This is a genomic window from Maribellus maritimus, from assembly GCF_022267315.1.
Lineage (GTDB): Bacteria > Bacteroidota > Bacteroidia > Bacteroidales > Prolixibacteraceae > Draconibacterium > Draconibacterium maritimum.
The window spans coordinates 1-57,671 of record NZ_JAIKLE010000030.1; the positions used below are offsets into that span (position 1 = coordinate 1).

At 38.0% G+C, this 57,671-nt stretch carries 41 protein-coding genes (1 of these 41 running past the window's edge); 11 read left to right on the forward strand and 30 right to left on the reverse strand.

The window, feature by feature from the left end; translation table 11 throughout:
• Positions 1-91: 91 nt before the first annotated feature.
• The 9 genes from K5G00_RS21515 to K5G00_RS21555 all read right to left on the reverse strand — a co-directional run bounded on the left by K5G00_RS21515 (position 92) and on the right by K5G00_RS21555 (position 6,110).
• Positions 92-1,255: a helix-turn-helix domain-containing protein gene (locus tag K5G00_RS21515; protein WP_238768374.1), complete on the reverse strand. Its 1,164-nt coding sequence runs from the start codon at positions 1,253-1,255 to the stop codon at positions 92-94.
• Positions 1,256-1,350: 95 nt separating this feature from the next.
• Entirely contained in the window at positions 1,351-1,902 is a 552-nt protein-coding gene (locus K5G00_RS21520) for a DUF7010 family protein (RefSeq protein ID WP_238768376.1), read from the reverse strand.
• A gap of 18 nt (positions 1,903-1,920) precedes the next feature.
• The gene (locus K5G00_RS21525) at positions 1,921-3,021 is read right to left on the reverse strand and encodes a serine hydrolase domain-containing protein (protein ID WP_238768378.1); all 1,101 of its coding nucleotides are present in this window, start codon (positions 3,019-3,021) and stop codon (positions 1,921-1,923) included.
• 34 nt (positions 3,022-3,055) lie between these two features.
• Positions 3,056-3,439, reverse strand: coding sequence for a hypothetical protein (locus tag K5G00_RS21530; RefSeq protein ID WP_238768380.1), 384 nt, complete (start codon positions 3,437-3,439; stop codon positions 3,056-3,058).
• Between the two features lie 89 nt (positions 3,440-3,528).
• Positions 3,529-3,726 carry a hypothetical protein gene (locus K5G00_RS21535; RefSeq protein ID WP_238768382.1) on the reverse strand — a complete coding sequence of 66 codons (198 nt, stop codon included), beginning with the start codon at positions 3,724-3,726 and terminating at the stop codon, positions 3,529-3,531.
• A 13-nt stretch (positions 3,727-3,739) separates the two neighbouring features.
• Complete coding sequence (locus K5G00_RS21540) at positions 3,740-4,108, reverse strand: GIY-YIG nuclease family protein (protein ID WP_238768384.1); 369 nt, start codon at positions 4,106-4,108, stop codon at positions 3,740-3,742.
• Positions 4,109-4,255: 147 nt separating this feature from the next.
• Complete coding sequence (locus K5G00_RS21545) at positions 4,256-4,918, reverse strand: NAD(P)H-dependent oxidoreductase (protein ID WP_238768386.1); 663 nt, start codon at positions 4,916-4,918, stop codon at positions 4,256-4,258.
• 5 nt (positions 4,919-4,923) lie between these two features.
• Positions 4,924-5,655 carry a GNAT family N-acetyltransferase gene (locus K5G00_RS21550; protein WP_238768388.1) on the reverse strand — a complete coding sequence of 244 codons (732 nt, stop codon included), beginning with the start codon at positions 5,653-5,655 and terminating at the stop codon, positions 4,924-4,926.
• Between the two features lie 2 nt (positions 5,656-5,657).
• Entirely contained in the window at positions 5,658-6,110 is a 453-nt protein-coding gene (locus K5G00_RS21555; RefSeq protein WP_238768389.1) for a DMT family transporter, read from the reverse strand.
• Positions 6,111-6,438: 328 nt separating this feature from the next.
• Here K5G00_RS21555 and K5G00_RS21560 point away from each other — a divergent pair, with 328 nt between their 5' ends.
• From K5G00_RS21560 to K5G00_RS21590, 7 genes are all read left to right on the forward strand, one after another.
• Positions 6,439-7,023 (forward strand): sigma-70 family RNA polymerase sigma factor, encoded by a 585-nt coding sequence (locus K5G00_RS21560; protein WP_238768391.1) that lies wholly within the window; start codon positions 6,439-6,441, stop codon positions 7,021-7,023.
• Positions 7,024-7,164: 141 nt separating this feature from the next.
• Positions 7,165-8,196, forward strand: a complete 1,032-nt coding sequence (locus K5G00_RS21565) for a FecR family protein (RefSeq protein ID WP_238768393.1) — start codon at positions 7,165-7,167, stop codon at positions 8,194-8,196.
• A gap of 159 nt (positions 8,197-8,355) precedes the next feature.
• Complete coding sequence (locus K5G00_RS21570) at positions 8,356-11,694, forward strand: TonB-dependent receptor (protein ID WP_238768395.1); 3,339 nt, start codon at positions 8,356-8,358, stop codon at positions 11,692-11,694.
• 11 nt (positions 11,695-11,705) lie between these two features.
• Positions 11,706-13,472, forward strand: coding sequence for a RagB/SusD family nutrient uptake outer membrane protein (locus K5G00_RS21575; RefSeq protein WP_238768397.1), 1,767 nt, complete (start codon positions 11,706-11,708; stop codon positions 13,470-13,472).
• Positions 13,473-13,723: 251 nt separating this feature from the next.
• Positions 13,724-16,402, forward strand: a complete 2,679-nt coding sequence (locus tag K5G00_RS21580; RefSeq protein WP_238768399.1) for a family 78 glycoside hydrolase catalytic domain — start codon at positions 13,724-13,726, stop codon at positions 16,400-16,402.
• A 185-nt stretch (positions 16,403-16,587) separates the two neighbouring features.
• On the forward strand, positions 16,588-18,003 hold the full coding sequence (locus tag K5G00_RS21585; protein ID WP_238768401.1) for an L-fucose/L-arabinose isomerase family protein: 1,416 nt from the start codon (positions 16,588-16,590) through the stop codon (positions 18,001-18,003).
• An 89-nt stretch (positions 18,004-18,092) separates the two neighbouring features.
• Positions 18,093-20,354 (forward strand): BACON domain-containing protein, encoded by a 2,262-nt coding sequence (locus K5G00_RS21590; RefSeq protein ID WP_238768403.1) that lies wholly within the window; start codon positions 18,093-18,095, stop codon positions 20,352-20,354.
• Between the two features lie 289 nt (positions 20,355-20,643).
• Here the strand turns inward: K5G00_RS21590 and K5G00_RS21595 are convergent, their stop codons facing one another.
• The 15 genes from K5G00_RS21595 to K5G00_RS21665 form a co-directional block, all read right to left on the reverse strand.
• A complete protein-coding gene (locus tag K5G00_RS21595) occupies positions 20,644-21,426 on the reverse strand; it encodes a TraB/GumN family protein (RefSeq protein WP_238768405.1) in 783 nt (260 codons plus the stop codon).
• A gap of 175 nt (positions 21,427-21,601) precedes the next feature.
• Positions 21,602-22,465 (reverse strand): DUF4249 family protein, encoded by an 864-nt coding sequence (locus tag K5G00_RS21600; RefSeq protein WP_238768407.1) that lies wholly within the window; start codon positions 22,463-22,465, stop codon positions 21,602-21,604.
• Positions 22,466-22,469: 4 nt separating this feature from the next.
• Positions 22,470-25,082, reverse strand: a complete 2,613-nt coding sequence (locus K5G00_RS21605; RefSeq protein ID WP_238768408.1) for a TonB-dependent receptor — start codon at positions 25,080-25,082, stop codon at positions 22,470-22,472.
• Positions 25,083-25,104: 22 nt separating this feature from the next.
• Positions 25,105-26,079: a FecR family protein gene (locus tag K5G00_RS21610; protein ID WP_238768410.1), complete on the reverse strand. Its 975-nt coding sequence runs from the start codon at positions 26,077-26,079 to the stop codon at positions 25,105-25,107.
• Positions 26,080-26,137: 58 nt separating this feature from the next.
• The gene (locus tag K5G00_RS21615) at positions 26,138-26,662 is read right to left on the reverse strand and encodes an RNA polymerase sigma-70 factor (protein WP_238768412.1); all 525 of its coding nucleotides are present in this window, start codon (positions 26,660-26,662) and stop codon (positions 26,138-26,140) included.
• Positions 26,663-27,464: 802 nt separating this feature from the next.
• Complete coding sequence (locus K5G00_RS21620; RefSeq protein WP_238768414.1) at positions 27,465-29,282, reverse strand: hypothetical protein; 1,818 nt, start codon at positions 29,280-29,282, stop codon at positions 27,465-27,467.
• Between the two features lie 43 nt (positions 29,283-29,325).
• Complete coding sequence (locus K5G00_RS21625) at positions 29,326-32,028, reverse strand: hypothetical protein (RefSeq protein WP_238768416.1); 2,703 nt, start codon at positions 32,026-32,028, stop codon at positions 29,326-29,328.
• 27 nt (positions 32,029-32,055) lie between these two features.
• A complete protein-coding gene (locus K5G00_RS21630; RefSeq protein WP_238768418.1) occupies positions 32,056-33,216 on the reverse strand; it encodes a carbohydrate-binding family 9-like protein in 1,161 nt (386 codons plus the stop codon).
• A 12-nt stretch (positions 33,217-33,228) separates the two neighbouring features.
• The gene (locus K5G00_RS21635) at positions 33,229-34,530 is read right to left on the reverse strand and encodes an SGNH/GDSL hydrolase family protein (protein WP_238768420.1); all 1,302 of its coding nucleotides are present in this window, start codon (positions 34,528-34,530) and stop codon (positions 33,229-33,231) included.
• Positions 34,531-34,737: 207 nt separating this feature from the next.
• On the reverse strand, positions 34,738-37,068 hold the full coding sequence (locus K5G00_RS21640) for a glycoside hydrolase family 31 protein (RefSeq protein WP_238768422.1): 2,331 nt from the start codon (positions 37,066-37,068) through the stop codon (positions 34,738-34,740).
• A gap of 21 nt (positions 37,069-37,089) precedes the next feature.
• The gene (locus K5G00_RS21645; RefSeq protein WP_238768424.1) at positions 37,090-39,624 is read right to left on the reverse strand and encodes a GH116 family glycosyl-hydrolase; all 2,535 of its coding nucleotides are present in this window, start codon (positions 39,622-39,624) and stop codon (positions 37,090-37,092) included.
• Positions 39,625-39,644: 20 nt separating this feature from the next.
• A complete protein-coding gene (locus tag K5G00_RS21650) occupies positions 39,645-40,130 on the reverse strand; it encodes a glycoside hydrolase family protein (RefSeq protein WP_238768426.1) in 486 nt (161 codons plus the stop codon).
• A gap of 348 nt (positions 40,131-40,478) precedes the next feature.
• Positions 40,479-42,236 carry an alpha-L-fucosidase gene (locus tag K5G00_RS21655; protein WP_238768428.1) on the reverse strand — a complete coding sequence of 586 codons (1,758 nt, stop codon included), beginning with the start codon at positions 42,234-42,236 and terminating at the stop codon, positions 40,479-40,481.
• A 76-nt stretch (positions 42,237-42,312) separates the two neighbouring features.
• Entirely contained in the window at positions 42,313-43,848 is a 1,536-nt protein-coding gene (locus K5G00_RS21660; protein ID WP_238768430.1) for a sulfatase, read from the reverse strand.
• Between the two features lie 50 nt (positions 43,849-43,898).
• On the reverse strand, positions 43,899-45,080 hold the full coding sequence (locus K5G00_RS21665; RefSeq protein ID WP_238768432.1) for a sialidase family protein: 1,182 nt from the start codon (positions 45,078-45,080) through the stop codon (positions 43,899-43,901).
• Positions 45,081-45,667: 587 nt separating this feature from the next.
• Between K5G00_RS21665 and K5G00_RS21670 the strand changes: the two genes are divergently transcribed.
• The 4 genes from K5G00_RS21670 (at position 45,668) to K5G00_RS21685 (ending at position 52,654) form a co-directional block, all read left to right on the forward strand.
• Positions 45,668-46,267: an RNA polymerase sigma factor gene (locus K5G00_RS21670; protein ID WP_238768434.1), complete on the forward strand. Its 600-nt coding sequence runs from the start codon at positions 45,668-45,670 to the stop codon at positions 46,265-46,267.
• Positions 46,268-46,368: 101 nt separating this feature from the next.
• Positions 46,369-47,526 carry a FecR family protein gene (locus tag K5G00_RS21675; RefSeq protein ID WP_238768436.1) on the forward strand — a complete coding sequence of 386 codons (1,158 nt, stop codon included), beginning with the start codon at positions 46,369-46,371 and terminating at the stop codon, positions 47,524-47,526.
• A 109-nt stretch (positions 47,527-47,635) separates the two neighbouring features.
• Entirely contained in the window at positions 47,636-51,061 is a 3,426-nt protein-coding gene (locus K5G00_RS21680; protein ID WP_238768438.1) for a SusC/RagA family TonB-linked outer membrane protein, read from the forward strand.
• 18 nt (positions 51,062-51,079) lie between these two features.
• Positions 51,080-52,654, forward strand: a complete 1,575-nt coding sequence (locus K5G00_RS21685) for a SusD/RagB family nutrient-binding outer membrane lipoprotein (RefSeq protein ID WP_238768440.1) — start codon at positions 51,080-51,082, stop codon at positions 52,652-52,654.
• Positions 52,655-52,897: 243 nt separating this feature from the next.
• Here K5G00_RS21685 and K5G00_RS30085 read toward each other — a convergent pair whose 3' ends face one another.
• The 6 genes from K5G00_RS30085 to K5G00_RS21715 all read right to left on the reverse strand — a co-directional run.
• Entirely contained in the window at positions 52,898-53,563 is a 666-nt protein-coding gene (locus tag K5G00_RS30085; protein WP_317235562.1) for a CatB-related O-acetyltransferase, read from the reverse strand.
• A 12-nt stretch (positions 53,564-53,575) separates the two neighbouring features.
• Positions 53,576-54,928, reverse strand: a complete 1,353-nt coding sequence (locus tag K5G00_RS21695; protein WP_317235563.1) for a serine hydrolase domain-containing protein — start codon at positions 54,926-54,928, stop codon at positions 53,576-53,578.
• Between the two features lie 239 nt (positions 54,929-55,167).
• The gene (locus K5G00_RS21700; protein ID WP_238768444.1) at positions 55,168-55,662 is read right to left on the reverse strand and encodes an anthrone oxygenase family protein; all 495 of its coding nucleotides are present in this window, start codon (positions 55,660-55,662) and stop codon (positions 55,168-55,170) included.
• 3 nt (positions 55,663-55,665) lie between these two features.
• The gene (locus tag K5G00_RS21705; RefSeq protein WP_238768446.1) at positions 55,666-56,106 is read right to left on the reverse strand and encodes a DUF5367 family protein; all 441 of its coding nucleotides are present in this window, start codon (positions 56,104-56,106) and stop codon (positions 55,666-55,668) included.
• An 87-nt stretch (positions 56,107-56,193) separates the two neighbouring features.
• Complete coding sequence (locus tag K5G00_RS21710; protein ID WP_238768448.1) at positions 56,194-57,033, reverse strand: NmrA family NAD(P)-binding protein; 840 nt, start codon at positions 57,031-57,033, stop codon at positions 56,194-56,196.
• A gap of 25 nt (positions 57,034-57,058) precedes the next feature.
• On the reverse strand, positions 57,059-57,671 hold the 3' portion of the coding sequence (locus tag K5G00_RS21715) for a leucine-rich repeat domain-containing protein (RefSeq protein ID WP_238768450.1). It continues 392 nt past the right edge of the window; 613 of the gene's 1,005 nt are visible here — the last part of the coding sequence; its start codon lies beyond the right edge, outside the window; it ends in the stop codon at positions 57,059-57,061.

Sequence of the window (57,671 nt, forward strand, 5' to 3'; positions counted from 1 at the left end):
ATAGAAATGCAACCCGAAACCATAATGTCAATAACCGGAAACAAACACTACCTAAAAAATTTCAATGCGGCATTTTGTATTTAAAATGGTATTACCTTGTGGCACCCACCAGTTTTTGTTTACGGTATTCGCTGGGCGTTTGCCCGGTAAATTTTTTAAATGCCGTATTAAACGACGATTTTGAGTTAAATCCGCAATCCATGGCAATTCCCAGCAGTGAATATGAATCTGACGCCGGATCATCCAGTCGCGATTTTATTTCTTCAATACGGTACCGGTTAATAAAATCGAAGAACGATTCACCATAAAGCCGGCTGATTAACTCGGATAACTGATAAGGCTGAACGTTTATTTTTTTACTTAATTCAGCTAAAGATAATTCATTTTCAATGAAAACTTTTTCTTCCCCGATTGCGTTCTCCAACCGAATTCTGAAATTGTCCAGTTGTTCATCACTCAACACAAAAACACTGCGCCCTTTTATTTTGGCATCAGAACTGTAATTCTCATGGCTTACTGAAGTAGTGTCTGCAATTTCCGATGGCTGAATATTTTGTGTTTTCCAGGTGGAATAAGCAAGGGCATAAATGATTATTCCTACAAAAAACCCGATAATGTTATTTGAAACAGAAAAGCTGTAGGACAATTTATACCCCAATGCAAAGGAAACCATTGCAATTATCATTACACCCAGAAAAAAATATAGTATTCTTTTTGCCTGTGAAAGTGAGATTTTTTCAATATCTGAGAAATTGTCCTTTATCCTTTTTTGGTGTGTTTTAACTAATACGAGGCTGATGATTACATAAACAGAAATGTAAACAACTCTTCCCATTTGCATTAACAAAGCTTCCATGGGAACCCTGCTATTCAGAAAAATGTATTCAGCAAATTGAATTTTTTCTTCCCCGCTCTTTAAATACAAGGGGATAAACGATATAATATATACAACAAAAGGAAGTGCATGAAGCAAATAAAATTTTGGCAACCTGTTTTTTGTGAGTACAAAAATATAGATGTACAGTAGCGGTCCGTAAAGTAAAAACAAGGGATCCAGCACATTAATAAAATGCGGAAAAATTTTGTAATAGCCAGTCATTCCGTAAATCCCGCCTAAAAGGCTAACAGAAAGAACAAAAGTCAGCAATCCCAAAACCAAAGAACGCGTATCCCTTGGCTTACCGTGGGCAATTAGCCAGGTCAGGAAAATGCCCTGTAAAGCCGCAGCAAAATTTAACAGTATAAGAATTTGCATTCGATATATCGTTTGATGCAGATATATCAATTGTAAACATGAGTGCGAAAAAAAAGTTTATTTCTTATACAAATCTTGCATTGGCAGGCTGTCTTTTACGCTTCAGCTTTTCTGCTTGTTAATATGACTATCGTTACAATATAAATCAGTACAATGGCAAAGGGAATAGCAACAAACCGGTTTTCAGGAAACAAATACCATACAACAAGCACAACAACAGTTCTCACAACCGAATGAAATATCCCGACCCAATGCCGGATCATCCACGAAAAAGGCAACCACATTAACCCGGTTAAAATCCCGATGGTCAAGGGCAGTGAGGAATAGTCGATAATAAAAAAAGGAATGGCAATGGCATAAACCAAAACCGCCTGTCCAACGGTGAAAAAGAAAAGCCGGTCAAATTCATTTTTCGGTTTGCTTTTATCCAGAAAATCCTCGCCGGTAAACTTTGAAATAAACAATGCCATGTAAACAATACTGCCTGTCGCAATAAATAAAACCCAAACGGTTATAGCCACCGGCATTGTGATTCCGGAGAAGCCAACGAGCAGCCAGGCAATTAACCCTGCAATTGGTGTGGCCAGAAATTTTCTACTTGCGAACTCTTTTCTTTGTTCTTCTAATGTTCTTGTAATTTGTTCCATTATTTTGATTTCTTGTATTTAATCAGCCAATATCATACTTGCTATTTGTAAATTAATTTGATTAGGGAGGATTGACCAATTTAAAGCACCATTTGTTAGGAGAATAACAGTAACATTTTGGCTATTTTGCTCATTCCAATAGTGCCTGAAAGATGAAATTCCAGCTCCTCCATGACCAACTATTCTATAATTATCGGGCAACTTATAGGCTTCCCAACCCAGTCCGAAACCGCCATCTTCACCATTATTAAGTTTTACCGGAGTCCAGATATTCTCAAGTTGTTCTGTGGTTAAGATTTGTTCGTTCTGAATGGCCTGAAACCATTTTATCAAATCGTTAATGGTAATATTTAAGCCTGCACCTGCATACATTGGCGGAGAATAGTTTAACGGAAACATTTCCAGTTCATCATTGACCTTCTGATAACATGTTACCCTGTTGGGAACAATTTTTTTAAACCCTCCGTATTGGGCAGAATGCAATCCAAGTTTATCAAAAAAATGTTCCTGCATATAGGATTCAAAATTCTGATCTGCTAATTTTTCAATAATAATACGAACAAGTAAAAATCCGGTAGCATTGTATTTTGATTCTGTTCCGGGTTCTGAACTAAATGGTTTATCCCTCAAGGCATTAATAACTGCTTTTTCACTTTCCGGTGCCAGATAAATCTGGTAATCTATTTGGTCGGGGATTCCGGAAGTGTGAGACAGCAGCTGTTTCAAGGTTAATTTTCTCCATGATTCAGGTAAATCTTTTCTATCCGGAAGAAATTCTTCCACGGTTTCATTTACACTTCGATTATGTGTTTTTAATAACTGATGAAGGGCAACAGAACTAAACAGTTTTGAAATAGAAGCCACCGGAAATGAATGTTCTATAGTCATTGGTACCTGAAGTTGAACATTGGCTAATCCAAAAGCTTGTTGATGTACAACTTTATTGTCAATTAGTATCGCATAGTTTAAACCAACTATTTCTAAACTATTCATCATCTTTTTCAGGTAATCATCTGCCTGACTAAAAATTGCCGGATTGACCTGGTATGAATTTTCCTGACATTGCGATTTTGAAATAAGGCTGATTGTGAACAATATGATTAATAAAAAGTTCTTCATCCTATTGATGTTTTAGAGTCTGATTTTGAACATTTTATAATTCTGAAAAATTTTGGCTGTCAGATTTCCACATCCATTCCGACTTTCCAAAGTCACCCGAATCGTCAACTACTGTCATTTTTGTTTCATTTATAATTTCAATGGTAATTGTTCCGTTCAACCGGTCTTTTCCAACAGGAATATCGGACCAGTTTAAAATGATTTTATTACCTGTTATTTTACCATATCCGACGTGGCACCAGTTTTCGCCTAAATCGTTTTCTTCCGATTTACTGTTCATTCCCAACCAGAAAACCTGGTCGCCAACAACGTTAATCCAAAAAGGATTTTTCCCTGCTGAGGTCCAGAACCCTGATTTAAGTGCTATTTCAAAAAAATTATTCATTTCTTTTTTTACTTCAGGAATTAATTCCATCACTATTTTCCTATCCGGCTATCTATTTCCTGTTTCATCGGCAACAAGCACCTGCCAAACTTCTTTTATATTACATATTTTAAACTTCATTTTTAATTATTGAGTTCATTTAACCTCTTCGATGAATCTTCACACCAACGGCAGTTTTCTTCAGACTTCAATGCCAGTGCCTTTTGAAAACTCACAATTGCATTATCCTTTTGTTTGTATGTAAAATATGCTTCACCGGGCGAATCCCATAAATTTCCGTCATCCGGGAATAGCTGAACATTCAGCTTTAACAATTCCAACCCCTGGTCTGGTTCATTTTCTTTTTGTAAATACTAAATTATAACCTTTATCGTCAAAAGGTTGCAGTTCCTCGATGAACATTTTTTCCAATTCCTTTACTTCTTTCCGGTAATTCGGGTTCTTTTCATCATCCTCCTGTTTTATCTCACCAAGTATCTCGAATATAAAATTGTCTTCGCCGAAATTGTTCCAGTCACGTTGCAATTCGATATTGGGATAATTGCCAAATCTTAATTCCGTTCTTATCCTGTTCCAGATTGCATTCAGATCGGTGCTGCTACCAATAAAAATCTTTTGATTAACCATATTCCTTATCTGAAAAACACCAATCTTAAATTTCATCTCCTTGTAAATGTTCTTTAATTCTTTCCTTGTCCTCATACTTATCTCGCATTATTATTCGGTTCTGTTTCTTTAGTATTTATGTTTTCTTTGAGGCAAAAGTAAGGGCAGAAAAGGACATATACGTTCTGAATTATAATTTCGAACCCAAAAGTCTTATTCTTTCGTTTTTGAAAGTATTTTTAATTATATACTCATAACAGAATTCTGTACTTTGTGTTTGATCTCTTCAAAAAGCCGTTCCATTGGTTTTCTGACTTTGGGCAAATTCTGGCTTCTGTCCGATATGTCCCTGTACCCAACGGTGGCAATAACAACGGCATTTAAGCCTTTTTTATCCAGCCCGAGTATTTCATTGTACTTTTCCGGTTCAAACCCTTCCATCGGGCAGGCATCTATTTTTAGTTCGGCACAGGCCATTAACAAGGTACTCAATGCCAGGTAAGGTTGTCTTTCCAACCAGCTGGTTTGTTCTGCTTCTGATTTTTCATCCAGTTTCGTTTTTATAAAATCGCCGTAACCTTTCAGCTTTTCATAATCGATATTTCTTGTTTCGGAAGTCAGGCGTATAAAAGCATCAATCTCATCCGGATTTACTCTTTTTTGGTTACAAAAAACAAACAAATGAGAAGCATCTGTAATTTGGTTCTGGTTCCATGAAGCCGGCTTTAGTTCTTCTCTTATGGCCAAATCTTCGATAATAAGAACTTTGTAGAGTTGTAATCCATAAGAAGAAACCGATAATTGCACGGCCTGTTTTAGTTTTTCAATATCGGCCTGACTGACTTTTTTTGCAGGGTCGAACTTTTTTGTGGCGTAACGCCATTCCAATTTTTTAATGAGTTCCATATTGTTTAATTATTTATTTGATAATTGTACATCATAAATTGTTTTGAAAATCCCAGCTTTTCATACATCGGCTTTGCCATTTCAGAAGCCTGAAGCACAGCGTATGCAGAGCCATCTTCTACAGACTGGTTGAGCATTTGTTTCATAATTTCTTCCGCATAACCTTTTCTCCTCATCTCAGGAGTAATACCCAATGAATGAACACCAACGACTTCGCTTTTCGGGCTATACAGAATACATGTCCCGACAGGCTGCCCGTTGTGAGAAGCGATAAAATAACCTATATTGTGAAAGCTCACTTCTACAAGAGTGGGACTGATTTGATAATTAAAGGCCTTTTGGAATAACTCCGCCCAAAGAATTGCGCCGGCTTTGTTTTCCACCCGGTGAATGCCGATCCGACTAGCCGACTCAAACGGGCCGTTCAACTTCAACGACATTCCGAATTGTTCAGAAGCCTTTGTAAATCCGGCATCCTCCAACAGCCGCCCTACATTATTCTGCGGAACATCCCAACAGGAAACTTTTAAATGAACAGGCGATGCTGCTATAATTTCTTTTGCCAACTCCAGACTCGTTTTATTTATTTCGTTATGAAACCACAACCGGTTCGGCCATTCCGCACCGTCAATTTTACAATAACTAAAATTCGATTCTGAATAATACGCATGCGCCCGTTCACCAACGGTCTGCCACAGGCGGGTCAGATTTTCAATATTTTCTTTTACTACATTCATTTCTATTTTTTATTGATTAAATAAATTCCGATAATCATTGCCGAAACACCAGCAATTCTTTTTATATCTGCAGGCTCCCTGGGAAGGCCAAACCATGCAAAATGTCCGGCTATCACTGAAAATATCATTTGTCCGAACAAACCAATCGATATCATGGTGGAAATACCTAATTTGGGGATGGTGTAATAATACAGACTTATCCCGAGCACACTGAAAAGTGCTCCCGTAAACCATAAATAAAAGGGTATTTCTTTCACCTGTTGAATAGTAGGCATTTCTTTAGTACTGAAAAATACAATAACAAGGGCAAAAAAGGTACTGAAAATATAAGCAGCGAGTGTTGCCAGTAATGGATTTTTAAGTAGCACACCCAACTGAGCATTTAATCCTCCCTGAATAGATAACAGTATTCCCCCGGTTAATGCAAAAAGCATGATGGTAATATTATGGTTCATGACTTTCAAATTTTACGATTATAATTTGCTCCAAAATTACAGCCCTAAAAACACTTAGGCGACAATTTTAAGGAAGTCGAACGTCTGATTTTGGAAAGTCGGACGAATGAGAAGTTTGTAATGCCTGGACGTTCGGAGAGTGTTTAGTCATTTGAAAAAGCTTGGTCCCTATTAGAAAGACATGTGTTGTTTACAGCTTTGAAAAAAGACTAAGGTTTTAAAATAAACGAATGTGCACCTTTTAAAATTCAATAAAGAAAATGTAGTTTTTCGATATTAAGATAATTTTTACATTTGTTTTAGTTCATTTGAATTGTCTTAACATTATATGATAACAGAAAAAAGGGGAAAAAAAATCAAATTCAACGATGGTTCAGAAATATATCTGGAAGACTTTTTTAATTCCAATTATTTAAGGTTTAATTCGTTTGCATATAACTACTTATCAGATAAGAATGAATCAGAAGATGTCGTTCAGGACGCTTTCATCTCCTTTTGGGAGCAGAAAAAAACATTTTCTAATCTTATTTCGGTAAAGGCTTATTTTTATACTTCAATAAGAAATATGTGCCTTAATCGTATAAAGCATGATTTAGTAAAACAAAAATATTTCCAGGAGAGTCAGCAAAAAATGGAATCAACTGAATTTTTTTTGGAAGGAATTCTTCGAAAGGAAGCCAATGGAATAATTTTCAATGAAATAAATAAGCTTCCCCAAATGGAAAAGAAAGTATTATTGTTGTCATTAAAAGAATATTCCAATGAGCAGATTTCCAATGAGCTGGATATTAAAATTAACACGGTAAAAACACATAAATCAAGAGCCTATCAGGTTTTACGCAAAAGACTGGGTAATATTATCTTTATGATGCTTACTTTAAACAAAAGCTTTTTCAATCGAATTACAAATTAGTTATGTTTTAAAACACTTCTGATGTATGTGGCTTATTGCTAGTGTCTTAGTGGAGTGGTGTGTTTTTTTTATTTTTTTTTGTAGTCCCATTATATTTTGAAGTTGTTTTCAGTAATATGAAATGAAATTATTCAGCACAAGATGAAGAATAATCCGCATGAGTCAATATTACTAGGGCAATTTATTGGTAAATATCTAACAAATACTGAATCTGCTAAAGAGAAGGAAGCTGTTGATAAATGGATGAATGAGCGTTCTGAACACAAGGAATTATTGAATTCTATTAATTCCAACAAGAAACTGATTCAGGAATATGAGTTGATGGATTCTTTCAACGAAAAAATGGCTTTAGAAAGATTCAAAGAGAAACTTCTTCTGAAGTCAAAAATTAAAGCCTTGGTTCGCTGGAGGGTAGCAGCTTCAATATTTGTTCTGGTGGGGGTAATAGGAATTTTATATTTTTTGTCTAATAACTATTCAAAAACAAATGTAAAGTCAAATTTATATACTTCAGTTTTTACTGAAAACGGCCAAAGGTCTGTGGTTGTTTTACCCGATAGTTCAATAGTTTGGTTAAATTCAGGCACGACACTTTCTTATCTTGGTGACTTTTCTAATCAGAACAGAAAAGTTGTTCTCAACGGACAGGCGTTTTTTCAGGTTTCTCACAAAAGAGATCATCCTTTTTTGGTGGAAGCGAATGGTTTTGTTGTAACTGTTATGGGGACCAAATTTGATGTGAGCGCTTATTCTGAAGTAAACGAGATCGCTGTTGTGCTTGAATCGGGTAAGGTTAAACTTACGCATCAAGACTCCGATTCATTCTCCTATACGATGAAACCAGGTGAAAAGGCGATTGCCAGTTTAGCTGATAATCGCGAAATAGAAATAAGTCGTGTTGACGCCGGCGTTTATTCATCATGGAAAGAAGGGAAGCTTATTTTCCGCAATTCGCCAATGAAAGATGTGATAGAAAAACTCAGAAAATGGTACAATGTAAATATAGAGATTACCGATCCTGAGGTATATAATTCTATTTTTTCCGGTACGGTGAAGAATGAAAGTTATGAAGAAATATTCAGGTTAATTGGAATCGCGTGTAAAGTTGATTGTGAGATAGTACACAACTACAATAAAGAAGCTAAACCTCAAATTATTATTTCGAAAAGATAACGAATTGTATAATTTAAAAATTTAAGCTTATGATATAAACCAAAACGATGAACAAAAAGGAGATGCTGGTAACATCTCCCTTAATCTTTAGCCTCGCGGTAACCAACTTAAGAGGCATAGTCAATTTGAATTTCTAATAATCCAAATCAAAACAAATTTATGAAAAAAATTTATTGTGAATTGATTTCCGGAGTATACAATATCCGGAAGTCCAATTTTTTAAGAAAAATGAGGATCGTTGTATTATTGTTCTTGATTAGTATTACCCAAACTTTTGCTTTGGAAAGTTATGCACAAACAAAACGTTTAAGCCTTAATCTACAGGGTGAAACAATCATAAATATTCTTAATAAGATAGAAGACGAATCTGAATTCTATTTTATGTTTGATGCAACGGTTATTGACGTAAATCAGCGAAAAAGTATTAAATGTGAAGATCAACCAATCGTAACAATCCTGAATCAATTGCTTGAAGATACGAAAATAGTATATGAGATTAGCGATCGACAGATTGTGCTTACCAGTAAACAAGAGTCGGCAGTTGGACAACAAAAAACTGTATCAGGGAAAGTTACCGATTCTTCCGGCGCTCCGCTGCCAGGGGTAACAGTTGTAGTTAAAGAAACAACGAATGGTACTGTTACCAATGCCAGCGGTGCATACTCGTTAGCTAACGTTTCTGGTGAAGCAATTCTGCAGTTTTCATTTATTGGGATGCGAACACAGGAGGTAATTGTTGGTCCCAAAACAGAAATTGATGTTGTAATGCAAGAAGAAGCAATTGGAATTGAAGAAGTCGTCGCAATTGGTTATGGTACAACATCCCGACAAAATTTTACAGGTTCGGTAACCACCTTGAAGATTGAAGATTCGCCTGCTGCTTTAAACACAACAACAAACGCCTTAAGTCTTTTACGCGGAACTACATCTGGCGTTAACCTAACCCAAAATGGAGAGGCTGGAGAAGTTCCTGAGATTCTCATCCGGGGACAAAAATCAATTTCAGGTGGTTCATCTCCTCTTTTTATCGTAGACGGCGTAATTTTTAGCGGCGGACTTAACGATATAGATATAAATAACATAGAAACCATTACAGTATTAAAAGATGCAACCTCTTTAGCTGCATACGGTTCAAAGGCAGCCAATGGAGTTGTTATGATAACAACAAAAAAAGGAAAGTCTGGTAAGCCATCTATTGTGTTTGACTCTTCGGTTGCTTTATCTACACCTGACAACAAACCTGAAATGAGAGATCCTCAGGGATATTTAGAGTTAATGAATCGGAGATCGGGGTATGCACCCGATGCAGACCCTGCATGGATGAGCCCTCTGGAAAGAGCGAATTACGAAGCAGGTACAACAACAAACTGGAGGGATTACATTGTTCGTACAGGAATATTACAAAACTACTCGCTTAGTTTTTCGGGAGCAACTGAGTATACAAATTTTTACCTATCCAGCGGTTTTCAGGATCAAAAAGGAAATTATTACGGAGATGATTATTCAAGAAAAACATTTTCAGCCAAAGTTAGTACGAATGTGGCCGACTATATTGAAATAGGCGCAAATGCAAGCACAATCTTAAATAATTATGATGGGGTTAGTCCAAGCTATGGAGCAGCTATTCACCTAACTCCTTTTGGAGAATCTTTGCTGCAAAATGGTAATATGAGAAAGCATGTGGATGGAAAGGATGTTACCGCCGTCAATCCACTATGGAATACTTATAATGGCGTCGATCACGAAATGAACCGGAAAACGAATATTTTAGGTGGTTTTATTAATATTGATATTCCAAAGGTTACCGGATTAAGCTTCAGAGTTAATGGTTCGTATACCTTACGTTCTTCAGATACAAGGCATTTTACACATGAAACAAACTATCCGGAAATGAGCCTTGGAGATGACGGGTATACTACGGAAATTTTTGACATGCACCTAATCGACGCTAACGGTTATATAATTGAGAGCTCAAATACATCGTGGGTGCTAGATAATATTTTAAATTACACAAGAGAAATTAATGATCACTATATCAATGCATCTTTGGTTTACACCCGGAATTCAACTAAAATTGAAAATAAAAGGATTTCCGGTTCAGACTTTACCGGGATAGGAAATACAATTTTAGGAGTTTACGGACTTCCAAATGCTGAAGTCCAGAAAATTGAAAATTTCAATTATTCTCTTCACAATGATATTGGATATTTAGCCCGCATGAACTATTCACTTAAAAATACTTATCACCTGAATATTTCAACCCGTTACGATGGATCCTCTGTTTTTGGGACCGACAAGAAATGGGGATTCTTTCCCGCAGTTGGTGGGGCATGGACAATCTCAAACGAGGGATTTATGAAAAATGTCCATACTATTGATAATTTGAAACTTAAACTTTCGTGGGGATTAAATGGGAATCAGTCTTTAGCTCCGTACGGAACACTTTCAACAGTCGCCATGGGCCGCGGAGGACAGAATATTTATTACTTCGGTGATGTGGTATACGGGCAAAGTCTTTCAGCTTTAGGAAACAGCGAGCTCGGATGGGAATCTACTACTTCGGTTAATTATGGATTTGAAGGCGATATATTGCAGAGACGTTTACATATTGGGTTCGACGGTTATAAATCAATAACAAAAGATCAAATATTTGAACGGGTGATTCCTGTAATGGGGACAGGTTTAACAACTCAGTACGCAACCATGGGAAGAGTAGATAACTGGGGAGCTGAACTTAATATATCAGGTTTAACGGTTAGTAAAGGAGATTTTCAGTGGAATACAGGACTTATATTTTATATTAACCGGAATAAATTGGTAGAACTTTATGGCGATGGACAGGATGATATTGCGAATAGTTTATTCCTTGGTAAGTCTTTAGGGGCAATCTATGGTTATAAATGGGATGGGATTGTTCAGGAAGGAGAAGAGAATTATTTGTCAAATATATCTGCTACTCCCGGAGATGCAAAGTATGCCGACCTGTCTGGCGATGGGCAATTAACTGCGGCAGATCGTACAATTCTGGGCTACTCAAAAGAAAATTTTCATATGAGTATGACCAACACATTTAGATACAAAAATTTTGAAGCTTATATTTTAATTAACGGGATTTTCGGCGGAAAAGGATATGGCATGGCACGAAATAACGATTATTATCTTACGGCTGACGGATATCAATACAATAATACTTTGGATCATACCTACTGGACTGCTGAAAATAAAAGTCCGGAGTTTCCCAGGTGGGATTATATGGACGAAAAATTTATTGCTCTTCAATCTTATGGTTTTGTCAGATTGCAGGACGTAAATGTTTCTTATAATTTTAATAGTGATATGTTAAGTCGATATGGTTTAAGAGGCCTTAAACTTTATGTTACCTGTTCAAATCTCTTTTTCTATTCCCCTCATTGGAAAGGAAGTGATCCCGAGGTTCGGAGCATAAACATTGCCCAGCTTCCAAGGACATTTAATTTTGGTTTGAACGTAAAATTCTAAAATTCGGAAATATGAAAGCAATAAAAATTTTATCTATAGTAGCCTTACTTTTTGTACTAAGTTGCAATGATGACGAATTCCTGAAAGAAAAACCTAAGAGTATTTATACGATATTGAACGCATTTGACAAAAGCAGTCAGGTTGAAGCTCAATTAACCATGTGCTATATCAGGCTTTATGGGTACTACGGACAAAGCACCAACGGCTGGACAACCATTTATGAATTCAAATCTAATGGAACTGATGTACTGGATGTTCCGTACTGGAGGCATGGTGGTACCGGCGGATTTTCCAATTTCAGTACATGGAGTACAACTTCAAGCTTCGTGGAAACTGTTTGGAATGAAATGTACCAGGTAGTTAGTTATGCGAACCTGACACTTTTAGGAACCAATATGGAAAATATATCGTGGGGCAGTGAGGAATACAGGACAAGATTAATCGCTGAAGCCAGGTTTTTCAGGGGATACTCTTACCTTCGACTGGCAGAAATATTCGGAGGAGTACCCATTGTTGAAGAATTTGATGAAGAGCTAAGGTTTGATTATGTTCGGTCTACCCGCGAGCAGACTTATCAATTTGCCATAGATGACTTATTGTACGCCTACGAAAACTTACCGGATTATCCTCAGGAAGACGGCCGGGTGGCAAAAGGAGCTGCCGGACATATATTAGCCGAGGCTTATTTGTCTATGGGGGTTGAAACGGGAGATAACAGTAATTATACAAACGCCATCAATTATGCAAAAGCAACGATTAGCCTCCATCCGTTGATGACCTCCAGGTTCGGAGTTCGTGCAAATCCTAACGATAATTCAAGCAACAGGGGAGTAGCTACATATCTTCCGGATGGGAATGTTTTTGGAGATTTGTTTTACCCCGGGAATTATGATTACAGTATAGGAAATACAGAAGCTGTATGGACATTACAAACTCCTACTTATGAGCAATCAGATGAAACAGGTGGTCAAACTTCCAGGGAACCATTTATTCTTGGTCCTGTGCTAAGAGATATTAGCTGGAAACCTGAATATGTAGAACCGGGTTCCGCAGCCGGTCCCTGGAAAGCAGTATCAGAGGAATATAATACAGCTACTTTTCCGGCTTATATGGGAGGTTTTGGAATCAGTGAGGCAAAAGCAACTCAATATGCTTATTTTGATGTTTGGAAGGATCCTACAGATATACGTTATCAGGAGAACGTCACGGTTCGGACGATGTATAAGTGTACTGATCCTGACCATAGCATGTATGGAAAAGAAGTCCCTTTGTCAATGATTGATCCCAATCCCAATGTATTTTCAAAATATGCTCCTATCTTTTCTAAAATTACACCTCTTGATGAATGGTCGTACAGGAGTACCGACAACCTGCATTTTGGATATAATCATGATAATTATGGTATTCGTTCAGCCGAAACGTATTTACTGTTAGCTGAGGCATACCTTCGTTCAGATCAGACGGGTCTGGCTGCAGAAGCAATTAACAGAGTTCGGGGGCGTGCTCAATGCACAACGATGTACTCTGCTGGCGATATCGATATAAACAGTATTTTGGATGAACGGATTCGCGAATGTTTGTTTGAAGAAGGAAGGTGGTTTACCTTACTTCGTATGGAACCGGAAGTTTGGAAACAGCGTATCTATGATCATTCAATGTTTATTGCAGATTATCCAAATTATTCTTTACCAATTACATGGGAATTGTGGCCAATTCCCCAAAATGTTATTGAATTGAATACAGATGCCGAGTTCCCTCAGAATTCTGGTTGGGAATAAAATAGAATCATAAGGATAGATAGCATGTTGAATTATTAAATAATACATGCTATCCTTTAACGACCCTGTTAAATCTTTCTATCTGTTGAATAGAAGTATCAAGCGGAAATGATTAATGACTCGATAAGAAATCGTTTTTAATTAAAACATTGAAAACATCTGCCTTAACATTCATCGTGAATTTTAACTGATTCATAGTTCAATTCCAGCTCTAACAACATAAAATTCGATATATTTTAAACAAATGCCATATGATAACTCATTTTTGGAAAGCAATAATTGCTACAATAATATTATTAACACAACTAAATGCTAAAGCCGAAATAAAAGTTGTAGATCTTCAGTGCGAATACCTAACCAATCCGATCGGGATTGATGTTCAGGTTCCGCGGTTTTCATGGAAGCTTTTAGAAGCCGATGATGTTAGGGGACAATACCAAACCGGTTATCAGATAATGGTTTCCTCTGAGCCGTCTTTGCTTACAAAAGATAATCCGGATTTATGGAATAGTGGCTGGATAGAATCCGATGGTTCTGTATTAATACCATATGCCGGAGAAAAATTAAAATCAGAGAATATTTGCTACTGGAAAGTTCGTGTAAAAGATAAAAAAGGCATTGTAAGTGATTGGAGTAAACCTGCAAAGTTTACGCTCGGATTGTTGTCCTCATCTGACTGGAAAGGCGAATGGATAAAGCATCCGTCAGCGCCAGTGGAAAAGCATATTTGGTTTCGGAAGAATTTTTCTCTGGATGAGCCTGTTACTTCAGGTTTTATTTATGTGGCATCGGCCGGTTATCACGAGCTTTATATAAATGGTGACAAAGTTGATTCCCAAAGGTTATTGGCTCCCACTTTAACCCGGCTCGATAAACGTATCTTATACGTAACATATGACATTAGCAAGTTTCTGAAAAAAGGCGAAAACACCATTGCTTTTTGGACTGGCCCCGGTTGGGCAAGATATAGTTATTTCAATACTTACCCTGCTATTTTAGCTCAAGTGTCAGTAGACTCAGGCGACGGGCAAAAAGTAATTTTAAGTACCGATACAAGCTGGCGCTGTGGAATAAGTTCAAGTGAAAATACAGGTGGAACAGAGTTCGCTGACAATGGTGGAGAAGCCATAGTTGCGGCACGGCATGTTCAAAACTGGAATAAAACTGATTTTGACGACAGCAATTGGGCACTTGCCGACGAGGCAAATATTACCGCTGAGCTTTCCGCCCAAATGATTGAACCAACGAGTATTATTGATACACTGCATGTAAAGCAAATTACGGGTTCAAATCCCTGTCGTATTGATTTTGGGAAAAACTTTACAGGTTGGGTGAACATTAGAATGTTTAATCTCTCTGCCGGAGACACGGTTTATATCAGAACAAACGACGATTCACTTTCAGTGCAGGATAGTAAGCAGATGAGTTTTTATGTTAGCGATGGAAAACCGGTCGGGGTTTTTGAAAACCGGTTTAATTACATGGCCGGGAGGTTTGTTACAATTGAAGGATTGAAAAAGAAGCCAATTGCATCAGATATTACCGCTTACGCGATCGGAACTGATATAAAAAGAACCGGCTATTTTTCCTGTTCTGATAGTCTTTTCAACAAAATTTATGAAACGGACTTATGGACTTTCAGAGCGAATACAACTGAGGGCTATACTTCAGATTGCCCCCACCGGGAAAGATTGGGATACGGAGAAGAGAATTTTTCAACCATTTGGGGGTGTGGTCTGCCAAACTACAATGCAGGAGCATTATACACAAAAGTTATTCGCGACTGGTGTGATGTTCAGGAAGAAAATGGCTGGATTAACCATACAGCACCACAAATTAACGAGCATTTTGGTGGCCCGATGTGGAGTAGCGCCCCGTTAAACTTATCCTGGGAATTTTATCAAATCTATGGCGATAAGAAAATATTAGACTTGTCTTACACAACAAGTAAAAAATGGCTGGATTTTTTGTCTTTGTATGTAAAAGATGGTTTGTTGACTCCATATAGTGAGCACTGGGGAAAATTCCTGGGCGACTGGTTGGCTCCCAATTTCAGAACAGAAAGAGGTAATTCAAAAGAAGCAATATATTTCAATAATTGTGTGTATGCATATAATCTTCAAACTTTTGTAAAAATAGCTGAAATTTTAGGAAACGATGAGGATGTAAAAAAATACGGAGATCAACTTGATCTATTAAAAAACAATATCCAGGTAAGCTACTTTAAACCGGACTCAAATATATATATGCAAGGACGCCAGGTACAACTAGCTTTCCCTCTGTTAGCTGACATAACTCCTGAAAATCTAAAAAGTGACGTGCTGGCTAATTTTAAAGAAGATATTCATAATGAACATCCTTATCTGGATATGGGGAGTTCGGGCGTGCCTGTGTTATTAAAATTTTTGGTTGAAAATGCAGATATGGATGATGTTCTCTACGATCATCTTTCTAAAACCAGCCAACCATCATACGGATATTTCCTCGCCAATGGCGAAACCACTTGGCCTGAATATTGGAATGGAAAGGTTCCCAGCAGAATCCATACATGTTATACCGGAATTGCGTCTTGGTTTATCAAAGGCCTGGGGGGAATTTCCAGTGATCCTGAAAAGCCCGGTTACAAGAATTTCATAATAAGACCGGCATTCCCTGGGGATCTTGCTTATGCAAACACAAAAATTGAATCGTTATATGGTACCATTAAAAATAACTGGGTACATGATGGTAGCCGCATTGTGATGAATGTGGGAATACCGGTGAATTCCCGGGCAAAGGTTTATGTCCCGGCGAATGAGGCCAGTGATGTTACGGAAAGTGGATTAAAAATTCAGAAAAATTCCGGAGTGGAATTTATGAAAATGGAAGGCGCCTACGCAGTTTTTTTAGTTCCGTCAGGAAAATATAAATTTGAATCTCATATTAATTAGTCGGGCATAAAATAAGATATATTGGCCTTATGATGCGTTTTTTCTTACCGTGTTAGATGGCTAAAAGAATAACAACGGCTAATTTAATGAACATGGAAAAAGACATTTCCTGATTCGTTTAGCACAAACAAAACAATTATGTTGTATTTCACCGGGTTCTTTTTGAAATGAATAATTATAATGAGATGAAAATTAAAATAGGACTTTTGGGTATTGGTCTTAATACCTACTGGAACCAGTTTGATGGATTGCTGGATAATCTTCTAAACTATCAAAAACAAATAAAAAATAAGATCGAAGACTCAGAAGTAGAGGTTGTTGATGAGGGGATGGTTGATAGCCCGGAAAAGGCTCGTTCTGCCTCTGAGTTTCTGCAAACACAAAATATTGAGGTTGTGTTTCTCTATGTTTCAACTTACGCGTTATCATCAACCGTTCTGCCGATAGCTCAAAGAGTAAAAGTTCCGGTGGTGATTTTGAATCTTCAGCCCGTTCCCCGGTTAGATTATGAAGCTTTTAACCGTTTAGGAGATCGGGGTAAAATGACAGGTGTTTGGTTAGAACACTGTCAGGCTTGCTCGGTTCCTGAAATCGCATCGGTATTTAACCGAGCAGGTATTTCTTATAATCTGGTAACCGGTTATCTGAATGATGATGAAGCCTGGAATGAAATAAAAGGATGGCTAGAGGCGGCTAAAGTTGCTACTGCTTTACGCAATAACCGCTTAGGGATATTGGGCCACTATTACAACGGAATGCTCGATGTTTATACCGACATTACAAAACAGTCTGCTGTATTTGGCACCCACATGGAGCTAATAGAAATGTGCGAACTAAAGAAATACCGAGATTTGGTTAGTACTGATGAGGTAGCAAAGAAAATTGAAGAATTCAACGAAACTTTTGATGTTTCCGAGGAATGTGAAGTTGCAGAAATCGAACGTGCTGCAAAAACATCTGTTGCACTCGATAAGTTGGTTGAATCCCGCAATTTGGGAGCCATGGCGTATTATTACGAAGGAGAAGATGGTAATGAATACGAAAATATTGTCACCTCGGTAATTGCAGGAAATACTTTGCTTACCGGGAAAAACATCCCGGTTGCGGGCGAGTGTGAGGTGAAAAACGCTCAAGCCATGAAAATAATGGCAGAATTTGGGGCAGGAGGCTCTTTTTCTGAATTTTATCTGATGGATTTTGAAGACGATGTTGTTTACCTTGGTCACGATGGTCCGGCTCACCCGTTAATTTCAGAGGAAAAAGTAAAACTTGTTCCGCTGCCCATATATCACGGAAAACCCGGCAAAGGCTTATCCATTCAGATGAATGTTAAAAATGGCCCGGTAACCCTGCTTTCTGTCGTGGAAGGCAAAGACGAAGTTTTTCTGTTATGTGCAGAGGCCCAGGCGGAGGAAGGACCAATTTTGCAAATTGGCAATACCAATAGTCGCTATCGTTTTTCTATAGGCGCAAAAGAATTTATGAATCAATGGTCTGTGCAAGGGCCGGCACATCATTGTGCAATTGGCGTCGGACATATTGCTGATAAGATTGAAAAGCTTGGCCGGTTATTAAAGATTAACGTCGTTCAAATTTGCTAAATGTTAATGAGAAGCAAAATATAAATCGATGATAATCAGGATTTAATTAGCTGATTAAGTTTCAAAATGAAAACTAAACAAAATAAATTATGAATAATTTTCTGAAAATTTTCGCATCCTTTTTTTTGATTGGCATCCTTTTTTTTCAATCAAAATCACAAGAGGTTTTTCCTGATTTTCCTCCGGAAGATGTTACCCGTGAAATGGATTTTAATCAAATGCTCCTTCAAATGGGAATAACATTGCCGGAACTTCCTCCAAGGAAAGACGACCCGAATTTGCCCAAAGGTGCAGTCCCGTCAAATCCCAACAATCCGGATGGTAGCTGGTCATACAACGGGCACAATCTTAATCGTTCGGCATGGGGCTTATGGGATAATTACGATGATACTTCCGAAGGTTTTTTCCCGGGAAGAGATTCTTTCAGGGTAGGGAAATATACTCCAATTTCGTTGTTAAGAATGAATAGCGGTGAAGAAATTACTTCTGCAAAAGAATGGTGGGAAAAGAAGAGGCCGGAAATTGCTCATGACCTCCAAAGTAGCCTTTACGGATTCTTCCCGCCGGAAGAAAAATTACCATCGGTTAAATTTTATGTGGTGAAAACAACCGGAGGAAAAGGAAATACGGAATATATTCAGAAAGAACTTACCGGGGAAATTGATATTTCGCAATATCCTGAAGTTCGGGATAAACCGGTTATAACAGCTACACTTCGAACTCCGGCAACCGCTACAGGCCCGGTTCCGGTAATGATTGTTTTTGGCGGATTTGGAAATTCAACTGAACAATACTGGAACATTGTTGCTCCGCATGGATGGGGAGTGTGTACATTTAGTCCGAATACGGTTCAGCCCGACAATGGCGCTGGATTAACAAGCTATTTAATTGGCCTGGTAAATAAAGGAAACTGGCGAAAACCTGATGACTGGGGAGCCATTGGAGCCTGGGCCTGGGGAATTAGCCGGTTGATTGATTACCTGGAAACCGACCCAACAGTGAATAGCAAAGCAATTGGGCTTACCGGTCATTCGCGATACGGAAAAGGAACATTATACGCTACCGCTTTTGAACCGCGTATCGCAATTGCCTTTCCAAGTGATGCCGGTAGTTTGGGGACAAAAATGAACAGGCGACACTGGGGGCAGGATTTGGAGAATTCGGGCACCCCATCGGAATACCACTGGATGGCTGGTAACTTTTTGCAGTGGTGCGGCGAACTGATTCCGGGGCAATATCTTCCGCGGAAGATAGAAGAGTGTCCGGTTGATGCGCATTCACTTATAGCGATGTGTGCATCTCGCCCCGTTTTTGTAAATGGAGGAAATCAAAGTTTGTGGTCGGATCCTTATGGAATATATTTAGCTGCTGCCGCCGCCAGTCCTGCCTATGAACTGCTGGGTAAAAAAGGACTGGTGATGAACGATGACAAACCACAAGTGGATGTTGGTTATATTGGAGGCACGTTGGGATACCGTTATCATGACGGCGGACACACTGACGCACCGGATTGGCCTGCTTTTTTTGAATTTGCATCAAAATTTATAGATGCTACCGAATTATCTTCCTCTGCTGATGTGGTTTTGCTTGCTTCTGAAGGAGGAAAATCAACTGAACTTAATATCCAATCCAATAAAAAGTGGAAAATAAAGAAGGATGCAGACTGGGTGGTTTTGAACAAAAAATCTGCATCAGGAAATGCTTTTGTGGAAATTTCTGCAAAGCAAAATCAAACCGGAAAAGGGCGGTCTGCACACCTTGAAATTGAAGCACAAGGTAAAAAGGTAGCTGTGTTAGTTAGTCAGGCATCAGGAAATAGTGAGGTTGAGATTTCAAAAAAAGATTTAAGTCTGTCTGGTTTTAGAGAAAGTTCTGAATCATTTGAAATTACTTCACAAACAGCCTGGAAAATTTCTGCTTCGGAAGATTGGGTAGCGACCGATCCCACAGCAGGAATTAACAACGATGAGGTTGTTGTAACGGTTTCACCAAACCTGACTGTTGAAAAACGATCGGCTGTCCTGACTATTTCATCTCCTTCATTTGAAGATCAAATAATAAGTATTACTCAGGATGAAGGAGAACCAGTGTTACAAATTTGGGGCAGTCCATCGGTTAAAGTTGGAGCAAAGGAATCAGACGCGTCCTTGTTTGTAATTACAAATACAACATGTACAGTAGAAAGCCCTGTCGGTTGGGTTTCGGGCGAAGTTAACACGGGCGGTAGGTTTAGTCGACTAAACCTGAAGATAAAAGAAAATACGACCGGCGAACCGCGACTGGCAAAGATTGCTTTAAAGGCCCCAAATATCGACCCTGTGTACATAGAGGTTTTTCAGGAAAAAAAATAATGCAGGGTATGTGGTACAAAAAACGAATACTTGGCTGGGGGCATTTAGGACTATTCTGGTTTGTTTTTGAAACAAACTCAATAGTAAGTAAATACTCATCTGATATTATTTTTACAGAACATGTGTGATTAATTCCCGTATCCTCAAAGCTATAGTTTTAGGCGCTAATGAAAGATCCATTACAAAAACAAACTCGTATAAAATTAAATTTTTACTCGTTCCTGTTGGACTTTTGATGTTGTAAATTTATTATATCTCTTGAATAAATAGATTTAAGAAAACAAGATAATTACTTAACCTTAACAGGTTCAACTACATATCCCAAATCTTGCAATTGATTTATTAAACTGCATTTAAACATTAAGTGGCTTAACCCAACTACAATGAAACAGTTACTTTCTTGTAAGTGTTCTTTTATTTCGTTAAGCCATTTATTGTTTCTATCCGCTAATATTAAATTATTTTGACAAGGTTGATCAAGTCTAAAATCAAATTCCATTTTTTTGTACCATTCAATCTCGGCGCAGCCATTGGTGTCTTTGGATTTGATTCTATAGATGACACTTGAAAGCCTTTTTTTATGAATTCTTCCCGGCATTCCTTCAATGTCCTTATTTATGAGCTCTATTTGTGCTTCTGTTGTTTCCAGTCCAATTTGTTTTATGTTCAACTGCTCAGCTATGGAACCAATATAATTATCTAATGACTGGTGTGTACCGTTGGCATTATTTGATAAGCAGACTTGTTCTTTGAAGTACCTGTTTAAGAAAACATACATTTCAGCGGGTGTCATCTTGTTAAAATCTGTTGGGCTTGTAGCAAACATATTTTTTATATATGCCAGATCGTCCTTATTCAAATATTTATTCCATTTTGTTATATCTGTCCGCTTGTTTATGATGTCTTCGGCTAAATGCCCCGGGATGTTTAAATTTTCCTTTATCAATAAATCACTGGCAGCCAGACATTGATTTGCATTTTTCAAAGCGTCAAAAAAAGGTTTTCCAAAAGCGTGATGTGTCCCGAAGATATAAGATATTTTTTGGTTTTTGGCTGAAGTAATCTTAAACAATACCGTATTAAAATCCGATGTGCCTTTCTTCGTATTTTCCTTTCCAATGACCAAACAAGTGCTAAAAAGAAAAACAAATAAAAATGTTAATCTCAATTTCCTTTTCATTTTGTGTACTTCCAATTACATGACTATTCTTCGTTTCAAGACCCAATATACAAACCTATCGACTTTTTCACTCAACTATAGTTTCTATTGTCTTAACAGACGAAACAGCAAAAAAGCCGTAGGCCCCATTGGAAATATTCCCGGGTACATCAGCCGGGATGCTACCAACAACACCAACTCCGCGCCATTCGGTTTCCGACATCATTGCTCTTACAAAATGATAGTAGGTATCGCTCATGGAATAGAAATATTCAGTAAAAGTTGAGCCTTTTAAAATCCCATTATGATTGTGTTCTCCATATATCAGCAAAGCAGCCGGCTCTACAGCATCGTGAATAAAATAGGTTGTATCTAAAACAGTAAAGTTGTTTTCCGAGATACGCCTGGTATACCAATCTGGTGCCTGCCAGCCGGATGGATAATACGCTGATGCGTCTTCAGGGATTTCGTATACCATTCTGTAGTTGTATGGTTCGGCAGATCCAAAATTACCTCGCAAAGTAAACATGTAGAAATCATCGTTAAACTCTGAAATGGCATATTCAATTGGCTGAATAACCGGAGCAGCTACCATGGAATCAGATGCATAATAATCCGCTCCATCAACCTGAATATGTAAAGTATATCTTTTTCCGACTTCACCTTTTATAGTATCATCTGTCGCGTAAACTCCTGGTTCCTTTTCTGTTAATTCAAAGATTGTTGTTCCATCGGTTATGCTTATCCCTGCACCGGAGACCATCTCAGGATTTTTACTGCCCACCACAGGTAAGGTTCTGCTTAATTTAACAATATGCTCCTGCTCAACATCGGTTAATAATCCCTCAACAACCAAACTGTTGCTAGATGTTTCTGCGCCTTCCCATTCAATTTCATTTATACATGAAATTTGGGTAAGTATCAATATGAAAATATATAATATTCTTTTCATCCAATTAAAATTTAAAATTATACGTTACACTTGGAAATACCGAGAACAGGGAAAATTTCTGATAGGCAATTTTATTGGGGTCTTCCACTACATTAACGTCCTGCATTTTTGGCCCTACAAAAACTGTAAGGGGATTTAAGCGTCCGTAGGCATTGTAAAGTGAGAATACCCAGCTGCCTTCCCGATTTCGATTGGGTTTTTCCTTGTTCTTCAGCGTAAATGCAAAATCCAGCCGGTGATAATCCGGAATACGGTCGCTATTCTTTTTGCCATATACCGGAACAATGTAATCGTTATAAACAAATGTTTCCACAGGCAGGGTTGTTGCGTAACCGCTACTGTAAACCCAGTTTGCAGAAAACGAACTACGTTTGGAAAGTTGCCAGGCGCCACTAACGTTAATCCGATGTGGTTGATCGTGTGCCGCAGGATACCGGTCACCATCATTTATTTCTGGAATTTTATAAAACACTCGAGAATAAGAATAAGAAACTGCCCCGGTTAACTTTCCTGTATTTTTTTCCAATGATACTTCTAAACCGTACGCTTCACCTTTCCCTGGCTTTAGCAATTTTTCAACATTGCGGTTCATAATCAACAATGAATGGTCGGCAAAATCAAGCTGATTATTGAGTTTTCGGTAATAAACTTCGCTGGTAAAACGATATTTGTTTTGGGCAAACTTTAAAAACCAGCCCATACTGAAATTATCGCTGGAAGCAGGTGCAATATTGTTATTGGTTGGATACCAAACATCGAGTACACTAAATGATGTTGCAGAATTTGAAAGCAGGTGTAAATATTGCAATGTGCGGGTGTAGTTAAATTTAAGAGAAGAATTTCTCCCTGTCAGGTAGCTTAATCCCAACCGCGGCTCCAGTCCAAACTTGTTTGTTACAATACCTGAATTATATTGTTTTGAGGTCGATACATTTCCATTAAAACTTAATTCTTCATAAGGCGATAACAGGTTGTACTGGTTTAATCTAACCCCATAACTCATTGTAAGCTTCTGCCCTACCTTTTGCTCATTCGAAACATAAATGCTGTTTAGGTTGGTTTTGGCCTGTGGCACTTCCTGAAAAACCGAATTTTCATCAATGGGCCTTCCCGGATTTATGTCTTTAAATGAAGACTCGGTCCCGAATTTTATCGTATTCAGCGCATTTGGGTACCACGTAAAATCTACTTTTGCTTTTAAATCAGAAACGCCGGCTTCCCAATTCACCGGATTTGTTGCCCTGGGAAAATCTATTTCATAATTGTAGTTGCTGTAAATCAGTGTGCTATTCAAAAAAAGACGGCTGTTAAAAATATGATTCCAGCGCAAAGTACCAGTTGCATTTCCCCAAAAAATATGGTAGTTAAGCGGAGTAATTTTTATCGCATCTTTACCGAAATAACCGGAAAGGAATATCCTGTTTTTATCATTGAATTTATAATTGGTTTTCAGGTTATAATCATAAAAATAAAGTTTTGATTTTCGGGTGTATTCATCTGCAGAAAGCCTGAATGATAAATCAGCGTAAGTCCGCCTTCCTGTTATTAAAAATGAGGATTTGTTTTTTACCAGCGGGCCCTCCAGCATCAACCTGCTCGAAACAGTGCCTATTCCACCGGAAACTGAGAACCGTTCCATATTCCCTTCTTTCATTTGTATATCCAGTACAGAAGAAAGACGGCTGCCATAATTGGCGGGGAAATCGTTTCGGTAGAATGTTAAACTGTTAATTGCATCGGGATTAAAAACCGAAAAGAATCCCATCAGATGTGAAGGATTGTAAACGGTTGCCTCATCGAGTAAAATCAGGTTTTGTCCGGCAGATCCCCCGCGTACGTTAAAGTTGGTTGCTCCTTCGCCTTTGGTTGATACACCGGGTAACAGTTGTATTGTTTTCATTAAATCGGCTTCGCCTGCAAGTGTTGGCACTTCTTTAATATCGAGGGTAGATAAGCGTTTGGTATTCATATTCACCGACCTCAAAGCCTGGGTATTATCCTCTGCCTTTACCTCAATTTCATTTATGGCAATGCTTTCTTCTTCCAGTTTTATATCAAGTGTTTGGTCATCAGCATTGGGTATCGTTATGTTTTTTGTTTTAAATCCGATGCTGCTAACCTGAATCTGCGTTTCGGAGTTATTTAATGTGAAAGAGTAAAACCCATAGGCATTTGTTGCTGTTCCTTTGTATGTTTTGGGGACTACTACTGTTGCGCCAATAATTGCTTCACCGGTTTTTTGGCTGGTAATATATCCGCTGATCGAGTAGTTACTTATCTTTTCGGTTTGCGAAGAATCGGTTATTTTCTTTTTTATGATTATGGAATGATTTTCAACCTCAATGGCAAACCTGTTTTCGGGAAATGCTTTTTTTAGCAACTGATTTAATTCAATTTTGGCAGTTGGCAGTTTAACCTCCCTTTTTAGCTCAATATCAACAGTTTTATATATGAAAGAGTAATGCGTTTGGTTCTGAACCGTTTGAATTATTTCCTCAATACTCCTGGTTGAATTTTCAAATCTTATTTCAATGCTGTCGGTTTGGGCGTGCACCTTTGCCGACAAGTGGAAAAGAAATAAGAGCAACATTGTTTTCAAGTAATCTGTTTTCATCATTGTTTAATTGTTTTCGTGACTTTCAATTGTTTTCGTCCGGACTTTTATTCTTAATTGTTTCTGTTTTAATTGTAATATAACGGTTGTTTATGCTGTAACTGAATTCAAGTGTTTTGCTTAATACCTGAAATATTTCATCAATACTTTCACCCGATGTAAACTGCCCGGTTACTTTTTCGTCGGTAATTTCTCCCGATAGCTGAATTTTATACAGGAATTTTTTCTCCAATAGCTCGCAAACGCTGCCGAATGAAACACCGCTAAACTGTAACTTTGTCTTTGTGTCATCAAATTGTTCGTTTACAACAGACTTATTCTGTGTGTTGTAGGCTATTTCCTGTCCAGGTTGAAGAATTATGGTATCTGTTTCACTCAGGAACCTGACTTTCCCTTCGTATAATTTTACTTCAATTTTAGCTCCTGCTTTTACATTAAATGAAGTTCCCAATACCTGAACCTGTGACTGGTTTAAACCAAGCATAAAAATATGCTGAGGGTCTTTGCTAATACTGAAAAATGCTTCTCCTTCAAGATGAGCTTCCCGGTTAAACCTTTTATTTACTGTTAATTTTGCCCCCGGTTGCAAATACACTATGGAGGAGTCAGGCAATTTTACAGCCGGATTAATTTCAGCATATTCGTAAGTAATTGTAGCCGGTTTTGTGAAAAAGTAAATGAAATATCCGGCAGCTATAATCAACAGAATAGAAGCGGCAATTTTTAATGAATTTGATGCGAGAAAACGAACCTTGTTTTTAGGCTTTTGTTTGTCAGAAAGCACTTTAAATTCTTCCCACTTCTGTTGAACGTTAATTGACTGGTACCATTCGTAGGAATCAGCAGTCTCAAAACTTTTTTTAAATTTTTCAAAATACAGTTTGTGTTCGTTGCCTTGCCCTATCCATTCTTCTACCTGCCTTATTTCGGTTTCACTTGCAGTGCTATTTAAATACTCAAATAACTGACGGTCGTTAATATTTAATCTGTTTTTATTCATGTTTTCAATTATTAGTCGGATTAATGACGGGTACTACTTACCCGAAAATTGATTTTTTTTAGAAAAAAGTAAATAAAAGTTGAAGCAGGTGGTCTTTCAGAGCTGTTTTTAATCGCTTTAAAGCTTTGAAAATGTGTGCTTCCACCGTACGAACGGAAATGTTATACTCAGCAGCAATTTCTTTGTTCGATTTTCCTTCATACCGGCTTTTCACAAAAACAACTCTACACTGTTCAGGGAGTTCATCAACAACTTCATAAATGGTTTTTTCCAGTTCGGTGCTGTCAAAGAGGTTTTCCATGTGAGCAACGTTTTCGGTTGCTGTCAGCGATTCAAAATATTTGTTCTGCGACTTTTCCTTTTTTATCACATCAATACTTTTGTAATAAACCGCTTTTTTTAAATAAGCGTACACATCTCCCTGAATGGTTTTTGTTTCAATGTGTTCATAGAAATCAAGAAAAACCTGCTGAACCACATCTTCAGCTTCATCCCTGTTATTTAAACAACGGAAGGAAACCAGACAAAGCGCTTTGAAGTATTTGTTGTAGATTTCCTGAAATTCAGATTCAGTAATTTTCATTTTTTCTGTTTAAATGTAAATGAGAGTATTGTTGTATATGTATAAGAGTATATGTATTTGTTACTTGGAAAATTGAGTTTGCAGCTCAGAAGGAGAAACAGATTCAGTAAGAAAGGGTAGGGGATACGAACAAAAGGCGGAGACTTTATCATTTTGATAATGTTTCCACTTTTATGAACCTATTCGGAAAAATATTGAACTTCTTGTTTCAAGATTACGATGGCGTATTGAGGCCCATACACAAAAAAGAAAAATAAAAAAGGAGTTTAAAAAGCAAAAAGAACGACAATCTCTCATTGCTTTTTTGTGTAATTATATTTTAACTTTTAAAACAAATCATTTACGGTATATTATCCTTAATTGTGTTCGTAAATGGCAGAAACAATTTTATTAAACCTCTTTTACAAGCACCTTTTGTTTTCATGTTAAACCATTTTGGTTGATTATCAGGTCTTTTGTTTCGATGCTGCTTCACATCCAAGGTAGTTTAGAGGCATTTTTCCTGTCACCTGTAAGTGTATTACTATAAAGGAAATATTTCCTCGTAAAGTTTTATAATTTTCTGCTTGTCACTATCAACGAAACCTGCAGCTCTCTGGCTCATTTCATACCAGAGCATTTTATTTCTCTCAGATCAACCTTCGGCAGAAACGTAAATGATTGCACAGGCTGCATTTCTTACTTTAAAAAAACAAGCCTTGGATAAAGAAAGAGAGTTATTTTTATTTGGCTTTACATTCTTATTTCGTTGTTTTTGCCCCCAAAAGCTTTTAGCTTCTGTTCTAAAGTATTCTTGATTATTTTATTCTTGATGTTTGCCGGTTTCGCGTTCTTCCCAGCCGCTTTTTCCTTCATCGATATAAATTTCCTGAACCGACTTGGAAACACGGTTGTCCACTTCTTCCACTAAATGAATTTTTAAAGGGTGAGTCAATCGTTTTTTCCAATCTAAAACAGGTTGGTAAGGCTCTTCTCCGTCTTTTGTTTCGAAAACAAGGTAAGCCCATTTTTCAGTAAAGAAATTACCTTTCATGGCCGGGACCATTTGTTGCATATTCGATGAAAGGAATGGCAGAGACAGCGCACGGGCCCAATAAATCCATGGACCTCCGGTGATGTACATGTATGGATTTAACAAGCGTTCACGCGATTCGATGCCGGTGTTGGCGTATGACAACTGAATTCCTGCGAAACCGATGTGTGTGTCTTTGTTGTAAAATGAGATCCATGGAACGTCGTCTTCCATTTTAAGGTCAGTCAGGTCAGGCATATCGGTAACATCGTATGTAATAACTTTGTTTCTTACAGCGTCGAACCAGGCGGCGTGTGTCATCAATTCTCGTTTAAAAACCACCTCACCATTTCGTAAGGCAATGCAGTTGATGGTTTCGTTGATGCGCATATTGGTTGTTGTGATAATGTATGGAACATCCGGATGAAATTCATATCGAACCGATGCGTCAACTTCGGGAATGTCGCGCAGGTTATCCCATAATTCGGCTACAGTAACCACTGGTCCTGAAATGAGATTAATATTTTTTGGAGGGTTCCAGTCGGCAGTATGTGTCCATGGGCGTGGGGGAGAATAAATTCCGGGATTCCAGTGAACAGCGCCGTTGGTTTCCATACGGTGAAACAATGGAAAATCAGGACGATCTTTTAACATAAGTTGATCGAGGTGCCCCGAATTATTGTGCAAAGAAACCGTCAAAGCTCCATTGTCTATACTAATTCCGGGCATTTCACCCTGAACTTTCAAATTAGAATTATAAACTTTCGTCAGCGCTTTATCATTGTTGTAGTAAATTAAATACACTTTACTTGTATTTGCCGGAACATCGGCCAGGAATGCTACGCGAGCGCTAAGTGTAGGAAACCAAAGTGGCACCGCATGTGTCGGATTTCCATTTTCATCTGGTGCCATATCATCTTCTTCGGTGTATTTTTGTAAATCATAAACCTGACAAGGCACTTCTTTAACCGCATGGATTTTCGAATCGAACTCTACTACCCGAACCTCTCGTTTTAAATCAAAAGCCTCATCCGGATAAAATGCAACAACCGCCTCCACAGCTTCTGATTTTCTGTCAATTCCGGCAGTTTCGCTTAACACCACCGACTTGTAATTTTTCCAAGCTGTATCAAAAATTTTGGCGTCGTTGGGCGAAGTAAGTGTTACTGTCTGTGATAGAAACTTATCATCAGAAGAATTTTCAACGCCTTCCTTCATTCTTACCGTTAGTTTTATGTTGTATTTTTTTCCGGGTTCCCACTTTACCCATCCAACTACATTCGGATTTTTGTAAAGGGTGGCGTCGTGAGATAATCCATATCCCGACGGCGGACGATGAGACAGTGGCGGATATTCTTTTTCAATTACATCTTTTTCGCGATACAAATCAGTGCTTCTCAAAACTTTCCCGTTTACTTCTGCCTCTACTTCAATTATCGAAGCTTCAGGCAATTCCAGCTCAGCAAAAAAATGATAAAACGGAATTGCCGGACAAGGATAGTCGAGGTTTATACTTTTTATTGAAAGCTGTGCCTCTTCCTTTTTTGCCTGGCTGCCCATGGCAAATAGTACAAAAGCAAGAATTAAAAAAGATATCTTTTGTTTCATCGTATGGTGTTTTTTTAAATAATTCTAAACAAATTCTTAAAAGTTATTCGACGTTTATTTTTGATTTTGTTATCAGATTTCTCTCACGCAACGCTTCTACGCCTTTTTCCCAATTTCCTTCATCTGCCCACATATAATATGAAAAGTACATCGCATTTTTCTTAATGATTCTTATCCAGGGTTGAAATTCAACATAATAGTGACGTGTACTTGAGTTCCGCGGATGATTCATCCACATGTGCAAAAAATCGGGCTGATCAACAGGAAAAGCGCCAACAAAGAATACGTTTTCATTTTCATCTCTTCCGGCTTGCCAGCCTTCTGTTAGGGTGAAAATCTGTCCGTAATATTCGTCCATTCTCATCCTGTATTTCAACAAACCTTTCACATCGGGAACCATAAACACATCAACAGTATCGTGCGCAGCTCCCAACGCCAAAATAGGCTGCGGCCCGAACATGTCAGTTTCTTTATTGGTAAAATTAAGTTTGAATTTCACTTCAAGAAGAGGTGAATCGCCATAAAGTGTAAATATTTTTTCGATTTGGTTTCCATAAAAATCGGAAGTCATTTTGACACTCACGCTCGTACCTCCACTTTTCAGGATCTCAGCATCAAAAACTTTATGTGTTTCCATGCTGGGCTGCCCCAGAAAATCTTCAAATCCGCCAAACGGATAATAATGCCGTTCGCGGAAAGGCTGATTTTCATTTGCCGGTTTTTCCGGCCATGATTTAAAAAGTACATTGTCGTCTTTACTTTTTACGATGTATTCAATAACACGCGCTCCGATTGTGAGCAGTGTCACCTTAACTTTGTCGTTTTCCATCTGGTATTCATCCACGCCATCACCGTTCAAATCAACAGTTGTTAATGTGGATTGTCCTTGTGCTTTTTCAACGCCCAGCTGCGTTTCTGAAGAACAATCAAGTGCCGTTGTAACAAGCTTGTAATTTCCTGCCTTGATTTTTATATCAAACACCAACTCTTTGTATGTATCGGGCGCAACTTCACATTGCTGAATTTTTTCAAAAACAGCTTTCCCGGGTTTGTCTGTTTTGAAAACCTGCACTTTTACAGGAAAAGAAGATTCTTTTGTGAAATTGTGAACCGATACCGGATATTGCACAACCGGCGTTTGTCCGTACAACAATTGAGGTACAGAAATAGCAGGTGGCAAATCCAGCATGGTCACAGTCGATTTCTTCTTCCCATCCCAAACAAAATCAATCCCAATAGGATTTGTTTTTCCCATAGCTTCTTTTTCAATGGAAACAGGGAAACGCACTTCTTTTTGACTGTTGGCAGGTAGGGAAATTGCTTTCCCGTTTTCTGCCAATTTCAAAGCTGAAGGCAACGAAAGCGACAAATTACCGGTAATGGCTTTATTTGAGTAGTTGGTTAAGGTTATTTTTACTTCTGAGCCATTCGTCTCGGTATAAATATCTATATAATCTCCAAAATAATCTTCAAGGAAAATGCGGTCAAGTTCGAGTACTTGCATCGCTTGTCTGAAATAGTCTCCACCAATGATTTTTCCTTGTGGAAGAACAGCTACTTCTCGGCGTTCTTTTATTGCTTTTATTATGGATTTTTTATTTACATAAGCACCTTTTGGAAGAAACAACACCATTGAAGACGTTGCTCCACCAGAAAAGGATGAAGTAAGATTTACAAAAGGAAGCTCCTGGTTATCCAGTTGTTTTTTATTTCCTTCGTTTACAATGTAGCCGTCATACACATCGTGTTCGTCAGCTTTATTGTCAAATACCTGGCGGAAAATATATCCGTTTTTCTTTTTAACAAAATCTACATATCCTTGTTGTTTTATGTCTTGTTCCTGAAGTCCGTCCCAATTATCGCAGCCAAAAACGAAATTTCGTTGTCCATATCCCGGCGCATAAGAACCAGCTTCAACAAAAGCCGGATTTCCAATTTCATCCATCCACGACTGGTATTTTTCCAGCGCGCGGAACTCGTTGTAACCGCTAAAAACAAACCAGGAATTTCCTTCATTTAATCCCCGGGAAATAACATCAATCGGATGCACAAAATCAGTAGTAACAGACATGTACAATGTTTCAATTCCCATCCAGCCTTTTCTGAAATCGTAGGTTCTTACTATTTCACGAATATTTTTAATAACGGATTCCAATTTTTCGAACGCCTCTGTATCGGACGAAATCACTGCAAATATTTTTCGCTGTCCGCTTTCCAACCGGAAAACATCAGTTGGATGCCAGTCGTTCGATTTAAACTGGTGTGCAGTTAGATCTTTCTTCCAGCTGTTAATGTCGCCGGCAAGAGACAATAATTTTTTACCAACTTCAGAATGGGGCGAAGCAAAAACAAGTACATCATTACTTTTCAGAGTTGTTTCCATTTCGTTGAGCGATGGCTCTTTTACTGTTTTTGTATCCGAAGAAAGCAATTCATTAATAAATCCTTCCTGCAAATTCAAGCCTATGATTCCCAACTCTTCAGCAATGTCAATTTTGCTTTGTTTAATTGAAAGGTTTACGTCACGAACAGTCATTTTGAATAAGTTCCCATATCGGAAAGTATTCAGATAAGTATCACTCCAGTGTGTGGTGTAGCCATTATTATGAATCTCTGTTTTTACGGGAACCCGTTCTTCATTTTTTGAAATAGGAGGATGAAAACTATTCAGCTTTTGTGCGTTACTTATCCCTACTCCCTGAAATAATAACGAAATCAATAAAATAACGAAATAATTAGATTTCATATTTGGTAAATATGTTTGTTTATTGCTCTAATGGTTAATACTTTTTTCAGAATTTATTTTTGGTTTTTTTCTTTGCTTTAATTTGGCTGTTTCATTTAACGATAATATTTCATCCCCGTAATTTAGTTCCACAGTAAATTGTGTTGGTGTTGCCCACATTCGGATAGAAGTTTTGCTTCCATCCGAGACTTCTGTAGCTATCTGCTCCGGCACCGAAATTTCCTCCAGTGAAGCAGCATATTTCCCAACCTTTTTTTTGTAATCTTTTTGTTTGTAGAAAACCCACCATAAATACTTTTTCAAATTTTCGATTGCCGAAACTTCGAACTTCACTTTTCCTTCGCCAGCTTTTGTTTCCGAAAATTGCATCAGCCCCCAGCGTTCAGGATAGTGCATACTTATTAATCCTTGAGGACTCCAGGTCCAGTAATTTGTTTTTACTCTGTCAGGATATTCTTTCTGGTCGGCAGCATTTCCGCCTTCCCATTCCACACGCATCAAATTCACTTTCCAAATTTCTTTATCCTGTGGAATTTTAACAGCATCGGCGCTACGCAAATCGGCAAAGGGAATTTTCATTTCAACAGTCCAACTCTTGTCCTTGTCGGTTGGAGTATTGACTGTCCCTTTTGCCATAACTGCACTTTGAAATCCCGGGGAATTCCATGTAAACAGAGCCATTCCTCCGTCGCGATAAGATTTTGTTAAGAATAAGTCGAACAGAGTATTGAGTACATTTACTTCATATTCAAAATAATTGTGCGTATCGCCATCGGGGTCAATAAAAATTTCAAAAACATTTTCGTTGAACAATAATTCATCACGTTTTGTTATTTTGCCCTGAAGATTAGGTTCTTCAAGCTTCGCAAAAACATAGATATTCTCATTGTCCCATAACAATTTCACGTCAGTTTGTAAAAACGGTTCCGGCCATTCATTTCCTCTGATGTCGCCAAAGTCACTCAATCTTTCAATTTTACTCCAGTCAGTCTCTTTTGCAATCCCATCAATTGTCATTTTCGAGTCGGTTTTATAGATGGTGTATGTGGAAACCGGTGTCAGCAAACTGGCATATTTCTCAAAATCTGGTTTCTGCGCAAACGAAACCTGCAGAAGGAAAAACGTCAGCAACAAAAAGAAACTTCCTTTCTTTCGCAATCCATTTTTTATATTTTGTTCAAGCTGCATTTCATTCAATCTTTAGCGTAAGCCCTCTCCCACAATAAGGATATTCCCCAAAAAATAATTGTAGTTTTTATATTCTGATTCATTCTTCATGAATGCTTCCGGAGCTCTTTTCGACAATATTTTTTCTTTATCGAACTCATCATCAATAACCTCAATTTCCACAGTATGCACCGTATCTTTCAACTGTTTTTCAAGAATCACATTGTTAATCCGGTAATAGGAACAATAAGCATCAAAACGTTGAATTTCGCGTTCCTTTCCATCGATGGTTACTTTTATTTTCCCTGAACCGGGCCCAATTACATCATATAAACCAACAGCAGTTCCCTTAAATTTGAAACTGAGTTTTGCGCCCGTTTTTCCTTCGTAAATCTGAGGTAAAAATTTTTCAAATTTATCAGCCAACTCGTCTCCATTTTTCAGCAATTCCCAATCGCCTGTTTTCCTGGCATCGACAACCGAATAACATTGTGCATTTTCCCAATTGTCGTTTAAAAAAGGGTTTGTCAATTTATGGCTGCCAACTTTTCCAAATGCTTCCATTTCCTCCAAATATTTTACGATAACAGAAGCATATATAGGATGGCCTGATTCTGACAAGGGATGGGTATGATCTTTTGTAAACACAATTATATTATCGTTTTCCGATGGATCTGCGGTAAAAACAAGTTTCCCTTCTTCGCGAAGCTGAACTACTTTTTTCCCCGCCAGAATACTCGGAATATCATAATAATCTGCCAGCTTTTCCATGGCCAGGATCGTTGAAGACAATTCTCCTCTGAGAAATTCTTTGCACTGATCGTCAACCATCGTGTAAATAAAACAGATATCGGTAGTTGAATTGGCCTGCCATGTTTTCCGGATAATTCCTTCCATTGTACGCAAAACGTCGTCCGGTTTTTGGCTTTTATCGTTTACTGCAAATTCTACAAAAAGAAGATCCGGTTTGTATTGTAAAACGTCGTGCTCAACCCGGAAAACTCCGAGATTTGAGCCTGTTCCTCCGATAGCAGCAGCAGTTTCCAGAAATATTGTTTCTGGGTAGTGTACCCTTAGCCAATTATAGGTAAGTGTTCGCCAACCTTCTTTCGCTTCAGTAATACTTCCTCCGAGGTAGGCAACGTTTACTTTTCTCGATGTTTCTATTTTTTGATAAAAATTCGGAAGACCGCCACGTTTATGAAATTCTTTTAACTGCTCAAAAGCTATATTTTTTTTCTTTTCTGCTTTCGATAGCTCATCCGCAAAAACATTTGGTTTTAGCAAAAAGAATAAAAATATTAATATGAATATTTTTTGAATGTAACTTTTCATTTTATCACTTTCTGAATGTAAAATTCCCAATTTCGAAATTTGTACTACTCGCTTTATTTAATTCTTGCTCCTGAAATTCGATACAAACCATAAGAGAAAAAAAACAAAAACGGGGACAGTCCAATTTATTTTTTATTCAGCCACCAGATGAGTGGGATTTTTTGTCTCGGTTTTTTTCCTCAAGTTACAGCACTTCAGGAGTTCCTTTTATAATAAAGAAATACTTAATTTTTTTTCTTCTTCGTTTGTTATTCCGCTAACTGACAGTACTTTTGTTTCCGAATCATATTCCCAGTTTGTAATTGTAGTTCCGTTAATTTTTACATCAGCAGGTTTCGGGATAATATTGAAATGTATAAAATATTTTCGGTCTTTAACTCTTCCCTGATAGTCGCCTTCAGTTGTATGAAGTGTAAAACTAATTTGAGATTCATTGGCTGCACAGGTCATTTTTGTTGTTGCGATTTCTCCTTTTTCGTATCCAAAACCTTCGCCTTCATCCTCAATTAAAGTGAAATTGCTTTCTTTGTATGGATATACCTGCACAGTCATGGTATCGATTGGTTTCTGTCCAACATAATCAACATACGGCCATTCCGGAATAATTGCGCCGGCCTTAATAAACAAGCCACCTCCTTTATCTTCCGGAATTTCAAGTTTTATTTCCTGCTTCCCTTTAAACTCTTTGTGTGACCAGTAATCTATCCATTTTCCTTCGGGCAGATACACTTTATCAGTAAATGCGGTTACCAGCAAATTTTCGCCAAACATGTATTGATTCATATTGTCCTGCAAAGCCTTGTCTTTTGGATAACACAGCGGCATGGGTCGCATAATCGGCACCGAAGTTTGATTACTTACATGTGCATACGTATAAATGTAGGGCATCAAACGATAGCGAAGGTTTGCATAATACCGGAATGTTTTTTCCATTTTTCCTAAAAACCAGGGGTAGCGAATATCCCACCAACTGTTTACCTGTGCCCAGCCTACAAGAAAGCCAAAGTGAATACCGTCTTTTGAGAAAACCCCCATGTCGCAGGTAACATTCGATTGGGCGGTCATTGCGTGGTTCAACATCGAAACCATGGCTCTTTGCCCGCCACCTTCGTCGCCCGCCCAGGTTGCCGCGTAATGTTGCAAACCTGCGTAACCGGTACAGAAATACATCATCGGCCGTTTATTCATGTAATCTTTCCAACCATCGTAAACCTGGCGCTGGTACATGGGCTGAAAAAGGTTGTGCATTTCAGCGTCGCTCATTCCGTTTCCATAAAACCAATCGGGATGTTCATTGATAATATAAGCCGGATCCTGCTTAAAACAGCTGACTCCATCATTAATCAATAACTTAAAATGGTCGAACCAAGGCTGGTCAACAATGGTATTTTTATTAAAAAAGCGGGCTTCGTGTGCACCGGCATCAAAATTACTTTCATCGAAAGCTGGCGTAAATCCATCCTCTTTTTTCTGGTACAATTCCGGGAATTCTTTTGCAGCCACGCGTTCTGCTTCATAAGTAATGTCGTACTCACAAAGTGTCCATACACTCAATCCAAAACCAATTCTATTCAACGCTCCCGGAAATGTAACCGCGCCCATATATTTATTTCTGAATTTTTCGCCAAACCAAGCCGGAAGAAAAAATTTATCCGGATCCCAATTAATTTCAACGGTCGGGTCATAGTAGTGTTCCATCCAGCCGGGTTCCAGGCCGAGAAAATCACAGGGAACTTTTTCTTCGCGGAATCTCGAGGCATGTTCCAGCAATTCAAACTGGTTTACTTCGCGGTTTTCAATATACATTAACCCATAAGCTTTCTGAGGTAAAATTCTTGGTGAACCGGTAATTTCAGTGTATTGTTTCAGCAAATCTTTATAATCGTTGCCTACCATGATATAAATATCAAAATTGCCGCCGTTTCCCCATATTTTCATTTCATCGGGATTACTTTTTCCAATGTCGTAGTAATGCTTAAATGTAGTATTTATGAACAAAGCCCAACCGTTGCTGCTCATCAAAAAAGGAGCTGGGGCATAAGCCTGTCCGTATGAAACCCACGAACGCATTTGGTGTCCCCGGTGTTGGATGTGTTCTCGATCGGTATCTCCCAAACCGTAAAACAGTTCATCTTTTTGAAGATCGAATTCAGCCCCAAAACCTCCGCCAAGTACCTCTTTTGCCGGATAACCACCAGCCATTAATAATTTGTCATCATTATCGGATACAGAGAAATGGCCGTTTTTGGGGTCAACCGTCAATTTCCCTTTTTGAGTTACAAAAAGCAGTTTGCCTCCTTTTTTCTCCGTCTTCAGTGTGCTGTTTTTGGGCCATTCGTATTTCACAATGCCATATTTCTCCATTGAAGAAATGGGAAAACTATCAATAATATTTACCTGCAACCTGAATATTTGCTCACTCAGGCAGCTCACTTTCAAAAAATTTCCATTGTAGAGTTGTACTGTTTTACTTATGGATTGAGAAAAGGAAATTCCCGATACCAAAAGAAAACAGAAAAGAATAAATCTTTTTTTCATAAGTTTTTATGTTCAAACGTTTTACTTGTTTATTTGAATTGTTTTACTTTTTCCTTCCTGAATAAGCGCTTTGAATTTTTGGATTTTTGAACCGCCCATTGAAATTCCGGCTAAATCCAATTTTCCATTCAAAACATTTAAGGTGATATCTTTATCGCTAACCCGGCAAGTTCCCCAGGCATATCCGTTACTCCAGAAATAGTTTCCGGGTTTGGAAGTGAATGCAATTGTTTTATCAATGGCTGAATAGTGAAATCCGGACAAAGCCAAAACGGCCGACCAGCTTGCCATTGCGCGCGCATAATGATGTCCGCATTCAATCTCGTCAAAAGGATTGAGTTTTAAACCGTCGTAACGCGCGCGTATATTTTGAATTACCTGAAGTCCCTCCTTTTCCATTCCTTCGTAGAGCATTCCTGTTGCAGCCGTGTATTCAAAGCCAGTCATAACTTCCGAAAAGTATGGAAACGGAACCTTGGGTCGTCCTTTCGGCCAACTGGCCATCAACAATGCTTCTGCATCGCCAAGCGCGAAAGAACGCATGTTGTTGAAATGGTCAGTCATCGTTTCCTTGTAATTGTATTTCAAAATGCTTTTCAGCGTAGTTTTCACGCGATCTGTAGGCGCCAGATATCCAAGTCCACAAATATGCGACATGTACTGGCCTACCAACTGATCCACCAGGCAACCTTTTGCCAGCTGGTATTTTGGCATATTCGGAGCAGAATAGTCGGTAATCACTTCTTTGGTTTTCAGAGCTAAAACCTGATGTTCGTAATATTCTCCATTGAACAAATTCCGGTCAGTCCACGCTGCTCCCGATTCATAAATACGCTCACACTTTTTTTGAAAACTTTTGTCACCCATGGCTTGTGCCATTTCTGAAGCAGCTTTTAAAGCGCCCAGATACCAAAATTGCATTTGTGGATTAGGCCCCGAATAATTTACATCCATAGTATTATGCTGACTGCCCTCCATAACGCCATCGGCATTTGCATCCCAACCATCCTCAATCCAGGCATATTTCAATGCCAATTTTACATTTGGCCAGGATTTTTGCAAAAATTCAGAATTTCCGGACAGCTGCCAGTCGCGGTACATTTTCATAATAGTTCCCATTTGGCCGTCGGCAGCGGCTCCGCCACTTTGCGCTTTTATTAGCGGCAAACCCGCTCGGAAAGACATTTTTCCATTGCCTGCTGTGGCATAATTAAATTCCACATCGCGCATGGTTTCTGATAACTCTCCAAATAAAAAAGGAGTGGTCTGTTCATAATTCCAAACATGGGTGCAAGTTCCCGCACAAGAGCCAGTTCTGTCCATGCAACCTTCCCAGCCCATTAAATGTCCGTCAGCAATTCGAAAAACCGTTTGCGAACGCAGTGTGCTCAAATTAAATAAGGCAGCTTCTTTTACAACTTCAGGTAAATCAGAATTCAGAAAGGCATTTACAAATTGAATTGTCTTTTTTTCCAATATTTCCAGGCGGGGTTGTGTTTTCTGAATAACATCCCAGGCATCTTTGTACTGCGTAGTGTAATAATTCCCAATTACTTCTTCCGACCACGCTTTTCGGTTTGGAAAATGCCAGGTGAGATAAAACTGAAAAACTTTTTCACCTCCCGAAGGAATAGTTTGTTGTATTGACAGGGAAGCCATCGGGTCGTCATCTGCCTGTTCATCTTTTTCAACTAAAATGCCATTTTTGCTAAAATCATCCCAAAAATCGAGAACTGCATTGCTCCAATCATTTTTCACAGAAGAAGTTCGATAAGAAACTTCCCCCTGAGTATCTGTTGTTAAAGCCATTGTTCCCCATGCCGGATCGTCCTCACTTATTTCTCCCGGCATAAAATAAATGCCACGCAAATTACTTTCTGAACGAAATTCATTTTTATTATTTTTGGCTCCTACATACACATTGTCTCCTTTCCAGTCGTTTCTATAATTTGAACCGTCTTTCCCAATAAAATTTCGGATTGAACCACAAACAGAAACTTTGATTGATTTGTTTGATTTATTATGCACAACATAGCGCAAAACGGCAATTGGAATTCCACTGTCGTCAGCATTTGTCGGAATAAGCGGATTAAAAACTTTCATTTTTACATCCACTGGTAAATTTTTGTCGGATAAGTTTACGCAACCAAAAGGATATGCAGCGTCAAAAGTCGCCGTTTCAAAACGCGGAATTCCATGATGATCAGCCGGTCGGCCTTCCATGTGTTCATATTCCGAATTCAAAAGCGGCCCCATTAATCCACGGGTAACCTTCTTTTTACCATCGTTCATATATATAGAAAAGAATGGAGCATCGTTTCCCGGAACTACTGTGCTAAAACCTTTCGCGGGTCGGTTCATTATTTCCCAATCAACCAGCTGCCCACGACCATTTACCGAAACGGTTCCTGTCCCGATTCCACCAATTGGCAAAGCTATTTTTGCAATATGGTTTTCATCGTAATGTTTTAATACCGGCCAGTCTGAAGCAATGACCGGTATTGATAAACTAATTACGATAAACACAAGTTGAAGTCCAATAATTTGTTTATTCATTTTTAGTTGGTTTAAGCTTTCTATTTTTCCTCATAATGCATTGAAAATCTTTTTGGATACACATCCCTGTTTTTCGTTCCCATACAAATTCCCCGATTTACTTCACTGGTATCAGCATCGAAACTTATAGAAGGGCGATACAATCCGGGCGCAGCATGCAAATAAGGTGGAAGATTCTTTTTTACTATTGAAAAGTTAACACCATCTTCCCGGAAGTTAAACGATGAATTTATACTTGCCAGTGCGGCAACTCCGCCATTAATATTCCAGATAAGAACTTCGTGGCTTCTGTCTAAAATCGGCTTTTCGTATTTTTTGTACGGTCCTTCGGGAGAATCGGCAACAGCCAAACCAATTGCTGTTACACCTTTGTATTCAAACCAAACACTGTCGATTGATTTCTTTTCGGGAGAATCAACCACCGTTTTTTGTCTCTTTTCCCCGCAAGAAAAAGAGATAAAGACGATGGTTATTAAAACTAGTTGGTTTAAATCTAATCCTATCATTTAATATTTTTCTTTTCAGGCAGCCTACATTTACAAAAGAACAAAAAACACGAAATTGGGACACCGCTGAGAACTTTATTAAATTATTTCTGGAAAAATCAAACTCATGAAATCGTGTAACTGTCTGTAGAGTAGTGTTGTGTGGTATGGGGTGTGCTTTTGAGTTTTTATTCTCCCGCCCGATAATTTTCGGGGGTTTTCTGTTAAATTATATTTTAATAATGCCCAGTATCTATACAAGCTATGAGCTTTATTCTTTTCTTTTAACCATTCTCTACATGCATTGAAATTGTCAAAAGTAACAGGTTAAAAATAAAGTTTGGATATTGTTTTTCTGTTATGCTGCCTCTATCTAATCCTAAAAACCAAAGCAATATTGTATTCCGTTTCTTCAGGACAAATAATTTCCAGCCCGTCGTTAGTTTGTTCCCACTCCAAGGGCGAATCACATCCCAGCAATGAAACTTCAGCGATGGGATTCTCAAATAACTCGGCTTCTTTTCCCAACGATTTTATTGTCAATTTCTCCCCGGCTTCAGGCACGATCATACAAAAAGCATAGAGCGAATTATTTTTGCCGACCGTAAAACGAAAATCTCTGGAATTAAATGTAAAATCGGCATGTTTCTGTGCAAAATTTCCACGCGGTACCACTTTTATTTGCCCGTTAATTGTATCGCCTTCGCCAAATTTTTTCCAGGCTTTACTTCCATAAACTGCTTCTCCATTTCGTTTCATCCAGTCTCCAATATTTTTAAGCATTTGCTGGCTGCCTTTATCCAGCGAACCATCGGGCAACAACGAAACACAAAGCGCAAAAGCCCCGTCGCGGGAAATATTTTCAACCAAATAACGAATTACAGAACCTGCATCGTAGGTAAAATTGGGTCCGTAAAACCAGTCCCCCATTGCCACTTCGGCGAACCAGGGTTGGTCTGTTTTTATATTTTGGGGAACACTACCTTCTTGTGTACTCACAATTCCACTTCTTGGCGGGCTAAATTTCACAACAGAAAAAGTGTTTACCTCTCCCCGCTTTGCGAGCGTCCGGTTATAATAATCGGCAATTACACGTTGCATGGCGTCACATTTGAAGCCCGTTCCCGACTTCAAGCCGGAAAAGGGCTGAGTTGAATTTCCATCGGTGTAAATAAAATCAGGATCATAGTTTTCAACCACATCCATAATTCGTAAAGCCCACCATGTGGCATACCATTTTGCATATTCCAAATGCCGGGTAAAAATTCCTTTTGCAGGAGCGAACTCCACATCCAAACCTTTATATTCATTCAAGTTAATTGTGTAAAGCAGCCGAGGATCGTATCCTTCCCACCACTTTCCTTTTCCATCTTCCAGCGTAAGATTTGCATCGTAAGGAATACCGGCTTTCGGTGCAGTTTTGTCGCTTCCAAACGCAGGTTGGTACCACCACCACGTATATTCATGATGAAAAGTAACGCCGTAGCGCATCCCCTCTTTTCGTGCAGCAACAGTCCACTCCTTCAGCAAATCGCGATGCGGCCCTAAATTGACCACATTCCATGGTTGGTATTTCGAATTCCAGTTATCGAAATTATCGTGGTGAACACCCTGTAACAATAAAAAACGAGCGCCCGCATCATGATAAATTTTGGTCAAAGAAGCCGGATCTAGTTTAGCCGGATTCCAATCGCGCAAAATATCTTTGTAACCGGTTTCAGAAGGATGGCCAAAATCACGCAAATGATTTTCATAATGATTTTTAAAACGGCCATTCTGCATATACAAACGTTTCGCATACCAATCGCCACTTTGCCCGGCCGACTGTGCACCGAAATGGACCCAAATTCCGAATTTTGCCTCCCGCAACCAATCCGGTGCTCCCGGGTAATTTTCCGCAATCGATTCCCAGGTTGGGTGGAAAGGCCCCTCGGCGATAGGGAAATCCATTTTTACTTCGGGAAAATCATCGGGATTTCCCATTTCTACAGAGTTTGCCGGAAGCGGTTCGGGAATCTCTGGCATTGGAGGCAATTCTGGTAACGAGGATTTATTTTTCTGACACGAATAATTCAATATTAAAATAAACAGAACCGGAATAAATGCTTTAGATAGTTGTAATTTCATATTAAAAGGATTAGGTTAATTACACAAACACAAGGGAATATATAATTTACGCCAAAAACTAAAACAACAATTTTTTTTAAATTTCATCGGGCCAGGGAACCGGCTCTCCCGATTCTTTGAATAACGGGCGCAGGGCGTCCATTTCTCTTAAATGCCGGCTTAACTTTACTGCAAGCTCTTCCACTTTTTCAGGATTATTTACTACCAGATTATTTTTTTCTCCAATGTCTTCAGCTAAATTAAATAACTCAAAATGCTGATCTTTGTACCAATAAATCAATTTCCAGTCGCCACTTCGAATTGTACTTGTAGTTCCAATACCAGGGCCACTTGCGCCCCACTTATTAGGGAAATGCCAGTATAAATCACGACCATCAGCAGTTGTTCCTTTCTGTTTCAGCATCGGAACAAAACTTTGGCCATCTACGACTTGTTTCGTTTGGTATCCACTAACACCTGCTATTTCGAGTATTGACGGGAAAAAATCTTCTATAATCAAATAATCGTTACAGACCGAACCAGCTTCGACTGTTCCCGGCCATTTTACAATCATTGGCTCCCGGATACCGCCTTCGTAAGCCGATCCCTTGCCGCTGTTCAGAGGTTTATTATGTGTATTAGGTGTTCCTCCCCTGCCATGTGCACTTAGTCCTCCATTATCCGACATGAACAGGATTATTGTATTTTCAGCAAGCCCTTTTTCATCCAGGTGATCCATTAAATCCCCCAGACTTTTGTCCATTCCTTCCACCATCGAAGCATAACGAGCCTCGGGTTCTTCAAGTCCCATTTCTTTATATTTCTGATAAAAAGGATTGTGAGGTTCGAGCGGGACATGCACTGCATAATGTGCCATGTAAAGATAAAAAGGTTTGCCGGCAGCAATTGCTGAATCCATAGCAGCTTCAGCTTCAATCGTCAATGCTTCCGTTACATTTATATCTTTTCCGTGATATTTTTCCAGTCCGGGAATATCCCAGATAGTTCCTCCATTTCGCCAGGCCGCGCTAAAATTATGTATTCCCAAATAACTCCCTGGTCCTCCGGCACAATGACCTCCAATATTTACATCAAAACCGAGATTTAAAGGATTGGCACCGGGAGTATCTTTCGCTCCCCAATGCGCTTTTCCACAATGAATTGTAAAATATCCATTTTGTTGAAGAATAGTGGGAAGCGTTGTTACTTCAGTACTTCTTTCTATGCCTCCAACTGGCTGAATTCCATTCACATTCCATTTCGGAAATACCAGGACATCATCTTCGTTGTCAGTTGTTTGATTTTTATATAAAGTCCAGTTGGTTACCCGGTGGCGGGCAGCATTCATTCCACTCATAATACTGCAACGCGTTGGAGAACAAACACAACTCGCATAAGCCTGGGTGAATTTCATCCCATCGGCAGCCAACCGATCCATGTTTGGAGTATGAAATTTTTTATTGAGAGGTGTCTCTTCTTTCCAAAAAGGAACCGATGTGTCCTGCCACCCCATGTCATCAACCAGAAAAAAAATGATATTAGGTTGTTTTTCTTTGTTGCTATCGGAACATGCAGTCATTCCAAATACTACGATAAACAATGCGCAACAAATTTTTATAAAGTGAAATTTCATTGTATAGGTTTATTTTAGTTTGATTATTTCAAACCTCAAATTTTTGCAACTTACTCCAGTTTTCCAAACATAATTCGTTTTTTTCCATTTTCAATATCACCTTGCGTTACAGAAAGCCAAATACTTCCATTGTATTCATGGAAAGTTGGGTACTGAAATGATTTATCCGTTTTAAAACTATATTTTCGCTCCCAGTTTTTGCCGTCTCTTGAAACATCTACATTAAACAAACAACGAGGAATTTCTTTTCCGTCAATCTGCGATTTCTCCTGCCATCCTAAATAATAAATACCGTTAAATTTATTAAATGTAGGCTTCGCATTGATTCCATTAACCACAAAATCAAAACGGTTGCTAAAATCCCAGCTTTTGCCATCTTTACTTTCCTGAAAAAGATAGTTGGTTCCGTCCCACTGTTGTCCATCATTTCGGCAAATAGCCATCCAGGTTCCGTCGGGCAAACGATTAACCGATGACTCACTTAGCGCAAATTTTTTCGAATCTTTATAATATCCTAAAAGCTCAACAGTATCCAAAGTCGCGTTCATTTTTGCCAAGCCATTTTGTTTTGCCATAAAATTATTAACAGCAACATACGTTTCTCCGTCAAAATTTTTGAACGAGTCGAAAAGATAAAATCCCGCAGTTGGTTTTATGGTTGAATCTTCGCAGAAATACTGAGGTTGCATATCAAATACACCTTCGTCGGTTTTAAACTTCATTCGATAAATCCGGTCAATAAATGCTTCCTTTTCAACATCAAAATCCAGATACCAAATTTGCGACTGCCTTATTTCCGGTTGTTCAGACGCAAAAAAGCAACGCAATGTTTTTGTATCTTTTTGAATGATTCGCGGAACAAAGCAAGCTCCCTCCGGCAATATATCATTTTCAAAAATTTGATTTCCCCTGGAAACTGGAATGATTTTCTGAACATGTAAGGTTTTTAAATCGATAACAGACAATGTGTTGTAAACAAATGGCCAGTAGGGTGATTCACCGGGCATTGAATCGTTTACCATTGTAATGATGTATGCCTTGTTATCAAAACAAACAAATTCTGCATCGTGTGCGCCTTTTACCTGCGGTGCTGTAACTTTTACGAGGCCATCCATTACTTTATCTCCTGCAGAATAAGAATCCCAGTTCTCAGGAAGAATCTTTTTAACACTTACGGAGTGTGAACACGAAATCAATAAACTAAACAGTAGTGCTGGTATAATATTTCTCATAGTCCATAATATTTTCAAAGTCTTTGTAATAGTTAAATTTCATCATCTTTAAATAATTTGCCTAAATGCCGGCCTAATTTTATCGCAAGCTCTTCCACTTTTTCAGGATTCCTTTCTACCATGTTATTTTTTCCGCCAATATCTTCGGCTACATTAAATAATGCAAAAAGTTGATCTTTGTACCAATAAATTAATTTCCAGTCGCCACTTCGAATTGTACTTGTAGTTCCAATGCCAGGGCCACTTGCTCCCCACTTATTAAGGAAATGCCATTATAAACTACGACCATCAGCAGTTGTTCCTTCCTGTTTCAGCATCGGAACAAAACTAAAAAATATAGACAGATGATTGTTATTTTCGCTGGGCGCTTAACAGGCAGTTTATTTTATCCGACAAAAAAATTGAATAAATTGTATTGTTTCTGTTTTTTTAAAATACAATAGAGAAACACTCCTGATAAATATTTTTCTATAGCTTATAAGCGTCACAAACTATATTGCGTAATTCGTGAACAAATTGATGCTTCGGGCCGAAATAATGAAATGATCAATAAAAATATTATTTTTGCGCCAGCCTAACTGAACTAAATGGGGGAAAAAAGCAACAATGATTTTTTTCTGTGGAGACGATTAAAAGCAGGTGACACAGAAGCATTTAACGAACTTTACAATCGTTATGCTGATATTTTATTCTCATTCGGACAATTGTATTCCAAGGATAAAGAAACCGTAAAAGACTGTATTCATGATCTTTTTTTTGAACTATACAAATACCGGAAAAACTTGTCTGATACCAACAATATAAAGAATTATCTATTTCTTTCTTTAAGAAGAAAAATCCAGACATCGAAGAATGTTAAGTTATCGCTGATTTATTCTGACAACATAACTGAATCAGAGAATAAATCGAACATATCTTTCCCCGACATTCATGACGGTGATGAAAACCTTGAAAGGCTTAAAATTGAGATTGCTCAACTTCCAGATCGACAAAAAGAAGCTTTAATATTAAGATTTCATTCTGAATTGTCTTATAATGATATCGCTGAAATAATGGACATATCCGTTGAATCAGTACGAAAAAATATCTATCGCTCAGTAAAAACCCTACGGACCAAGCTGTCATCAGTAAATGATAAAAAATCAATAATTTTATTGCTATTTAAAATACTAATTGACAACACATAACAAATAAATGGCTTTTTCGTGCCAAATTTTTTCAATTTTTTTGAAGGACAGTGTCCATATTTCCTTCTTTTACTTCTTATAGTAATTAGTAAAAAGAAAAAATGAGAAAAAAGCTTGAAGGGAAACTTGCAGAAGAAATCCTGACAAATGACGATTTGCAGGAAAAATTCGAAAAACTTAACAAAGATGATTCTCATATAAAGAATGAGAACCTCAAATCAACACAAATTATCTATAATTCTATCCGGGGATTTGTTCAAAAACTGGATAAGAAAGAAAAAAGATTACTTGGCCAGCAGATTTCTAATTCGATTTCGAGACATAAAAAGCAACGACTTTGGGCTTGGGTTAGTTCCTCTGCCGCTGTATTTATTCTGGTGTTTGGTGTTTATATGTTTGAACAACAGAGAGATAAAGATATTATTGAGTTTGCTAACAATATTACAGCTCAACCGAAAGATGATAACACACGAATAATTATAAACGGAAAAGAGGAGATTGAGATAGAAAGTAAAGAATCGAAAATTGAATACCTGGCTTCGGGGACAGAAATTAAAATTGATACCGATAAAAAGGTTGAACAAGTAATCGAAAAAGAAGAAATTGTTTACAATACGATAATTGTTCCATACGGTAAAAGGACGCAAATTACCTTGTCCGACAGCAGTACTATTTGGTTGAATTCTGGTTCGAAACTTATTTATCCGGCAGGTTTCAAAGGCTCAAAAAGAGAAGTTTATCTTGAAGGTGAAGGTGTTTTCGAGGTTTCCAAAAATGAAAAAAAGCCATTTTATGTAATTACCCGCGATGTCGAAATAAAGGTATTGGGTACCGTTTTTAACATAAGCGCCTATGACGATGATAATTTCTCAAGTACTGTTCTTGAAAGTGGGTCGGTTGAATTAAAATACAAATCAAACACCTTATTAAAACAATCAAAAATTACAATGGTTCCCGGGACGATGGCTGTGTATTTCACCGAATCGAAAGATATCGTACAAAAAGAAGTTGATACCCGCAATTATACTTGCTGGAAAGAAGGATACATTATTTTGCACAATGAATCGATGCTGGAAATTACAAAACGACTATCAAGATACTATAATGTCTCCATTGTTTTGGAAAATGAGTCGTTAAAAGCAAAAACATTCTCGGGCCGACTGGATTTAAAAAATTCCGCTGATATAGTACTTCAAATCATTGCCGAAACATCTAATTTTAAAATAACCAGCAACGAAAACGAAATAATAATAAACTAAACAGTAAATAATGATAGACTAATAAAAAACCGGGAGATGCTCCCAACATCGCCCGGTGAGATTTTAAATAACGTTGCATTAGCAACATTACTAACAAAAATTCAAATTTATGAAAAAAAAGAACAATTATGAATCTTGTTCTCTGCTAACTGAGTATTGGATTCGAGCTTTGAAGATTATGAAAATTAGCGTTTTTCTTTTACTGATCAGTATTACAAGTGTTTATGCAAGTAGCACCTACTCACAAAGCACTAAACTTACTGCAAGTTTAAAAAATGCAACCATCGAACAAGTTTTTGATTTAATTCAATCACAAAGTGAATTTATCATTTTTTACCGCGACGATCAGGTCAATGTCAAGAAGGAAGTTTCAGTAGATGTTAAAGAATCTACCGTTGACCGAATTCTCGACCAGGCTTTGGAAAATACAAACCTGGAATACAAGATTTACGATCGCCAAATTGTAATTATTCCGGGTAGGGAAATAGAAAGAGCTGAAGTGATTTTAGATGACCTGAAAGCAGAGCAAAGAACAAAAAAAGTTACAGGTAAAGTTTTGGACACCGATGGAAATCCCATCCCGGGAGTTTCAGTTTTGGTAAAAGGAACTACCATCGGAACAGTTACTGATATTAATGGTATCTACTCTTTAAATGTTGAAGAAGACTCAGAAACACTCCAATTCTCTTTCGTTGGTATGATATCAATTGAGAAACCTTTGGCCGGAACCAACGAAATTAACGTAACCATGGAGTCGGATGCACAAGATGTAGAGGAAGTAGTTGTCACAGCTTTGGGGATTCAACGTAATAAAAAAGCCCTGACTTACGCTTCGCAACAGGTTACGGGAGACGAAATGATGAAGTCAAGAGATATTAACTTCATGAATAGTTTGAGTGGAAAAACTGCTGGTATGGAAATTCGTAAAAGCACATCTGGTGCCGGAGGTGCTACCCGGACAGTTTTGCGTGGAGCTAAATCAGTCAGTTCATTAAGCAGCCCGCTGTATGTAATAGATGGAGTACCAATTGCGAATAATAAACCGAGTGGTGCCGTATCAATATGGGGCGGCGCCGATGAAGGGGATGGTATTTCTCAAATCAATCCGGATGATATCGAAAGCATCAGTGTTTTAAAAGGAGCAACAGCAGCCATTCTTTATGGTAGCCAGGGTGCAAATGGTGTAATTATCATAAATACTAAAAGTGGAAAAGAAGGAAGAACAACTGTTTCGTTTAGTTCAAGTGCCACTTTCGAACAAGTGAATCAGTTACCGGATTTTCAGTATCGTTATGGTGCCGAAAACGGAGCATTCGAAAGTTGGTCTTATACAAAAGGAAATTATGCTGATAACTATATTGAAGATTTTTTTGAAACAGGGCATAATCTGGTGAATTCGTTGTCGGTAAGTGGTGGAAATAAGAAATCAACATCTTATTTTTCATATAGTAATACAAGTTCTGCCGGAGTTATTCCCAATAACAGTTACAACAAACATAATTTGTCTTTTAAACAAACATTAAAATTATTAGATGATAAAATTACCATCACTTCTAATATCATGTTAACCCAAGAAAGAACAAAGAACCGAAACAGGGCAGGATACTATCTTAATCCAATGATCAGTTTGTATTTGTTCCCTCGCAGCGGAGCGACACCTCTTGCCGATCAATCTTTAGGTGCTCAGAGTATGGATTACTATAAAGAAAACTATTCTTATTACAGAAGTGATAGAAACATTACCTGGCAAAATTGGTTTGTAGAAGGTGACCATTTTCAGTCGAATCCATATTGGCTTGTTAATAAACAACCAAAAGAAGATTTAACAAAACGTTTTATCGGTAACATTAGTTTAGAATACCAAGTAATAAAAGATTTAAAGTTACAGGTTAGGGGAAGTTACGATTATTCTGCCAGAAGATTTGAGCAAAAATTCTATGCCGGAGGTAACTCCGTAAATGTTTCCAGTACTGGTACCTGGTATTATAAAAAATACGATACTGATATATTTTATACTGATGCACTCTTAACTTACAAAAAGCAAATTGGCGATTTTGATTTTACAGGCATTTTAGGTGTAGCTCATAATGAATCAATAAGTGATGGCATAAGCACAAATAACGGAACAGTTAAGCTGATGTATGCCAATGAATTTTATATGCAGAACTTACCTACAAATGTTATGGTCAGTTCAACAGGTAGTGCTCGTATTATACAAGAAGGTGTTTTTGGGAACTTCGATATAGGTTACAAGAATATGCTTTTCCTTAATTTATCAGGACGTAACGACTGGTCATCAACTTTAGCAGGCACGGGCAATGAGTCCTATTTCTATCCATCAGTAGGTTTAACAGGGGTAATCTCGGAAATGGCTGATTTGCCTTCGTTTATCAGTTTTGCCAAAGTAAGAGGTTCTGGTTCAACCATCAATAATTCGGTTGGTTATGGTGTGGTTACCGCAAATCACTCCATTAGTAATGCGAATGGAACTATTTCCAGAAATACCCGCTTGCCTTTTACCACTGCCAGACCAGAAAAGATAACTACTTACGAACTTGGCGCTGATTTGCGTTTTTTAGACAACAGACTGGCTCTCGATTTTACATATTATGATATTACAAGCAAAAATATGTCTTTGTCAAGAGCTTACGAGACAGATGAAGGCTCAATTTATACGTCAGAATATTTTAATGCAGGTGAGATTACGAATAAAGGGGTTGAAATCACGTTAAATGCAACTCCAGTTCAAAGCAAAAACTTCTCATGGAATACTTCTCTTAACTACTCAAAAAACAAAAATAAAGTGGTTTCTCTTTATCCTGACGATGATACAAAATACGCCAGTTTTGGTTCAAACGAAGGTTATTACGCAATGACATATAAGGGAGGATCAATTGGAGATGCTTATGCTATCAAATTTAAAAGAGATGACGAAGGTCGAATTTTATTAGATGAAGATACCCATGCGCCACTAAGAACAGATACCTGGGAATATGTGGGAAAACTTGAGCCCAAATTTAGTTTAGGTTGGAGTAATAGTTTTAACTACAAACAATTTTCACTGGGCTTTTTGGTTAATGCAAAAGTTGGTGGCAAATGTTTTAGCGTAACGCAAATGATAATGGACGGCTATGGAGTAAGCGAAGTTACTGCCGCCGCCCGCGACAGAGGTTATGTTAAAATTAACGGTATAACAGAAACATCAGGAACAGTTGTAACAGAAGTTGATCCGGAAACTTATTATACAGCAGTTGGTAACCGTTACGGTATAGCAGAAAATTATGTGTACGATCGTACCAATATTCGTTTAACTCAGCTCTCTCTTACTTATAATTTTGATGTTAGGAATCTCGGGCTTCCTGTTGAAAAAGCATCATTATCATTTGTAGGACAAGACTTATTCTTCTTCTATAAAGATGCGCCATACGATCCTGAATTAACAATGGGTGCCGGTAGTTTAAGTGTTCAGTCTGTTGATGCTTTTGCTACTCCCGGAGCCAGAACATTTGGTTTTAATTTAAATGTTACATTCTAAACCTTAATATTTAATATCATGAAAAATATACTATATATATTTATTGCTACTCTCTTGTTTACTGCATGTACCGATGGGTGGGAAGATTTGAACGAGAATCCACTTCAGCTTACAGAAAGTGATTTGACCATCGATTATAATAACATTGGTTCATTCTATTCTTCTATGTTCTATCAAATTTTCGCACATCAGACTTCTGAAAACCTAGTTTCGGAAGAATATAGTATGCATCTGTCAACTCCAACTATTTTTAACGGAGGATTAAATAATACAACATATTATATTACTTACAATAATGATTACTGGGGAGGTATTTATAGCAGGATTATGTCTCCTGCAGAGCAAGTTAAACTTATTGCGAAAGAAGCAGGAAATTATCCTGTTTTTGTTCAATGGGCAAACCTGGTTAAAGTTATGGGTATGTCGAAATTAACAACTTACTATGGTCCGCTTATTTATTCACAATATGGGGGTACAGGGGAATACGATAGTGAAGAAGATCTTTATGGCTACTTTTTTGAAGATTTAGATTCGGTACAAGCTGTTTTTGAAGTCAATGAAGACTATGAAGGGTTAACTAATTTTGATAAAATCTATGGTGGAGATATGCTTAAGTGGCAGAAATTTGTTAATTCTTTGCGCTTGCGTTTAGCTATTCGTGTTTCTAATGTTGCCCCAGAGCTTGCAAAAACAGAAGGACAAAAGGCAATTAATCATTCTGCAGGTTTAATCACTTCTGCTGATGACGATTGTTATATCTTTCTAAATGGCAACGAAATATATACAACAATAATAAGTAATGATTGGGGGGATACCCGTATGTCGGCAGCTATGGAATCATTCCTTGTTGGGTTTAAAGATCCACGTATCTCCAAGTTCTTTGATGAAACAACATATGATGCAGCAATGTATGCTGACCATCCTGATTATCCGTATAAAGGAGTGCTTAATGGTGCATACAAAACTGCAAAAACTGATCATACTGATTGTTCTGCAGTAAGTACCGACCTTGAAAGTTGGACTCGCAGACCGTATTTAACATCATCGGAAGTTTATTTTGACCTTGCAGAAGCTGCTTTACGTGGTTGGTCGGGTGCGGGTGATGCCCGTGAAAATTATGAAAAAGGTATTGCGGCTTCTTTTACACAATGGGGGGCTTCAGGAGCTGAAGCCTATATTGCTGATAATACAAATACTCCTATAGATTATGTTGATCTTTTCTATGAAAATATAACGTATAACAATTTTGAAGCGACTACAGATATTACTGTTGCCTGGGATGAAGGTGCTAGTAATGAAACAAAACTGGAAAAAATTATTACTCAAAAATGGATTGCTTCATTTTCTAATCCCAACGAGCCATGGGCCGACTTCAGAAGGACAGGATATCCGAAATTGCCTCATATCTACGATAACCAAAGCGTTTCAACCTGGGGGGTTGTTGCTGATGATGAATGGATCAGGCGTATGACATTTGCTGTAAGTCAGAGAAATAATAATGCTGAAGGTATAGCCGCGGCGGCAGCGACTATGAAAGGTGATGACTTAATTACAACCCGTTTGTGGTTTGATACAGGCGGATCCAATTTTTAAGGATTTTATCCTTTGTTTAGTTTAAAAGGCTGCCATTTTTTTGGCAGCCTTTTTTATCAAAATATCTTTCAATCCAATAATATCCAGAATGTTCATCATATTCTCCAAATATTCATCGGTTTATTAAAAACGGAGACATTTATTGAGCATGATCTTTCCCAACCTTGAGATTTTATTATAAAAGTGTTGCAGGTAATATGATGAATAAAAAAGTTTTTATCATTTGATATTCCGATTGATGGGCTATGTTTTTCGCAACTTTTCGATGTTAGTACTTAAAATTGCATCAAGGTTTTGTTCAATTTTTTCCACCTCCCAATTCCACCATTTTATTGTAAGAAGCGTTTTTATATCCTTTTCGGGGAATCGTTTTTTTAAAGTTTTTGCCGGATTTCCGCCAACAATTGTATAAGGCTCTACATCATTCACAACTACCGAACGTGCCCCAATAATTGCACCGTCGCCAATAGTTACACCCGGCATAATAATGGCCTCCATCCCAATCCATACATCGTTCCCTATCATGGTATCTCCCTTTTTACCGGGAAACTTAAACATTGCTTCAATTTCTTCCGGCGTGGTTTCCGGTGTCATCATAAAATTGTTGAATGGAAATGTTGAAAATCCGTTCATGTTATGATTTGCTGAACTTGTAATTATCCGCACTCCATGGGCAATTTGGCAGAATTTCCCGATAATTAACTTTTCCGGACTGGGAGGGAATAAATATGGGGCCAAAAATGAAGCATAATCTTCCAATACCTCGAAATGCCCGAAATAACTATAATCACCGATTTCAATTCGGGGATGATCGACTACCTGGTTCAAATACACCACCGTTTTTATTTCAGTGCCATCAGGCAGAACCATTGGATATTTTTTTGTTGGGTTAAGTAATGTTGTTTTCATATGTATTTATTATCATAATTTACTGGTAAGTTTTCTCAATTTACTTTCTGAATTTTCACGCCAATGGCAATCCGGTTTGTTACATAACTCCAATGCTTTTTGGAAACTTTTTATGGCATTTGTGTTTTGTTGATAGTTAAAATAAGCATCACCAAGTGAGTCCCAAAGATTTCCATCATCCGGGAATAATTGAACATTCAGTTTTAACAATTCTAACCCCCATCCTGTTTTATTTTCCTTAGCACGCATTTTAAATCCTAAGCGGTTAAAAAGTGCTTTATCATTTAATTTACCATTGAGCTTTTCTTCCAGATAAGGAACTAATTTTTTGGCGTTCTCCGGAGTGTTGGTTTGCGTATAATCGTAAACAAGTTCATAACTTAATTTCGAAACAGGTTTCGGTTTATAATCCAGATTGAAAACCATACGGCCAATTTCCCAGGCAACGTTTTCAGAATCGGGATTGAGAATTGTGTTCGATAAAACAATCACAACAACATTATCTTCAACAAACCTTATAAAATTGGCAAAGTAGATTCCATTACTTCCGTTGTGTGTTATTATTTTGGTTCCCCTGCTGGTGTGGGAAATTGCCCAACCATATCCATAGAAAGAAGTTCCATCTTCGTTTTCAGGAGTAAAAGGACTTTCAAGCATTTTTCTCGACTCCGCATCTAAAACTGAATTAGCTTCTAAAGCTAAGTGCCATTTATAAAGATCTTCGACTGTCGATTGAATATCGCCTTTCCCTATGCTGTACCAGTGGTTTTCTGTTTTGGGGAGGTGTTCCCGAGTTGTCCCCCAGTCTTTCCAGCTTGCTTCAGAGATATCGAAGTAGTAACCATGAGCAAGTTGTTTGCTTTTATAATTTGTGTGTTTGTATCCGCTGTTCTGTAATCCGGCTGGCCTCCATAAATTTTCAGTTAAAAAAGTTTCATAATCTTGCCCGGATACTTTTTCAATGATGGCTGCCAACATAATGTAATTGGTATTGGCATAACGGTGTTTACTTCCGGGAGGAGTTAACAGTTTCGAATCAAAAAAATCTTTCAGGAACTGGTCTTTTGTAGCTTCGTCGTACCTGAAACCTCCTGTTCCTGGTGAAATACCCGATGTATGTGTTAATAGCTGGTGAACAGTTATTTCTTTTTTATTTTCAGCAACTTCCGGGAAAAACTTAATCAGATTATCTGATGTATTGATTTTTGCCTGCTCAACTAATTTTATAATTGCGCTTGCGGTAAACTGTTTGGTTACCGAGCCAATATTAGAAACGCTTGAGGCGGTAATTGGAATCTCTTTCTCTCTATCAGCCCATCCAAATCCTTCCGATAAAACAATGTTTCCTTTTACCGCCACCAACACCGATGCAGAATATCCATTTTCAACACTTCTGTTCAGATAGGTTTCTATCCGGGATTTCAGGCTGTCGTTGTTGATTTTTGATTCTGCTTTCGCCGGATCGCAGCCTAAAAAAAAATGCTAAAAAATAAATTACGATAAACATTATATTTTTCATGACTTTATTATTTAATTCATGTTTTAAAATAAATTATTTGTATTGTATTGGTATTGAGTTGGTTGTGTGATTTTTTGATATGGTTTCAAGTGGAATAAAACTCACGGACACATGCGATTACCAGTAATAAAAAAGTAATTGTTGAGCTTATTGTTCGAATAAGGTTAAGACGGTTCCATTTGCTTTCAAAGCTCTTTCGGAATTCATCCATTTGTTCTGGTGTCATCGACTCTATTTGTAATGCTTCAAGTGCATTGTTCAAAGGGACGTTGCCTCCAATAGTTACTCCCATAATTCCAACAAAATAGAGAATGGTGGCAAAAATAACATACCAAAACTGGTTACTAATTGAAGTCTGGTATGACAAATAACTTAACAAAGGCAGCAATATCACCAAGCCGAAAAAGACAACAAAAAACAAGGGATTTATAATTGCCCTGTTCATCGACTGAAATGCCCGGAGGTAACTGACATTATTAATTTTAGCTAGTCCTGGAGTGACAGAAATTGACCATGAATAAAACAATCCGGCCATTAGACCTGAAAATATTATCGTTATAATTAAAATAGTTGTATTCATTTTTTATTCTAATAAACGTTTTGTTGAATCATTGCATTCATTGCTATACCTGACTTGTTTTACCACCTTTAATTTCCAGTATGTGGCAACAACAGCCACATATACAAAACCAATTAGCCAGAAACCTGGATCTCCAAAGAATGCGAGATGATTTCCACCATTTGGAATAATGAAAACAGGAACGGTGATGACTGCATCGAGTACAATCGCACTCGAAAACAGGACACTTCCTAATACAAATCCGTGAGTACTATTTCCTCTGTGATAGTATAGGTAAGCTCCTATGTAAGCAGCCGGAATAATAGCTGCCATAAGCACAATATTGGCCTGGAGATCAGAATCCTCCATGATTGGTACAAAATATGACCCAACAAATGCAAGGATCCCAAGGGCATAAACGACCAGTGAACTAATTATTGCATGTTTTAAATTTAGATTTTTCATTTGTTTAAAATTTTGAATGAATTAAAAATAGTAAGTAAGAAGTATTGCCTTATTCAGCCTGCTACCACTTACTCATCGTCATAATCTTTAACGAACAGGTACATCCTGATTCCAAACACCTGTTGTCAGTGTTTTTGCAACATAATCCCTGAAATCCATAGCCTCTCTTCCCAGTACCTTTTGCACATCATGTGATACCTCCTGATTGTCTGGGTTTCCTAAAACTTCTTCGAACAGATAGCCAAACAACCAGACATACGAATCAGGTAATCCGGCTGCTTTCATTCCATCTTTGAATTCTTCTATAGAAATGGGCTGATAATTAATTTCCTTTCCTATTTCAGCAGCTATTGTTTCTACCGCTTCCCTGAAAGTCATTTTCCTTGGCCCGGTAACGGTTACGGTTTCTCCGTTGTAGGAATCATCCACAAGTACTTTGGCTACTACTTCAGCAATGTCATCTGCATCTACAAAAGGGATTTCTGCCCCGGGCATTGGAAGTGCGACATTTCCCGATATTACAAAGTCAAGAAAAGCACCTTCGCTAAAATTTTGGTTGAACCAGGAAGCTCTCACTATTGTATAGTTCAGTCCTGAATCCGCAACAATCTGTTCACAGGCTTCGGCTTCTTTCTCTCCTTTCCCGGAAAGTAATACCACTTTTTCCAGGCCTGCCTTTAAAGCCTTTTCAGTAAGTATATTTATAGCTTCTCTTGAGCCTGGGACGGCCAAATCAGGATAGTATACGATGTAGGCTCTGTCCATATCTTTTAAAACAGCATCATAGGTATCTGGATCTTCCCAGTCAAATGCCGGGTTTGTCTTTCGACCAGCAATCCTTACGTTGTGTCCCGATTTTGATAAGTTCTCTGAAACTCGGCGACCGGTTTTACCAGTTCCGCCGATAACTAAAAAATTGTCTTTCATTGTTTAATTGTTTTTAAATTTATTACTAGTTACAATTCGAACTCAATTTCTGATATTCCGAAAGTGAAACGGTAGGAATCTGCTGGTCATCATTGATATGAATGCAGGTTAAACTGGGATTGCGATCCACCCTGAGATCCACAAGATTTTGATTGCTGCTTACACTGAGCTCCGACAGTGAATTACCCGATATGTACAGATGGCTTAAATTATCGTTTTGAACAAGGTCGATGGTTTGCAAAAGATTATCGGAAAGCAACAGTGTTTCTAATAAGGGGTACGTACCGAGATTTACAGAAGGAAGCTTGTTGCTGGTTAAAATGATACTTTTTAGCTGATCTGCATTTTCAATTTCAACGAATTTTAAATGATTATGACTGGCGAGCAATACTTCAATGGTTTCACTTTTGAATGAAAGTGAGTCCAGAAGATTCCAGGACAGGTCAATTTTTATTAGGCTCTCCAACTTTGACAGCCCCTGAATGGAATGGAGCTCATTTGCCCGGAGCAGCACCGTATCCAATTGGGTATTGTGGCTCAAATCAATTTCTTCCATCAGATGACCTGAAGCAGACAAATAGGTGAGGTTGGTGAATCCTTCAATACCTGTTAAGTCTTCAATGTACATGTCTGAAGCA

Coding starts and splice junctions, on each gene's coding strand:
- K5G00_RS30085 (WP_317235562.1), bottom strand. CDS start 53,563: ATGAAAACAACATTACTTAACCCAACAAAAAAATATCCAATGGTTCTG.
- K5G00_RS21520 (WP_238768376.1), bottom strand. CDS start 1,902: ATGGAACAAATTACAAGAACATTAGAAGAACAAAGAAAAGAGTTCGCA.
- K5G00_RS21640 (WP_238768422.1), bottom strand. CDS start 37,068: ATGAAAAAAAGATTTATTCTTTTCTGTTTTCTTTTGGTATCGGGAATT.
- K5G00_RS21545 (WP_238768386.1), bottom strand. CDS start 4,918: ATGGAACTCATTAAAAAATTGGAATGGCGTTACGCCACAAAAAAGTTC.
- K5G00_RS21650 (WP_238768426.1), bottom strand. CDS start 40,130: ATGATAGGATTAGATTTAAACCAACTAGTTTTAATAACCATCGTCTTT.
- K5G00_RS21660 (WP_238768430.1), bottom strand. CDS start 43,848: ATGAAATTTCACTTTATAAAAATTTGTTGCGCATTGTTTATCGTAGTA.
- K5G00_RS21700 (WP_238768444.1), bottom strand. CDS start 55,662: ATGAATACAACTATTTTAATTATAACGATAATATTTTCAGGTCTAATG.
- K5G00_RS21665 (WP_238768432.1), bottom strand. CDS start 45,080: ATGAGAAATATTATACCAGCACTACTGTTTAGTTTATTGATTTCGTGT.
- K5G00_RS21570 (WP_238768395.1), top strand. CDS start 8,356: ATGAAAAAAATTTATTGTGAATTGATTTCCGGAGTATACAATATCCGG.
- K5G00_RS21585 (WP_238768401.1), top strand. CDS start 16,588: ATGAAAATTAAAATAGGACTTTTGGGTATTGGTCTTAATACCTACTGG.
- K5G00_RS21670 (WP_238768434.1), top strand. CDS start 45,668: ATGGGGGAAAAAAGCAACAATGATTTTTTTCTGTGGAGACGATTAAAA.
- K5G00_RS21605 (WP_238768408.1), bottom strand. CDS start 25,082: ATGATGAAAACAGATTACTTGAAAACAATGTTGCTCTTATTTCTTTTC.
- K5G00_RS21560 (WP_238768391.1), top strand. CDS start 6,439: ATGATAACAGAAAAAAGGGGAAAAAAAATCAAATTCAACGATGGTTCA.
- K5G00_RS21540 (WP_238768384.1), bottom strand. CDS start 4,108: ATGAGGACAAGGAAAGAATTAAAGAACATTTACAAGGAGATGAAATTT.
- K5G00_RS21600 (WP_238768407.1), bottom strand. CDS start 22,465: ATGAAAAGAATATTATATATTTTCATATTGATACTTACCCAAATTTCA.
- K5G00_RS21580 (WP_238768399.1), top strand. CDS start 13,724: ATGATAACTCATTTTTGGAAAGCAATAATTGCTACAATAATATTATTA.
- K5G00_RS21525 (WP_238768378.1), bottom strand. CDS start 3,021: ATGAAGAACTTTTTATTAATCATATTGTTCACAATCAGCCTTATTTCA.
- K5G00_RS21635 (WP_238768420.1), bottom strand. CDS start 34,530: ATGAAAAGTTACATTCAAAAAATATTCATATTAATATTTTTATTCTTT.
- K5G00_RS21710 (WP_238768448.1), bottom strand. CDS start 57,033: ATGAAAGACAATTTTTTAGTTATCGGCGGAACTGGTAAAACCGGTCGC.
- K5G00_RS21550 (WP_238768388.1), bottom strand. CDS start 5,655: ATGAATGTAGTAAAAGAAAATATTGAAAATCTGACCCGCCTGTGGCAG.
- K5G00_RS21620 (WP_238768414.1), bottom strand. CDS start 29,282: ATGAAACAAAAGATATCTTTTTTAATTCTTGCTTTTGTACTATTTGCC.
- K5G00_RS21655 (WP_238768428.1), bottom strand. CDS start 42,236: ATGAAATTACAACTATCTAAAGCATTTATTCCGGTTCTGTTTATTTTA.
- K5G00_RS21685 (WP_238768440.1), top strand. CDS start 51,080: ATGAAAAATATACTATATATATTTATTGCTACTCTCTTGTTTACTGCA.
- K5G00_RS21705 (WP_238768446.1), bottom strand. CDS start 56,106: ATGAAAAATCTAAATTTAAAACATGCAATAATTAGTTCACTGGTCGTT.
- K5G00_RS21565 (WP_238768393.1), top strand. CDS start 7,165: ATGAAGAATAATCCGCATGAGTCAATATTACTAGGGCAATTTATTGGT.
- K5G00_RS21575 (WP_238768397.1), top strand. CDS start 11,706: ATGAAAGCAATAAAAATTTTATCTATAGTAGCCTTACTTTTTGTACTA.
- K5G00_RS21680 (WP_238768438.1), top strand. CDS start 47,636: ATGAAAAAAAAGAACAATTATGAATCTTGTTCTCTGCTAACTGAGTAT.
- K5G00_RS21555 (WP_238768389.1), bottom strand. CDS start 6,110: ATGAACCATAATATTACCATCATGCTTTTTGCATTAACCGGGGGAATA.
- K5G00_RS21590 (WP_238768403.1), top strand. CDS start 18,093: ATGAATAATTTTCTGAAAATTTTCGCATCCTTTTTTTTGATTGGCATC.
- K5G00_RS21630 (WP_238768418.1), bottom strand. CDS start 33,216: ATGCAGCTTGAACAAAATATAAAAAATGGATTGCGAAAGAAAGGAAGT.
- K5G00_RS21645 (WP_238768424.1), bottom strand. CDS start 39,624: ATGAATAAACAAATTATTGGACTTCAACTTGTGTTTATCGTAATTAGT.
- K5G00_RS21625 (WP_238768416.1), bottom strand. CDS start 32,028: ATGAAATCTAATTATTTCGTTATTTTATTGATTTCGTTATTATTTCAG.
- K5G00_RS21615 (WP_238768412.1), bottom strand. CDS start 26,662: ATGAAAATTACTGAATCTGAATTTCAGGAAATCTACAACAAATACTTC.
- K5G00_RS21515 (WP_238768374.1), bottom strand. CDS start 1,255: ATGCAAATTCTTATACTGTTAAATTTTGCTGCGGCTTTACAGGGCATT.
- K5G00_RS21610 (WP_238768410.1), bottom strand. CDS start 26,079: ATGAATAAAAACAGATTAAATATTAACGACCGTCAGTTATTTGAGTAT.
- K5G00_RS21675 (WP_238768436.1), top strand. CDS start 46,369: ATGAGAAAAAAGCTTGAAGGGAAACTTGCAGAAGAAATCCTGACAAAT.